The organism is Mycobacterium bourgelatii (assembly GCF_010723575.1).
GTDB classification, from domain to species: Bacteria; Actinomycetota; Actinomycetes; order Mycobacteriales; family Mycobacteriaceae; genus Mycobacterium; species Mycobacterium bourgelatii.
Genome location: NZ_BLKZ01000001.1, coordinates 4,774,254 through 4,831,924, shown reverse-complemented (window position 1 = coordinate 4,831,924; position 57,671 = coordinate 4,774,254). Strand labels below are relative to the sequence as shown.

The following is a 57,671-nucleotide window of genomic DNA, read 5'->3' as shown; positions in this document are numbered from 1 at the left end:
CAGCTCGACGATGCAACTGGTCGCCGGCCGCTATGACGTTCTCTGCGATCCCCAGAACGCGGAGAAGGCGCGGGATCTGCTGGCGCGCCTGGCGATCTGACGCGGGAAAGCTCACGGGAGCCGCTGCGTTGCTGGGTCGTGTGCGCAGGTTGGGCGCGGCCGCGCTGATGCTTGCGTCGGCCGTCCTGGGGGCGGGCTGCGGAGCCGGCCACCGCGGGATGGTGATCAGCGTCTATACCCCGGCCACGGACGGCTCGACATTCACCGCGATCGCCCAGCGTTGCACCGAACGGGCCAACGGCCGCTACGCCATCCGGCAGATCAGCCTGCCCCGGTCGCCCGACGTGCAGCGGTTGCAACTGGCTCGCCGGCTGACCGGCAACGACGACACCCTGGACGTGATGGGCCTCGACGTGGTCTGGACGGCCGAATTCGCCGAGGCGGGCTGGGTGTTGCCGCTGTCGGACGACCCGGCCGGACTGGCCGTCGCCGACGCTACCGTCGACACCCTGCCCGGCCCGCTCAAGACGGCGACGTGGAAGGGGAAGCTGTATGCCGCTCCCGTCATCACCAACACCCAATTGCTCTGGTACCGGCGGGATTTGATTCCCCAGCCGCCGGACAACTGGGCCACCATGGTCGCCGAGGCGGCCAGATTGCATGCCGCCGGCCAGCCGGGCGGGATCGCCGCGCAGGCCAACCCGGGCGAGGGCCTGGTCGTCTGGTTCAACACCGTACTGAACAGCGTCGGCGGTCAGGTGCTTTCCGACGACGGCAAGCGGGTCACCTTGACCGACACCCCCGCGCACCGGGCGGCGACCGTCGCCGCGCTGCGGGTGCTGCGAGCGGTTGCCACCGCGCCCGGAGCCGACCCGTCCATCAGCCGCGCGGAGGAGGGAACCACCCGGCTGGCGTTCGAACAAGGCCGGGCTGCCATGGAGGTCAACTGGCCGTATGTGTTCGCCTCCATGTTGGAGAACGCGGTCAAAGGCGGGGTGCCGTACTTGCCGCTCAACCGGATTCCCGAGCTTGCCGGCAGCGTCAACAACGTCGGCACCTTCGCGCCCACGGACGAACAGTTCCGCATCGCGTACGAAGCCAGCCAGAAGATGTTCGGATTCGCGCCCTATCCCGGGGTGTTGGCCGGCCACCCGGCCAGGGTGACGCTGGGCGGGCTGAACCTGGCGGTGGCCAAGACCACCCGGCACCAGGCCGAGGCGTTCGAGGCCATCCGGTGCCTGCGCGACCCGCGAAACCAGAAGTACCTCTCCATCGAGGGCGGCCTGCCCGCGGTTCGGGCGTCGCTGTACTCCGACCCGCAATTCCAGGCCAAGTACCCGATGTACGACATCATTCGTCGGCAACTGACCGACGCGGCGGTGCGCCCGGTCACGCCGGCCTACCAGGCCGTGTCGCTGCGGCTGTCCAGGGCGCTGAGCCCCGTCACAAAGATTGACCCGGAGCGCACCGCCGACGAACTCAGCGCCCAGGTGCAGAAAGCCATCGACGGTAAGGGCCTGTTGCCGTGATCACTTCCATGGCTCACACCGGGAACCGCCGCGGCGAACGGCGATTGGCCTTCGCCCTGGTGGCACCGGCCGCGACATTGATGCTTGCGGTGACGGCCTATCCGATTGGCTATGCAGTGTGGCTGAGCCTGCAGCGCAACAACTTTGCCAGCCCGAACGACACCACCTTCGTCGGCCTGGCCAACTACCACACCGTCCTGACCGACCGCTATTGGTGGACGGCACTGGCGGTGACCCTGGCGATCACGGTTGCCTCGGTGTCCATCGAGTTTGTGCTGGGGCTATCGCTGGCGTTGGTGATGCACCGGACGCTGGTGGGCAAGGGGTTGGTGCGCACGGCGGTGCTGATCCCGTACGGCATCGTCACGGTCGTCGCGTCATACAGCTGGTACTACGCCTGGACGCCGGGGACCGGGTACCTGGCCAACTTGCTGCCGCAGGGGAGTGCGCCACTGACCCAGCAGATCCCATCGCTGGGGATCGTGGTGCTCGCCGAGGTCTGGAAGACGACGCCGTTCATGGCGTTGCTGCTGTTGGCCGGCCTGGCGCTGGTCCCGCAGGATTTGCTGAACGCTGCGCAGGTGGACGGCGCGGGTCCCTGGCGGCGGCTGACGAGGATCATCCTGCCGATCATCAAGCCGGCCGTGGTGGTGGCGTTACTGTTCCGCACCCTGGACGCATTCCGCATCTTCGACAACATCTACGTGCTGACCGCGGGGGAGAACGACACCGGATCGGTGTCGATCCTGGGCTACGACAACCTGTTCAAGGGTTTCAATGTCGGTTTGGGATCGGCGATCAGCGTGCTGATCTTCGTCTGCGTGGCACTGATTGCGATCGTCTACATCATGTTGTTCGGCGCTTATCGACCAGCGGGGAGCCCGGGGAGTGACATCGATGCGCGCTGAAACGGTTGATGTGCGGCGCCGGACGTTCTGGGTCGTCGTCGATACCTTGGTGGTGGTGTACGCGTTACTGCCGGTGCTGTGGATACTCAGCCTCTCGTTGAAACCGACCTCAACGGTCAAGGACGGCAAGCTGATTCCGTCTTCGGTGACCCTGGACAACTACCGCGGCATCTTCCGGGGCGACATCTTCAGCTCGGCGCTGATCAATTCCATCGGAATCGGGTTGACCACCACCGTGATCGCGGTGCTGCTCGGCGCCATGGCCGCCTATGCGATTGCCCGGCTGGACTTTCCGGGTAAGCGGCTGCTCATCGGTGTGACTTTGCTGATCACGATGTTCCCCGCGATCTCGTTGGTGACGCCGTTGTTCAACATCGAACGTGCGGTCGGCCTGTTCGACACCTGGCCGGGGTTAATCCTGCCGTACATCACCTTCGCGTTGCCCCTGGCCATCTACACGTTGTCGGCGTTCTTTCGGGAAATCCCTTGGGATTTGGAGAAAGCGGCCAAGATGGACGGCGCGACGCCCGGTCAGGCCTTCCGCAAGGTGATCGCCCCGCTGGCGGCTCCCGGGCTGGTCACCTCAGCGATCCTGGTGTTCATCTTCGCGTGGAATGACCTGCTGCTCGCGCTGTCGCTGACCGCCACCAAGGCGGCGATCACGGCGCCGGTGGCGATCGTCAACTTCACCGGCAGTTCGCAATTCGAGGAGCCGACGGGATCGATCGCGGCCGGTGCGATCGTGATCACGGTCCCGATCATTGTCTTTGTCCTGATTTTTCAACGACGCATAGTCGCCGGGCTGACCTCTGGCGCTGTGAAGGGATAGCGCGATGGCCGAAATTGTGTTGGAGCATGTGACCAAGAGTTACCCCGACGGTCACATCGCGGTGCGTGACCTCAACGTCACCATCAACGACGGCGAGTTCATGATCCTGGTGGGGCCCTCCGGCTGCGGCAAGACCACGACGCTGAATATGATTGCCGGGCTTGAAGATATCTCGTCGGGCGAATTGCGGATCGGCGGCGAACGGGTGAACGAGAAGGCGCCCAAAGACCGCGACATCGCGATGGTCTTCCAGTCCTACGCCCTGTACCCGCACATGACGGTGCGACAGAACATCGCGTTCCCGCTGACCCTGGCGAAGATGAAGAAGGCGGACATCGCGCGCAAGGTGGAAGAGACCGCCAAGATCCTTGACCTGACGGGTCTGCTGGACCGCCGGCCCGCGCAGTTGTCCGGCGGACAACGGCAGCGCGTCGCGATGGGCCGTGCGATCGTGCGCCATCCCAAGGCTTTTCTGATGGACGAGCCGCTGTCCAACTTGGACGCCAAGCTGCGGGTGCAGATGCGCGGTGAGATCGCCCGTCTGCAACGCAGGCTGGGCACCACCACCGTGTACGTGACGCACGACCAGACCGAGGCCATGACGCTGGGCGACCGCGTGGTGGTGATGCACGGTGGCGTTGCCCAGCAGATCGGCACCCCCACAGAGCTTTACGAACGCCCGGCGAACCTGTTCGTGGCGGGCTTCATCGGATCGCCGGCAATGAACTTCTTTCCCGCGACGTTGACGTCGCCCGGGCTGACACTGCCGTTCGGTGAGGTGACGTTGGCCCCGCAGGTCCTGGAGGTGATCGCGGCGCACCCGAAGCCGGCGAACGTCATCGTCGGCGTGCGACCCGAGCACATCGGCGATGCCGCGCTGGTCGACGGGTACCAACGCATCCGGTCGCTGTCCTTTGAGGTCACCGTGGATATGGTCGAATCGCTGGGCTCGGACAAGTACGTGTACTTCAGCAATGCGAGCTATGACGCACACGCGGCGCAGTTGGACGAGTTGGCCGCCGAGTCGGAGGCCAGCGAACACGAGTTCGTGGCGCGGGTTCCCGCGGAGTCCAAGGCGGCGATCGGGAAGTCGATCGAGCTTGCTTTCGACACCACCAAGCTCACCGTGTTCGACGCCGATTCCGGGGTCAACCTGACGATTCCGGCGCCGTGACGCAGGTCCTGCAGCAGGTGCGCTCCCACTTGCAATCCCACTTCGCTACCGAGCCCGCCTCGGCCAGCGTGACATTTCTGGGTGCCGAACCCATCGAGGTGCTCCGATTCCGTTCCGCGGCAGCAGGTTTGGTGCATTACGTATCCCTGGGCTGCTCGCGCCATCCGATGGTCGACCCGACTGCGCTGCTCGCCGACCAGGTGCAGGGTCCACGCGCCGAAGTGGTGTTGTCGCTGCGTGACCCGCAGCCGGCTCGGCCCGTCAAGGGGCTGGCGCGCAGCCTCGCGGTATTGGCTGCGACGCCGGTGGTCGACGGCGTGGTGCTGGTCGCCGACGCGCTGATCGACCTCGGCTCGCCGCTGTGGGTGCAGGCCCCGTTCACGGCGGTGTTGTTGGGCCGCAGCGACATCGCGGATTTGCCGCTGCAACCGCCGCGCGACCCGGTGCAATTCCTGTCGGCAACGCCCATCACCGCGACCGAGGCGGCCTGGGTGCGACTCAAGGGGGCCGAGGCGATGCGCCAGGCCTGGCAAGACGACGGTGTGGACGTGCGCGACCCCAATCGCCGTGCCGCACAACCGCGTTGAGGCGGTCGCCCGATACCCGCGAGCACGCAACCACCTGACAGGCCGAACGCAGCAAAGCCGCCTGATTGAGATCGAAAACGCGGTGCCTATGGCGTGTTCGTTCGCGACAACCCGGCGATTTCTTATTGCGTCACCCGTTTGCTCATTGCAAAGATGTTGGCCATGTCCGAGGGTCTGGTGGAGCGAGAGGCGGAAGCCGCACAATTTCGGAATTTCTCTCACAGGCTCAGACCGACCCGGCCGGTCTCGTCGTGGAGGGCGAGGCAGGTATCGGCAAGACCGTGCTGGCGCTTGAGGCCGTCAGCCAAGCGGCGGCTCGTGGTTTTCGGGTGTTGTTGACGCGAGGATCACCAGCCGAGGTGAGCTACGCGTACGCCGCGGTTGCTGACTTGTTGAGTGGAATTGGCGATGACGTTCTGGCGGGACTGCCGAAGATCCAGTGCATGGCGCTGACGCGGGCGCGGTCAGGTGAAGTCTCAAGCGGTCCAGGCACCGACGAACGACTTGTTGCTGCCGCTTTTTCTGCGTTGATTGAACACCTCAGTGGCACGGAACCGGTATTGCTCGTGATTGACGACGCGCAGTGGCTGGACCCCTCTAGCAGAGCTGTTATCGGTTTCACGGTCCGTCGACTGAGTGGGCGTGTCGGGATGTTCATTACGATCCGCGCGGGCGACCCCGACTCGTCCGACATGCAATGGCTGCAGTTCCGGCGACCGGATGCTGTGCTGCGAGTACGGTTGCGGCCACTCACCCTGGGCGGCGTACATACGCTGGTCGCGAGGCGACTGGGCCGAACATTGCCCCGGCCCAACATTGTCCGTATCCACGAAATCTCGGGCGGCAACCCGCTTTTCGCGATGGAACTCGCTGTCGCCACAGCCGAGGACGCTTCCGCGGCCACGGTCGTACTGCCGGACACCCTGGCTTCCTTGGTGCACCGCCGCATCGGACAGGCCGACCCCGCCACGAACGCGATATTGCTGGCTGCGGCCTGCTCGGCGGCACCGACCGTGGAGTTGCTCGCCGCCGCCACCGGCATGATCGTGACTCGAATCGTCGAAATGCTCGAACCCATGGAAGATCTGGGCGTCATCGAAATCAGCGCTGACAGGGTGCGCTTCACCCATCCGCTGTACGCCACGGGCGTGTACACAGGCGCGACACCCGCCCGTCGGCGAGCCATGCACCGAACTCTTGCCACGATCATCGAACAACCTGAACTCAAGGCGCGACACTTGGCGCTGGCCGCCACCTCCGCTGACCCCGCCACCGTCGCCGCGCTGGACGCCGCGGCGGAAGTTACCGCCGCCCAAGGAGCGCCGGTCGCGGCCGCAGAGCTTTTGGAGTTGGCGATGAAGTTGGGTGGCGACGAGCCGGCGCGCCGATTACGCACCGCCGAGCACCACTTCCGTTCGGGCAACACCGTTCGCGCCGACGCTGCCCTCGACGATGCGACGTTTCGCCAGCTCGAAGGCTTCGCCCGCACCCAAGCGCTGATCGTGCGTGCCGGCATCCGCATTTACACCAGTAGCCACCTGGAAGCAGCCGATCTGCTTGCGCAGGCGGCCAAGGACGCCAAAGGTATACCGGCGATGCTGGCGGCGATCCTGGTGTTCCTGTCGCACGCCCAGCTGAACGCCGGGCAGTACCACGCGGCCCTGGACAGTGCAGAGCAAGCCGTGACGCAGGCCGAGGAATGGGGACATCCGGGGTATGTCAGTCAAGCCCTCGCGGCGCGAACCAACGCCCGCTTCCACTGTGGCCACGGCGTGGACGAACACAGCCTGCGACGCAGCCTAGAGCTTCAGGACCATGCCGCGGACATGGTGGTTCCGCTGAGCGCCGACGCAATCAGCGCCATGATCCGGGCTTGGTCCGGCCAACTCGACGAGGCGCATGCGCTGATGCAGCAAGTCCGCACACGTTGCACTGAGCGGGGTGCTGACACGGAGATGCTGTGGGTGGAAATAAACAGCACATTGATTGCCATCTGGCGCGGGCATTTCGCCGAGGCGGCAAATGCGGCCGACGAAGCGGTGCAACGCGCTCAGCAACTCGGCGGCGACCCCGTGATGGCCGTGGCGTTCACCCTTCGTACTGCAGTAGCCGCCTACGCAGGAAGGGAAGAAGACGCCCGCGCGGACGCCGCAGTTGCCATCGCACTTGCGCAGAAAAGCAAGTCCGCTGTGGAAGTCCAGCGCCCTATCGAAACTTTGGCGTTCCTGGAAATTTCCGCTGGCCGCCACGCAGAGGCATTGGCCATCATGCAACCTCGTCTGGAGGGGTGGAACGAACTGCCCGGAACAGAATTTGTGACTGCGGCTTTCATTCCGTACGCGGTGGAGGCGCTGACGGCACTTGGCCGTCATGAGGAAGCCGAACCGCTCCTCGCAACGCTAGAAGAAAACGGTGGCCGACTCGACCGGCCATGGATGTTAACCACCGCCGCGCGTGGGCGCGCGCAGGTCTTCGCCGCGCGGGGCGACCTCGACGCCGCTGAAGTGGCTGCCGAACAAGCAATGGCGCACCATGATCGACTTCCGATGCCGTTCGAACGAGCCTGGACCCAGCTACTGCTGGGCGGCTTGCAACGGCGTAGGCGTCGAATCCGATCGGCCGCAACGAATTTGCGCGCAGCCCTAGAGGCCTTCGAGCAACTCGGCACGCCACTGTGGGCCGCACGAGCGCAAGCGGAACTTGATCGCCTCGAACACTCTCGCGGTAGCGGCGCGGGATTGACTGTGTCTGAGCAGCGAGTGGCCGAGCTGGCGGCGGGCGGCTTGTCGAACAAGGAGATCGCGGCCGAGCTGTTCATTTCGGCCAAGACCGTCGAGATGAACCTCAGCAGGGTGTACCGCAAACTGGGCATCCGGTCACGCGCCGGATTGTCGGCAGCGTTGGTTGAGGCCAAACTCCAGGGAAATCCCTGATTCACCTTGGCGGCTGTGACGCTACGGTCGATTCGATGATTGATGACGTTGCGGCCTCGTGCTTTCTGGTGGAGTGGTACCAGGGAGAGCCGATAGCGCTGTCCGCCAACGCTGTTGCCGAACGTCTTCGTCGCGCAGCGGCTGTCTCCACGGAACATTTGGCGCAGGTCACGTTGATGATGGTGGTGGCGGTCCCCAACGACCACACTTTGTTCGCGGTGTTTGCTGCCTCGAGCGCTGCCGCGGTGATTCACGCCTGTCAGCACACCGGTTGGCCCGTCGACCGGATCAGCAGCGACGTGCATCCCTGGCTCACGTCGGGACACGCATAGGGCAGTTGGCCGGTCGGCTGGCGGTCAACAAATCAGAGCCAGCCGCGTCGGCGGAAGCTGGCGTAGAGGACCAGGCAGATCACGACCATCAAGCTGACCACCGCCGGGTAACCCCACCGGGAGTCCAGCTCCGGCATGAAGCGGAAGTTCATGCCGTAGATCCCCGCCACCATCGTGGGTACGGCGATGATGCCGGCCCAGGCCGATATCTTGCGCATATCCATGTTCTGTTGCGCGCCGACGCGAGCCAGCGCGGCCTGCACCAGCGAGTTGAGCATTTCGTCGTAAGCGACTATCTGATCCGTGGCCTGCGTCTGATGGTCGGCGACGTCGCGCAGGTAGCGCCGCACTTCTTTCGAAATCAGATCCTTGTTCTCCAGCTGCATGCGCTGGAAGGCGTTCGACAGCGGGGCGACACAGCGGCGCAACTCGACAACTTCGCGCTTGAGCATGTAGATCGGCTCGACATCCACGTTGCGGCCGGGCGCGAACGCCACCACCTCGATGCTGTCGATGTCGTCCTCCATCAGGCTGGTCACCTCGAGGTAGTGGTCCACCACGTAGTCGGCGATCGCGTGCATCACCGCAAACGGCCCCAGCCGCAGGTGCTCCGGGTTGGCGTCCATGCGTTTGCGCACCTCGTGCAGGCCGCCGTGTTCACCGTGGCGGACGGTGACCACGAAACCCTTCCCGACGAAGATCATGATTTCGCCGGTCTCGACGATCTCGCGGGCCAGCACCACCGATTCGTGCGGGACGTAGTTGACCGTCTTCAGTACCAGGACCAGGGTCTCGTCGTAGCGCTCGAGTTTGGGCCGCTGATGAGCATGCACGGCGTCTTCGACGGCAAGCGGGTGCAGTCCGTAGACGTCGGCCACTTCCTGCATCTGGGCATCGTCGGGCTCGTGCAGCCCGACCCAGACGAACGCGTCCGGGTGGGCCGGAGTGAGCTCGCGGACCTTGGCCAGTGCCTCTTCAGGCGTGTACTCGCCTGGCATGCGCTTGCCGTCGGCATAGACACCACAATCGACCAGCGTCTTGGCCTGCGGCGCGGAAGCCGGCAGTCCCTGCGCCGGGCGCGTCCGTGCTACCGGTCGGAGTGCTTCGGGTAAGGCATCGAACCCTGGGAACACATCGACCTCCTAACACAGCTCAGGTTGGCCGGGCGGTGCTCCATGCTACGCGTGCAGGTGCTGCCAGCGGCTGATTAGTTTTGGACCGGAGGACTCGGTTCGGCGAGCGTGCGCTAGTTTCGACCCGAGCCAGTTGTTTCAAATGACTTTCCAAGAGGAGCAAACCGACGTGAGCGCAAGTCCACTCAAGGTCGCTGTCACCGGTGCCGCCGGCCAGATCGGCTACAGCCTGCTGTTCCGTCTCGCCAGCGGTTCGCTGCTGGGTCCGGACCGCCCGATCGAGCTGCGACTCCTTGAGATCGAGCCGGCGCTGAAGGCGCTCGAAGGTGTCGTGATGGAACTCGACGACTGCGCCTTCCCGCTGCTTTCCAACGTTGAGATCGGCGCCGACGCCAACAAGATCTTCGACGGCGTCAACCTGGCCCTGCTGGTCGGTGCCCGCCCTCGCTCCAAGGGGATGGAGCGCGGCGACCTGCTCGAGGCCAACGGGGCGATCTTCACCGCCCAGGGCAAGGCGCTGAACTCCGTCGCCGCCGACGACGTCCGCATCGGCGTCACGGGCAACCCGGCCAACACCAACGCGCTGATCGCGCTGAGCAACGCCCCCGACATCCCCAAGGAGCGGTTCTCCGCGCTGACCCGCCTCGACCACAACCGGGCGATCTCGCAGCTGGCCAAGAAGACCGGCGCCGCCGTCACCGACATCAAGAAGGTGACCATCTGGGGCAACCACTCGGCCACCCAGTACCCCGACATCTTCCACGCCGAGATCGGCGGCAAGAACGCGGCCGAGGTCGTCAACGACCAGGACTGGATCGAAAACGACTTCATCCCGACGGTCGCCAAACGCGGCGCCGCCATCATCGAGGCGCGTGGTGCTTCGTCGGCCGCCTCGGCCGCTTCGGCCACCGTCGACGCCGCCCGCGACTGGCTGCTGGGCAGCCCCGAGGGTGACTGGGTGTCGATGGCCGTCTACTCCGACGGGTCTTACGGCGTGCCCGAGGGAATCGTGTCGTCCTTCCCGGTGACCACCAAGGACGGCAACTGGTCGATCGTGCAGGGCCTGGAGATCGACGAGTTCTCCCGCGGCCGCATCGACAACAGCACCGCCGAATTGGTCGACGAGCGCAACGCGGTCACCGAGCTTAAGCTGATCTGAATTAGGTCGACTAATCGGTAGTCAGTACCCTAGGGGCCGTGTCGGAAACGCTCGAGCGATCCCAGGTTGTTGTTACCGATGAAGAGATCTTTGAGGCGCACGAAGGCGGCAAGCTTTGCGTAGGCCTGACCGCGCCGGTTGATACCCAGCGCGCGCTATCGATCGCCTACACCCCGGGCGTAGCCCAGGTCAGCCGGGCGATCGCAACGGACCACAATCTGGCGGCCCGCTACACCTGGGCGAACCGGCTGGTGGCGGTCGTCAGCGACGGCAGCGCGGTACTGGGCCTTGGTGACATCGGGCCGGCCGCGTCACTGCCTGTCATGGAGGGCAAGTGCGCGCTGTTCAAGGAGTTCGGCGGGCTGAACGCGATCCCGATCGTGCTGGACACCAAGGACCCTGACGAGATCGTCGAAACGCTGGTACGGCTGCGCCCGACGTTCGGCGCCGTCAACCTCGAAGACATCGCCGCCCCGCGCTGCTTCGAGATTGAGCGCCGGGTGATCGAGGCGCTCGACTGCCCGGTCATGCACGACGACCAGCACGGCACCGCGGTCGTGGTGTTGGCGGCGTTGATGGGTGCCACCGCCGCGCTCGGCCGCGACATGTCGTCGGTGCGGGTGGTGGTGTCGGGTGCCGGCGCAGCTGGCGTGGCGTGCACGAACCTGCTGCTGGCCTCGGGTGTCTCGGACATCACCGTGCTCGATTCCCGCGGGATTTTGCACACCGGGCGCACGGACATGAACGCCGTCAAGGCCGACCTGGCCAGACGCACCAACCCTCGCGGTGTGGTCGGCAGCGCGGCCGAGGCGCTGGCCGGCGCGGACGTCTTCCTCGGGGTGTCGGGTGGCGTCGTCCCCGAAGAGTTCATTGCCACGATGGCACCCGGCGGGATCGTGTTCGCCCTGTCCAACCCCGACCCGGAGATTCATCCCCAGGTAGCGGCCAAGTACGCGGCCGTGGTGGCGACGGGTCGCAGCGACTTTCCCAATCAGATCAACAACGTGCTCGCCTTCCCCGGCATCTTCCGCGGAGCGCTGGACGTCGGGGCGCGCCAGATCACCGAAAAGATGATGGTCGCGGCGGCCGAGGCGATCTTCTCCGTGGTGCGTGAGGACCTCGCGCCCGACCGGATCGTCCCGAGCCCGTTGGACCTGCGCGTCTGTGAGGCGGTGGCCATGGCGGTCGCCGTGGCCGCATCCTCAGACGACTAAGTGTGAGCATCGCCAGGCTGGCTGCGCCGCTGTTGGCGCTGCTGCTGGTCGTGACCGGATGTTCTGGGCAGCACGGCGATCATGCCGCACCGCCCGGACCGGAGTTGGTGGTCGGGTCCAAAGCAGACCCCGAGTCGAGGCTGCTGGCCAGTTTGTATGTGTCGGCGCTGCGCTCGTACGGTTTCCCGGCTCGCGCGGAAACCGCCGACGACCCGATGGCCAAGCTGGACTCCGGCGAGTTCACGGTCGTGCCGGCCTTCACCGGGCAGGTATTGCATTCCCTGCAACCGGACGACTCCGCACTGTCGGACAAGCAGGTCTACAAGGCGATGAATGCGGCCCTGCCCGAGGGGATCGCGTCGGGGGACTACACCACGGCGGCCGAGGACAAGCCCGCCTTGGTGGTGACGCCCGCCACCGGCCAGGCGTGGGGCGGCCAGGATCTCAGCGCAGACCTCACCCTGGTGCAGCGGCACTGTGACGGGCTCACCGTCGGCATCGTCAAGGGCGGGCACGCGCCCGCGGCGGTGGGCAGTTGTAAGATGCCCCGTCCGCGCGAATTCCCCAATGACACAGCGCTTTTCGCCGCACTACGGTCCAACGAGCTGACCGCGGCGTGGACCACCACCGCCAACCCGGGCATTCCCGGGGACTTGGTGGTGCTCGCCGACGCCAGCAAGAACGCCCTGATCCGCGCCGAGAACGTGGTGCCGCTGTATCGCCGAAACGCCTTGACCACGCGGCAGTTGCTGGCGATCAACGAAGTGGCCGGTGTGCTGGACACCGAGGCCTTGACCGACCTGTGGCGCAAGGTGGCCGGGGGTGCGGACCCGCAGGCGGTGGCCGACGGGTGGCTCGGGGAGCATCCGCTGGGACGCTGATTGCGGTTTGCGCTCAGGGCCGCTCAGGGCTGAGCTTATCGCTTGGTCGGGACGACTCGACTGACGAACAACTCGGTGATCCGCTGGTAGCCCGAGCCGGTGACGCGCACCATCAAGTCCAGGACCTTGGCATCTGGACCGACGAGCACGCGCGCCTTGTTCTTGCGCACCGCGCCCAGGATGATCCGGGCGGCCCGCGTCGGGCTGGTGTTGGCCAGTCGCTTGTCGAACAGTTCGGCGAGTGCGTCGCGGTCGAGTCCCTCGGCCACGGTGGCGTTGCGGGCGATCGCGGTCTTGATGCCGCCCGGGTGCACGGCGGTGACCCCGACTGGGTGGCCGTGCAGCCTCATCTCCTGACGCAACGCCTCGGTGTAGCCACGCACGGCGAACTTGGCCGAGTTGTAGGCGGAGTAGCCGGGCACCGAGAACAGCCCGAAGATGCTGGAGATGTTGGTGACGTGGCCGTCGCCGGAGGCGATCAGGTACGGCAGAAACGCTTTGGTGCCGTTCACCACGCCCCAGAAGTCGACGTCCATGACCCGCTCGATGTCCTTGAACTGCTCGACCTCGACGTCACCGGTGTGACCGATGCCGGCGTTGTTGTAGATCTGGTTCACCTGGCCGAAGTGCTCGTTGACCTCGTCGGCGTACAGCAGGAAGCGCTCGCGTTCGGTGACGTCGATGCGGTCGGCCTTGACCGGCGCGCCGATGGCCTTCAGCTTCTCCTCGGTCTCCTTCAAGCCTTCGGTATCGACGTCGCAGATGGCCAGCTTGGCGCCCGAGCGACCCAGCTCGAGGGCCAATGCCCGTCCAATGCCCGATCCGGCACCCGTCACCACGGCTACCTTGCCGGCGAAACCCTCCATGAGCGCCCCTCCCTCGTTACGGCTCAGCGTCGAGGTTAGCCGGTACCGGCGGTCTCGGGTACGCGGGCCTAAGGATGTGACGGCGGGGCCACGCGGCTGAGCACCGATAGAAACAGCCGCTGGTATCCCGAACCCGTCAACCGAATGATGGCGTCCAAGACCTTGGCGTCTGCTCCGACCAGAACCCGAGCCTTGTTCTTACGCACCGCGTCCAGAATGATTCGGGCGGCTCGTTCCGGGCTGGTGCGGGCCATCCGCGTGTCGAACGCCTTGGCCATCTCCTCGGCGTTGAGGCCTTCGGCGGCGGTGGCATTGCGCGCGATCGCGGTCTTGATGCCGCCCGGGTGCACGCACGTGACGCCAACCGGATGGCCGGCAGCGATCATTTCCTGCCGGAGCGCCTCGGTGAAGCCGCGCACGGCGAACTTGGCCGCGTTGTATGCAGCCTGCCCCGGCACCGAGAACAAGCCGAAGACGCTCGAGATGTTGACGACGTGTCCGTCCCCGGACTCGATCAGGTAGGGCAGGAATGCCTTGGTGCCGTTCAACACGCCGCCCCAGTCGACGTCCATCACCCGATCGATGTCTTTGAAGTGGCAGATCTCGATGTCGCCGCTGTGTGCGATGCCTGCGTTGTTGTAGATCTGGTTCACCTTGCCGAAGTGCTGGTTCACGGCGTCGGCGTAGGCGACGAAGGACTCGCGCTCGGCGACGTTGAGCCGGTCTGCTTTGACTTGCACACCGATGGCCTTGAGCTTCTCCTCGGTCTCCGCCAGTCCTTCGGTGTCGATGTCGCTGATGGCGAGCTTGGCGCCGGAGCGCCCCAGTTCGATGGCCAGCGCCCGTCCGATACCCGACCCGGCGCCGGTGACCACCGCGACCTTCCCGGCGAAACCCTCCATGCAGCACTCTCCCTTGTTTCGGCTCGGAATCGAGGCTAGTCGGATCACGGGCGCGGCTCTGGCCCGGATGGCTCTACGTGTGCGATTGCAGTAGTCCTGACTGACGAGCGCGTAAATTTTGTTGGAATGACCCGTCGCTCGGGCGAGCGACCATTAGCCTGTACCCGTGGCGGTAACAACGCCCCCGCAAAGAGCTATGGGGATTGTTGCCGACGTCTGTGCGACTGCAGAGGGCGCGGGTTGCGGTGCCTCGTGGGGCCTAGGAGGCGCGCCGGTGGTATGGGCGGCAAGGGCGGGCTCGGCGGCAATGGCGGCAACGCCGACGCAATCAGCACCGGCAACGAGTTCGGGATCGGCGGCAAGGGCGGGCTCGGCGGCAATGGCGGCGTCGGCGGTAAGGGCGGGCAAGGCGGTGCCGGCGGTTCGGCCGGGGCGGCGGGACAGGGAGGCTTCCTGGGTCAGGCGGGTTCTGGCGGCACCGCCAGGGCAATGGCGGCGGCGGCACGGGCGGCTCAGGTTCAGTCACCGGCGCGACGGGCAATAACGGCGCTACGAAAAGCCCCTAACGCAACCGGCTCGCGAGCTCGCGAGCGTCCGCAAACTGCCAGCCAACGCCGCGTGTCCGTGTGCAAACACGGTCGCTCGCGGCCCCACGGAGGGGGAGCGTCAGCCGAAGGCTTTGTCCAGGATTTCCTGTTGCTCGACGGCGTGCACCTTGGAGGAGCCCGAGGACGGCGCCGACATCGCCCGGCGCGAGATCCGCTTGATCCCGGTGAGCTTCTCGGGCAGCACCTCGGGCAGCGTCAGGCCCAGTGACGGCCAAGCGCCCTGGTTGGCCGGCTCCTCCTGCACCCAGAAGTACTCCTCGGCGTTCTCGTAGCGGTCCAGCGTCGCCTCGAGCCGCCGCCTGGGCAGCGGCGCGAGCTGCTCGAGCCGCACGATCGCGATGTCGTCGCGCTTCTCCTTGGCCTTGCGCGCCGCCAGCTCGTAGTAGATCTTGCCGCAGGTGAGCAGGATGCGGGTGACCTTGCTGCGGTCGCCCACGCCTTCTTCGTAGGTCGGCTCCTCCAACACCGAGCGGAACTTCATCTCGGTGAATTCCCGGATGTCGCTGACCGCGGCCTTGTTGCGCAGCATCGACTTCGGCGTGAACACGACCAACGGGCGCATGACCCCGTCCATGGCGTGCCGACGCAGCAGGTGGAAGTAGTTCGCCGGCGTCGACGGCACCGCGATCGTCATCGAACCCTCGGCCCACAGCTGCAGGAAGCGTTCGATCCGGCCAGAGGTGTGGTCGGGGCCCTGCCCTTCGTGGCCGTGCGGCAGCAGCAACACCACCGTGGACAGCTGGCCCCACTTGGCCTCACCGGAGCTGATGAACTCGTCGATGATCGACTGTGCGCCGTTGACGAAGTCGCCGAACTGCGCCTCCCACAACACCACGGCGTCCGGGTTGCCGACGGTGTAGCCGTACTCGAAGCCGAGGACCGCGAACTCGGACAACGGCGAGTCGTAGACCAGGAACTTGCCCCCGGTGGGGGTGCCGTCTTTGTTGGTCGCCAGCAGTTGCAGCGGGGTGAACTCCTCGCCGGTGTTGCGGTCGATGATCACCGAGTGCCGCTGCGAGAACGTGCCGCGGCGACTGTCTTGCCCGGACAGCCGCACCAACTTGCCTTCGGCCACCAGCGAACCCAGTGCCAGGAGCTCGCCGAACGCCCAGTCGATCTTGCCCTCGTAGGCCATTTCCCGGCGCCTTTCCAGCACCGGCAGCACCCGCGAGTGCGGGGTGAATCCCTCCGGCAACGCCATGAACGCGTCGCCGATGCGGGCCAACAGCGACTTGTCCACCGACGTGTCCAGCCCGGCCGGGATCATCTGGTCGGCCTCCACCGACGCGCTCGGCTGCACGCCGTGTTTTTCCAGGTCACGGACTTCGTTGAAGACCCGTTCCAGCTGACCCTGGTAGTCACGCAGCGCGTCTTCGGCTTCCTTGATCGAGATGTCGCCACGGCCGATCAGCGCTTCGGTGTAGCTCTTGCGGACGCCGCGCTTGAGGTCGACGACGTCGTACATGTACGGGTTCGTCATCGACGGGTCGTCGCCCTCGTTGTGCCCGCGGCGGCGGTAGCACAGCATGTCGATGACGACGTCCTTCTTGAACCGCTGGCGGAAGTCCACGGCCAGCTGCGCCACCCACACGCACGCCTCGGGGTCGTCGCCGTTGACGTGGAAGATGGGCGCGCCGATCGTCTTGGCGACGTCGGTGCAGTACTCGGTGGAGCGCGAGAACTCCGGCGCCGTCGTGAAGCCGATCTGGTTGTTGACGATGATGTGGATGGTGCCGCCCACGCGGTAACCCGGCAGGTTCGTCAGGTTCAGCGTCTCGGCGACGACGCCCTGGCCGGCGAAGGCCGCGTCACCGTGCAGCATCAGCGGCACCACCGAGAAGGCCTTCTGGTCGTCGGTGTCGGTGTCGCCGTGGTTGAGCAGATCCTGCTTGGCCCGGACCAGACCCTCGAGGACTGGGTCGACGGCCTCCAGGTGCGACGGGTTGGCGGTCAGCGACACCTGAATCTCGTTGTCGCCGAACATCTGTAGGTACGTGCCCGTGGCACCGAGGTGGTACTTGACGTCACCGGAACCGTGGGCCTGCGACGGGTTCAGATTGCCCTCGAACTCGCTGAAGATCTGCGAGTAGGGCTTGCCGACGATGTTGGCCAGCACGTTGAGGCGGCCGCGGTGCGGCATGGCGATGACCACCTCGTCGAGGCCGTGTTCGGCACACTGGTCGATCGCGGCATCCATCATCGGGATGACGCTCTCGGCGCCCTCCAACGAGAACCGCTTCTGCCCGACGTATTTGGTTTGCAGGAAGGTCTCGAACGCCTCGGCGGCGTTGAGCCGGCTCAGAATGTACTTCTGTTGCGCCACAGTCGGTTTGACGTGCTTTTGCTCGACTCGTTCTTCCAGCCAGCGCGTTTGTTCCGGGTCGAGGATGTGGGTGTACTCCACGCCGATGTGGCGGCAGTACGCGTCGCGCAGCAGGCCCAGCACGTCGCGCAGCTTCTTGTACTGCGCACCGGCGAACCCGTTGACCTTGAACACGCGGTCGAGGTCCCACAGCGTCAGGCCGTGGGTCAGCACCTCGAGGTCGGGGTGGCTGCGGAAACGGGTCTTGTCCAGTCGCAGCGGATCCGTGTCGGCCATCAGGTGTCCGCGACTGCGGTACGCCGCGATCAACTCCATGACGCGGGCGTTCTTGTCGACGATCGAGTCGGGGTTGTCCGTACTCCACCGCACCGGCATGTAGGGGATGCTCAACTCGCGGAAGATCTCGTCCCAGAAGTCGTCCGAGAGCAGCATCTCGTGGATCGCGCGCAGGAAGTCGCCCGATTCCGCGCCCTGGATGATGCGGTGGTCGTAGGTCGAGGTCAGGGTGATCAGCTTGCCGATGCCCAGTTCGGCGATGCGCTCCTCACTGGCGCCCTGAAACTCCGCCGGGTATTCCATGGCGCCGACGCCGATGATGGCGCCCTGGCCGGCCATCAGCCGGGGCACCGAGTGCACGGTGCCGATGGTGCCGGGGTTGGTCAGCGAAATCGTCACGCCGCTGAAGTCCTCGGCGGTCAGTTTGCCGTCCCGCGCCCGTCGCACGATGTCCTCGTACGCCGAGACGAATTCGGCGAAGCGCAGTTCTTCGCAGCCCTTGATGCCGGCCACCACCAACGAACGTTTGCCGTCTTTGCCGGGCAGGTCGATGGCCAGGCCCAGGTTGGTGTGCGCCGGGGTGACCGCGGTCGGCTTGCCGTCGACCTCGGCGTAGTGCCGGTTCATGTTCGGGAACTGCTTGACTGCCTGCACCAGCGCATACCCCAGCAGGTGCGTGAACGAGATCTTGCCGCCGCGGGTCCGCTTGAGCTGGTTGTTGATGACGATGCGGTTGTCGATCAGCAGTTTGGCCGGAATGGCCCGAACGCTGGTGGCCGTGGGCACGTCCAGCGACGCGGACATGTTCTTGACGACGGCCGCCGCGGCGCCGCGCAGCACCTGCACCTGGTCGCCCTCGCCGGGTTGGGGGCCGGCGGGCTTGGCCGGGGCCGCCGCGGGCGCGGGTGAGCCGTTACCCGCCGCGGGGGTGGCGGCCGGCTTGGTCGGCGCGGGCGCGGGCGTGGGCTCTGGCGCCTTGGGCTGCGCCGCCGGCGCGGCGGGCTTGGCCGGGGCGTCCTGGCCCGCGTCATGCAGTGCCTCGGGGTTGTAGTCAACCAAGAACTCGTGCCAGCTGGGATCCACCGAAGAGGGGTCGTCGCGGAACTTGCGGTACATCTCCTCGACCAGCCATTCGTTTTGTCCGAATGGTGAACTTATGTTGGCCACGGCCGCTGTTCGCCTCGATTCCTTTGTCTTGCAAGCTCTTTGCCGGCACCCTTGCCCGACACCTGCAACTTTTTGCCGTCCGGTTGGCGGTCGACCTCGCACCTCGCCAACCGGTGCAGATTACCGCCCCATAAAGGCTAACCCTTTGCTGGCCATCCGCCAGTGAGTCCGGCAGAAGCCGCCCGTTTTACGGCCGGGTGCGGCTAGCCTGCATCCCGCACGGGTGGCAGCAGGTGCAGCGTCACCGGCCAGCGCGCCGGTGGGTCACCGAAGGCCGACCGCGCGTTGCGCACCAGCCTCTTGCCGATCATCCGGTTGCCGATGGCGCCGATGATCGCGCCGATGCCGACCGGCATCAGCTTGCCGAACATGAGCGCCCCGCGCTTGAGCGCGAACCGCTTGACGAAGTACTTGAACATCCGCGTGTTCAACTTCGAGATCGCCGGCAGTGGCAGCGAGGCCATGCTTTCCGATACCCAGCCGCCGGCGGTACGCCCGGGACCGATCAGTTCTGACACGGCGGTCTTGCTGTCATCGCCGACCAGGACGGCCAGGATCAGGGCGCGCCGGCGGTCGCGGTGATCGAGGGGAATGTCATAAACCGACGCGAGGGCCAACACCAACAGCGCGGTGGCCTCGAGGAACACCGCAGTCTCGCCAGCGGCCGCAGAGAGGGCGGCGATGGTGCCGATGCCGGGGAAGGTTGCCGCAGCGCCGACGGCGGCACCGCTGGCCGTCACGACGGACAAGAACCGCTTCTCGAGTTTGGTCACGATCTCGGCCGGGCTGGCACCCGGGTGGGCGCGCCGCAGACGGGCCACGTAGGCCTCCGCCGCCGGGCCTTGGACGTGCGAGCTGCGTTCGATGATTTGCGCCAGTGCGCGGGTAGACGCTTTGGGCTTGCCCGTGAGGCCATTCTGCTGAGAGTCGAGCTCAGGCTTCTTGGTTCGACCGATCATGTTGCCTCTCTTCAGAACGACGTCCTACCAGGCTAGCGTCCGCTGCCCGGATTACGGGCTCGTTGGCGTTTACCCGCTAGGTCAACGAGCGACTCACTCGGCCGGCCGGGATAATGCAAGGCTGGGCCTGACTCCCTCCCAATACCCGTTCCCAATACCCGTTCCCCGGGAGCCGAATCGAGGTGTGGACATGACCACGGCGACGAGCCGGACCCCCGGGGGCAGCTACTCCGGTAATCCGTGGCACGCGCTGTGGGCGATGATGCTCGGCTTCTTCATGATCATGCTGGACGCGACGGTCGTCTCCATCGCAAACCCGACCATCATGGTGCAGCTGAATATCGGTTACGACACGGTGATCTGGGTGACCAGCGCCTACCTGCTGGGCTACGCGGTGGTGCTGCTGGTGGCCGGCCGTCTCGGCGACCGATTCGGCCCCAAGAACCTGTATCTGCTTGGCCTGTTGGTGTTCATGGTCGCCTCAGCGGGGTGCGGTTTGGCCAACAGCGCCGCCATGCTCATCGCCGCGCGCACCGTGCAAGGTGTGGGTGCCGGACTACTCACCCCGCAGACGCTGTCGGCGATCACCCGGATCTTCCCCGTGCAGCGCCGCGGCACCGCGATGAGTGCTTGGGGAGCGACCGCTGGCGTCGCCAGCCTGATGGGCCCGCTGGCCGGCGGCGTTCTGGTGGACTCTCTGGGCTGGGAGTGGATCTTTTTCGTCAACGTTCCCCTCGGCATCATCGCGCTGGCGTTGGCGGCGTTGTTCATCCCGGAGTTGCCGGTGGACGCGCAACGCTTCGACTTCATCGGCGTGGGGTTGTCCGGGGTGGGCTTGTTTCTCTTGGTCTTCGGGCTGCAGGAAGGTCAATCCGCGCACTGGCAACCCTGGATCTGGGCGGTGCTCGTCGCCGGCGCGGGGTTCATGTGGGCGTTTATCTATTGGCAGTCCATCAACCGCCGCGGCGCGCTGATCCCGCTACGTATCTTCCGCGACCGCGACTTCAGCCTCTGCAACGTCGGGGTGGCCGTCACCGCGTTCGCGTCGACGGCGATGATGCTGCCGCTGATGTTCTATGCGCAGGCGGTGTGTGGCCTGTCGCCCACCCGATCGGCGGTGCTGCTCGCGCCGTTGGCGATCGTCAGCGGTGTACTGTCCCCGTTCGCCGGCAGGATCATCGACAGGGCCCATCCGCTGCCCGTGCTCGGCTTCGGCTTTTCGGTACTGGCGATCTCCTTGACCTGGCTTTCGATCGAGATGGACCCGAGCACGCCGATCTGGCGCCTGGTGCTACCGCTGTGCGTCATGGGCGCCGGGATGGCGTTCGTGTGGTCGCCGCTCGCCGCCACCGCGACCCGCAAGCTGCCGACCGACCTTGCCGGTGCCAGTTCGGGTGTCTACAACACGACCCGGCAGCTGGGTGCGGTGCTGGGTAGTGCGGGCATGGCCGCGTTCATGACGTCGCGGATTGGTGCCGAGATGCCGGCCTCGTTCTTGGCGGGATTAACGGGGTCCGGCTCCGTCGACGCCGGCGTGCTTGAGGACGAGGGCGTCGGCCTGCAGTTACCCGACTTCGCCCGCGAGCCCTTTGCGGCCGCGATGTCGCAGTCCATGCTGCTGCCTGCGTTCATCGCCCTGTTCGGGATCGTCGCCGCGCTGTTCCTGATCGGCATCGCCGGCTCGATGCACTCCGACGAGCCGCCTTACGACGAAGACCCGCATGACGACTACCAATACGACGACGACTTCGACGACGACGAATACGTCGAGTACATCCTTCGTCGCGAACCGGATGACCAGCCGGCACCGCGAGTCCCGCAGCGGGTGTCCTCGGAAGCCGCTGTCGACGGCGTCGACCCGCAACCGTTGGTGCCCCCGGGGCGGCGACCGCGTGCCGCAACCCCGTACGTCCGTTCTGAAGCGCCGATCGGCTCCGGGAGGGACGGCTTTCAGACGGCCCACGCTCGCCGCTCGCTGAGTCGCTGGGACGGCTGAGCTTAGGTGGGGGGATCTCCGCTCACCGTGTAGACGGCCGGGCACTCATCGCCACCAGGTATCGCCACAACGCACGGCCACCGGGCACGTAGCGTCTTCTGCTTTCGGATCAATTCAACCGTGGCGCGCTGCACCGGAGCCGACCCAAACCGCCGCGTACCGGGCATCTGCAACGGCATCATTTGGACCCGCAGCGCTTTGGTCATCCATTTGCTGGATTTTGCCGGGACTTCGCCCGAGAAAGTTCGATGTCGCAGGCGACCACAAAGGAACAGGGTGATTCTGTACCAAAAGTATGTTTTTTCGTTCGGTCGCGACAGCCCATAAGCCCGGGCGGCGCCGTTAGTGCCGGCATCGGCGGGCATCGGGGGCGGTGCCGGTGGTCGGGGCGGAACAGGCGCCACCGACGTCGTCGACGTCGCACCATCGGCAACTCCGCGCAGAACGGTGGTCCACTGGTGGAGCTGGTGGCATGGGTGTCTGCACAAACGGCGGTCTGTTCGATGCGGATGGCGACGGCGGCTCCGGCCGCGCTGAGGGGCGGAGCTCGTGATGCAGCGACCGGTGGTACGGGGCACCGCAGGCACCGCCGCTCAGGCCGGCTACGCGGTGGCGGCGCCACGTCTTGGAAGCCAACAGCGGCACGGTCTCGGGCACAACCGCACAAGGCGGTGCCGAGTGGCCTGGACGGACGGGGCATTCAAGTGCCGGTGGGACCGACGGTAAGGGTGGCGACGCCACACTCGCCGTCGACGGTGTGGCACCCTGCCACCGCGACCGCAGTCGGTGAGGCGGGCGGAACGAGCAGCGCAGCCGACGGTACTGGCGGCGCTGGTGGTAGTGGTCTGGGTGACGACCGCCTTGGCGGTGTGATTACCTATGGCACCTCCGCCGGTGATGCCGGCGTCGATGGTGGCGAAGGCAGCAGCGGTGGTATCGGCGGTGTCGTCGCCTGTGGCACTTGCGCCGTCGCGGACGGCACCGGTCTTGGCGGCGGTGGCGGTGACCGGCCCTTGGGGGAGGTGTCGGCGGCACCGGTAGCAGTGGCCAGATAGGCGCCTTCTCCGAGGGGCTCAAGCTAGCGCTATCGGCCAGAGCGGTGATGGTGGTGATGCCCACCGGCATGGGGATGGTGGAGACGCCCCATCTTCGTCAACGCCGTGAACAACGGCCAAGGCGGCACCGGCGGCAACGGCACCGGCGGCACCGCCGGCGACGGCCAGGACGGTGGCAACGGCAACCCCGTAACCGGCGTTCCCGGCACGAACGGCTTACCCGGGACGAACTTCCCGTGAGTCCTGCGTAGCGCCGTCGGTCACTCGCCGGTCAACGCGAGGAAGGCGCCCAGGTCCACCAGTCCGGCGGGCGTGGCCGGCAGGTATTGGGTCAGCAGTTCCGAGCGCACGATCACGGCCGCGAACTGTGCCCTGCTGATGGCGACGTTAAGCCGGTTCCTGTTGAGCAGGAACGCAATTCCGCGCGGCACGTCATCGATAGATGAGGCCGTCATCGAGATGAAGACTATCGGTGCCTGCCCGCCCTGGAACTTGTCGACGGTGCCGACCCGCACCTTGGCCAGGCCGGCCTCGGCCAATCGGTGGCGCAACAGCGCTACCTGTGCGTTGTACGGCGCCAGCACCAGCACGTCGGCGGGCGCCAACCGGCGGGTGCCGTGCTCATCGGTCCACAAGCTGCCCTTCAGGCGCCGAATCTCGGCGACGATCGCGTCGGCCTCTTCGGAGCTTTCCACCGAATTGCCTTGGTGGCGAACGGAAAGCACCCGCAGACCGGGCTCGCATCCGGCAAGGCGACGCGCAGCGGTGCAGTCGTCATGGGAGTGCAGCCTGCCCCCATACGACAACGCCGACACCGCAGCGCAAACCGCAGGGTGCATGCGGTAGGAGCGGTCCAGGAAGTAACCACGCTCGTCGGGCAGGGTCGGCTGGCCGTCGACCAGCCAGTCCAGCGCGGACCTGTCGACCGGTTCGGGGTGAGTGCCCTGGCTGACCTGCGGCAGTTGTTGAGGGTCGCCGAGCAACAACAGGTTTGCTGCCGCCGGGGCCACGGCAATCGTGTTGGCCAGGCAGAATTGGCCGGCCTCGTCGATGACGAGCAGATCCAGACTGCCCGGGGGCACTCGGTTGCTGTTAGCGAAATCCCATGCCGTGCCGCCAATCACGCAACCCGCCGTCTCAGCGATGAATGCCGGGTAGGCGTTCTCGCTGATCTCCTGCCAGCGTGGGTTTTCGCAGCCGGAGCGCTTCTTGGCCACTTGCTGTGGGTCCAGGGCGGCGTCGATCACGCAGCCCAGCAGATTCTCGACCGTGGCGTGCGACTGTGCGACCACACCGATGCGCCAGTCGTGGGCGGTGACCAGGTGCGTGATCGCCCGAGCGGCGGTGTAGGTCTTGCCCGTTCCGGGCGGGCCGTGCACCGCCACGTAAGACGAGTCGAGATCGAGCACCGCCTCGGTAATGTTGGCGACGATGTCCCCGCCGCGCGGCAGTGCCGCGCCGCTGCGAGTGCGCGGCGCGCGGCGCAACAACACGTCCATCAGCGCGGTCTCGGGTAGCTGCGGCAAACCTTCGGCGACGCCCGCGGCCGTCGACTCGATGGATGCGCGCAACGCCCCCGTCGGCACCGGAGGCCCGGGCGTTAGAGCGATCGGAGTCTGGTGAAATATGTTGCCGTCAGCGCCCGTTCGCTCGAGGATGACGACCTCGGTGGGCACGACGGGGTCGTCGACTTCAACGACGACGGCCTTTGCCGCCGCCCGGCGGTCGGGGTCGTCCGTCATGCCGGGCGGAGCCGGAGGTTCGTACAGGGCGTAGACCTCCGTCTTGAGGTCACCGCGCGCCAGCTCACCGGTCAGCCGCAGGCGGCGCTGTTGCTTGCGCGCACGGGGAGGCGTGTGCCAGTCGGCGACGACGGCGAAATCGCTGACGAGAAAAACGTCCGTGTTGTCCGACCATTCTTCCGCGGGATAGTTCAGCCGGTCGAAGTGCGCCCACCAAAATGGCTTGTCCTCGCGGCGGTGATAGCCGCGGGCGGCGGCCACCAGGGCAACCGCGATCTGCTCTGGCGTGCGGTCCGCCGCCGCGGTGTCCCCGCTGAACTCCGACAACCTCGCGGCCAGTTGGTCGTGGTCTTCGATGGCGGCGCCATCCGGAATCGGTTGCACCCCAACCGGGGTGACACCGGCCTCCCAGGCGCGCATGAGCAGCCAGTCACGCAGTTTGCGGGTCGACAGGCAGTCGTAGTGGTTGTAATCTTCGATCTCTTTCAGAACAGTCGCGGCCTCCTCTGCGCGACCCGCGTCGCGCAGTTCGCAGTAGCGTGCGTAGGAGGTGATCGAGTCGGTGGCGGTGGTGACGTCCCCCGAGCGCAGCTGGTCTCCCATATAGAGCGGTTCCAGCGCCTTCAAGCTGAAGGACTCCGCACCAACGCGAATGCTCTTGCGCACCAACGGATAAAGGTCTACCAGGACGCCATTGCGCAACAAGTCGTCGACGTCGTCCTCGCCGACGCCATAGCGACCGGCGAGCCGCAGCAACGCAGTCTTCTCGTACGGCGCGTAGTGGTAGATGTGCATGTTTGGATAGCGCTTGCGGCGCTTGGCCACCATCGCCAGAAACTCTTTCAACGCATTGCGCTCGTCCACCCGGTTGTGCGCCCACAATGGACGGAAGGCGCCCCTCCGCCCGCCCTCCAGCACGCCGAACAGGTACTCCAGCCCCCACTCGGTGCCGTCCGCCGTCCACAGCGGGTCGCCTTCGAAGTCGAAAAACAGATCACCCGGGTTCGGCTCGGGCAACAGCGACAGCGGCTGGGGGTCGGCGATCTCGAATTGCGGTGTGCCGGTATCGCGTTGGCGGACCTGTATTCGCGCCTGGGCGGTGAGCTTGGTCAGGGCGCTCGCGGCCAGATTGGGTACCGGGCCGGAATGCTCGGCGAGTTCGGTGATGGTGGTGATGCCTGCGTCGATCAGCTTCTCCCGGTGGTTTACTCGCATGCCGGCGACCAGCAGCAGGTCGTCGGTCGCGCGCAACTGCTCGACGCACAGCGGGCAGCGGAAACACGCTTTCACCTCTTCGTCATCCCAGCGCACTGCCGCCCCGGACGCGTAGTGGTCGTCGAGCAGACGCTGCAAGCTCGCGCGCTGGGTGCGGTAGACCGGGATCAGGTCCTCGACGCGGTATGGGACCACGGTCCCGTCGCCGAGTTCCAGTTCGGCCTTGGGAGCCACTGGCACGCCCGAAGCAGTCAGCCCGTCCGCGTAGGCGGCCAGCTGCAACAGCGCGGTGACCTTGGGGGACCGGGCCAGCTTGGTGTCCACGACCCGGTACAGCTCGCCGTCGCGGATCAGAAAATCGGCGAACCCGACGAAACGGCCGTCGAACATCGCGGCCTGATACACCACCGGCGCGCCATTGGCGATCGCGCGCTGGGTCGCCTTGGCTGCCGCCGTAAACCCCGCCACCGTGTACGCCGGACGACCGATGACGGCGACTCCGTCTCCGAATTCTTCGCGCAATTGGTCGAGCCGACGCCGCTCATGCTCGTCGCCAAGGGCAGCGGTCCGTGCCAGCAGTTCGTCCTCGACGGTGACGGCGGGACCCCGGCCCAATCGGGCGTCGAAATCCCGTAACAGCGCGTACTCGCAGCGCGCTGCGGATGCCAGATCCGAAGCGCTGTAGACGATGCTGCCGTCCGCGATGAACACGGTTGCCACTGTAGGGGAATGGTCTGACAACTAGGCGGCGCCGCTTGGCGGCGGCAGGCTCAACCGGCTGGCTCAACCGGCTTGCTCAACCTCGCGTATTCCCGATGACCTCGACGGAGCTGCCGTTCCAGTGAAACTTCACCACGCTGGCCAACCCGACACCGTTGGTGTACGTCATCGCCACCGTGTCGCCGGTCGTCTGAGAAGGGTCAATGCCGTTGAATCCGTATGTGTCTGGCACACCCTGCGGGATGAACTTGCCGAGGTGGAACAGCACCGCTCGGGTTGGCGGGTTGCCCGCGTTCGTGTTGGCCTTGATGATCACGGCCGACAGCTGCGCGCACTCGTTGTAGTTGCCGGCCAGCGGTTCAGGATTCCAAGGCTGCGCGGTGCGCGGCTCGCGGGGCAATTCCGAGACGACTTTCGCGATGGTGGGCGAGGCGAGATTGACCTCACACGGGTCCTTCGGTGCTTCGCTGGTGGGCGGGGCAGCAGTGGCGGGCGTGGGGTCTGCTGTCCTTTCGGCGCTGCCGGCGGGCGTCGTCGCGGTGCTGGGTTTGGCGGTTGGTGTTTTTGCGACGGTGGAGTCCCCCGATCCGCAGCCCACCAACGTCGCTGCGGCTAGGGCGAGGACAGCCACGCCTGCCAGCGGCGTGGCGCGAGAGGATAGCGACCACACATCGCGCACGGTACCGCTGTGGGCCCCGTGGGTGTGGCAGGCGTGGCCGCAAAGCGCCGTCGGGTGACACCGTGATGTTGGCGCGCGGCGACTCGCGATGCGCGCCGTTGCAGGCATGCGCCGGACGGTTGCCACTGCTTCCGCCGCGAAACCCGCGGGTTCATCCAAGGCAATTTGTGAAAATCGTTCCGGAACTCACATGAAAGGCCTAATCTCATTTGCGTTCGGCAGGAGGTTCTTCGCGGTAGGCGGGTTGCGTGCAGCGGGGAGCCGCTTTTTCGCCTGTTCTGTGGGTTCGCCAGTTTGGCGTTTTTGCGCACGGATCAACTTGGGAGCCGGTTACTAGCAGGTGGGGTCCACCACCTAGCTGGCAGCGTCGACCCAGGGAAGCGGTGTCTGCTTCCCCGCGCGCGTTTGAAGGGACTCGCAGAGCTGTGATCTGGTCGCTGGTGCACACGAAGGGCGGCGTCGGAAAGACGACGACCGCAATGTTCTTGGCGTCGGCCGCGGTGCGCCGAGGGCTCCCGGTGCGGGTGATAGATGCCGATCCGCAGGCATCGGCATCTTCGTGGGCCGACCGGGCGGCGCATCGGGGTACTCCGTTGCCCTTTGAGGTCATTCCGGGGACGGGGTCGGTTGTGCGGGCGCTGTCCAGCGGACCCGGAGAGCTGCTGTTGGTAGATAGCCCGCCTGGCGTGGCGGCGGCGATTGACGCGGCGGTTGATGCAGCCGATCTAGTGATCATTCCGACGGGAACTCGTGCCGCGGACATCGATCGGATTTGGCCAACGTTGGACATCACTGCACACCGTCCCACGACGATTCTGTTGACCATGCTCGACATGCGGAAGGCAGAGGCGGTAGCGATGCCCCATGCCTTAGCCTCAAACCACCGATGGGCCGTCGTGGTGATTGGTTGAGCCTTTGATCTTGATTCTGGTGACGGTGGACGCGGGGTAGCTGCTGGTCTGCCCAGCTTTTCCTGTGGGGTCCTGGTTGTCGGGTCGTGTGATGATGTTCAGGTTCGTTGTGGGTGGCCGATGATGTTGTGCCACAGGGTGATCCAGGCGGGTTCCCAGGGCCAGTGGGTGGGTAGGTGCAGGATCGGTTTGCGCTGGGGTCGGGCCAGGCGTGCGGGGATGTTGACCAGGTGTCGGCGCAGGGTGGTGCCGCGGGTGTTGCGGTGGCGGGTGCCGGCCAGGGTCGCGGCCGCACGCAACAGGTTATGTGCGATGGCCGCGCAGATCGCCCATGCGCAATTGGCGCCGAAGCGTCCAGAAGGTATGTGAGCCAGGGTCCGTCGATGAGATCTGCGAAGGTGGTTTCGATGATGGCGTGGCGGCGGTGAGTGATGTCAGCGTCGGTGGCGGGCTCGGTGGAGTTGGTGAAGAACGGGTGATACCGCCAGATCGGGAACAGTCCGTCGGGTTGGGTGGCGTCTTTGACACGGCGCACGATCAGGCGGGCGGTGATCGCCTCGGTATCGGATTCGGCCATGGTGTAGGTGGTCTCGGCGACTTCGGCGTCAGAGATCCATGCTCCGGTATCGGGATCGAGTACGGCGCCGGGGTATTTCACCGGGGTCCACGCGCCCTCGGGAATCGCGTCGATGGCGCGTTGCACTGCGGTGTTGCGGGTCAGCACCAGCGAGAACACCGCACCGTAGCGGCGGCAGGTCCGGATCACCGCACGGTTGCCGTAGGCACTGTCACCGCGCACGGTGATCAGCCCGCTCACCCCGGCTGCGCGGGCAGTGGTGATCGCCTGGGCGACCATACGGGCCGCACCTTTGCCGGAGTTGGCTTTGCCGGCGCGGAGCCGGATCCCGGTCACCACTGGGGCGCGGTGTCGGTACTGACGGTGGTGACCAGAGGCGAGAGGCCTTTGCGCAGGACCTGCTTGCCGGCGATCTTGGTGTGCCCGTAAGAGGCGCCCTGCTTGGCGTGTCCATAGACTGGGCGCACCAACGAATCGATATCGATGAAGGCACGCACCTGCGCGCCGGGCAGCAGATCGGTCCGTTTGCATAGACCGGCCAGATGCTCGGCCAGCACCGAATCCAACTGGCGGGCATGGCCGAAGGTGAACTCCCGCAACAGAGTTCCCACCGTTGAGGGCGCATACACCCGGTGAAAAAGGGTCTTCATCCCGCCGGCGCGGACCAGGTCGACATCGTCGATGTAGTCCGCGCCCGCGCACATGCTCGCGATCAGGGTGGCCAGTTTCGGGGCGGGGTTGGCCGACCCGGACTTGATCCGAGGTGCCGTGATGTGAATCTTGTTGGCCAACAACTCCGACAGGCCAGCCTGCTCAGCCAAGACCATCACCGGCACCAGGCCCGCGCACGACACGAGATTGTCCTCATCGAATACGGCGGACTGCGGGGTGAAGGTGTGGGACACTCGCACTGGAAGTGCCTTTCTCGAACTGGACCGATTGTTGCCTGAAGAACACCAATCATCCCAGCTCAGAGGGCACTTCCTTATACCGACACCCCGACAGACAGCTCATTCGTCAGTGGATCCAGGCTTAGTAGCTGCGGGTGCTCCGTTATTGCGATGCACTGTGCGGTCAAAGATGGCGATTGAGCGGGCATTTGGCCGTGATGTCTCGCAGGGGTTGGGGGACTATGCGGCAGTGTTCGACGAACTCATTGCAGCGGCGATCGATGGGGAGGTCGCGGCACTGTGACTCGAAAAGCTTTGGACGGCGGATGCGGTACGCGACGCCGTGATCCGCCGACCAACAGTCAGCGCAGTATGTGCTCGTGGTGTGAGAATCAGATTGAGACTGAAACGTTCAGTGTGCTGATGCATCAACAGAAAAGCCATGGCAATCGGGGTACGGGCTGCTTGTCGTCGCATGCACCGGGCACAACGGGCACCGACTTCGAAGCGGATTCCTTCCGGCGGGGCGATCTGGCTCCGCGTCGCCGCGCCGGGGCCAGCCGCCCTGTTGAGATGTCATGCCGCCGCATCCGGGTGGGGGATTACACCTCGAGCACGAAGCTTCTAGATCAGGGTGCTAGCCACACCGGCGAGGTCACGGGCGCGAGCCCTTTGTTTAGGCGTTTTCCCCTCGCGTTGATTTTCCGCACGTAGGCTCCTTCCGGAAATATTCTTCAACAATCTTGTAGCGTCATATGCACGAAAATAAGGGGTCCGTGAATTTGCCCGCGCAAATAACACAAGCTGGTCCTGTACGCGCTGATCGCGCCTTCGCTGCAGATCACGCCATCATCGACGAAGAAGGCGCCCCGCAAAGCTATTACTGATCCACTATGGCTAACCCGATCGGCTGCACCCGCCTTCCTTAAACGCCTCCACGACACTCTCAACCGGCGACCTAGGCCCACCCTCAAACTCGACACCCTCGCACGACGCGTCGCCGCGCTCATCGCCCAAGCCGTCAGACGCAGTTGTTGCACTGATCGCTTGGGATTGAAGAGGTTTGGATGCAGGGGCCAATACATACTTTTAGGTACGTTTTGATCAGTTTTTGATGCCTTTGAGTCACGATACGGCCCGATCAAGCTACGGAAGGTGTCGTCAGATGCGAGGTCAGAGCCATTTGATTCCTGCTTTTTGTGGAATGCCCGTAATCTGCTCAGAACTGGCGAAGAAACAACCCCCCGCCAATGCAATGACATTGTCGTCTAGTCATATGTACTATGTGCGAACCGACTGAGGACCTCGAGGGTCCGTGTGGTGGTGCATCTTGAGCAAGGAGGCTTCCTACGTCGTCCGTGGTAGACGCCGCGACCACTTGGTAGGTCGCAGCGTCCAGAAGATTTGAGCAGCGGCTTTGTTTCGCGCGCGAGATGTACGACATCTATTCGGGGTTGTTTGGAGAACTGTGATCTGGTCACTTGTGCATACCAAGGGCGGCGTCGGGAAGACGACGACGGCGATGTTTTTGGCCGCGGCTGCGATGCGGCGTGGAGTTCCGGTGCGTGTCGTTGATGCGGATCCGCAAGGATCCGCGGAGTCGTGGGCTGATCGTGCGGCACATTTGGGAACGCCGTTGCCCTTCGATGTCGTCCCGGCGACGCCGGCTGACGTGCGTGTGCTGTCGCATGAACCCGACGAATTGCTCCTGATAGATACCCCCCCCGGAACGGCCACGGTGATCGATGCGGCGGTTGATGCAGCCGATCTGGTGATCATTCCGACTAGGCCTTGCGCCGCGGATATCGACCGGGTTTGGCCGACGCTAGATATTACGCAGCACCGTCCCACGACGATTCTGCTCACGCTGGTGGACATGCGGAAGGTGGAGGCCGTGGAGATGCCGCGCGTCTTGGCGGAGGCGAATGCTCCTGTGCTGCGGAGCGTCGTGCGGGATCGAGGCGCGATCGAGCGGGCGTTCGGTCGCGGTTTTCCACAGCATCTGGGAGACTACGCAGGCGTATTTGATGAACTGATGGCAGCGGTGCGGATCGTGCGGGAGGCTGTGACGTTATGACGGAAAAGCTTTCGACGGCCGACGCAGTGCGGGACGCGGTGATCCGCCGGCCGACTGGAGCCGCGGCGATAGCGCGGGCTGCGAGTGGATTGCAAGCCGGCGTCGCCCCTCGGGCCACTCCCCCTCCCTCCCCGACACCGGTGGTGTACGAGGCAATGCGCACGACGCTGCACCTCTCCCCGGCCATGCGTACCGCCCTTAAACGGCGGGCACTGGACCTGGAAACTACTATGGGCGACCTGATCCGCGCCGCTATCAACTCGGGGTTGCAGGACCCCGCGGCGCTGGCTCGCGCGTCGATGGCGCACCGTGGCGCTGGCGGTGGTGTTCGGACCACCCTCGACTTGCCACGGCCTGTGCACCGGACGCTTAAGCGGGTAGCCGCGGATGAGGAGACGAGCCTGCAAGCGCTAGTCGTCGCGGCTGTAGTTCAGGCCTACGCTGACCTTATTTGATGGGTCAGTAAACGCCGGAGCATCTGAGGTCATTACATCCGCCTCACGCCATCGATGGTTAGTTGGGCGTGTGGCCGCGACTGGTAGCAAACAACCGACGCCTTTTGCGTCCAGTCCTACCGATCCAGCTTGAGCCAGCCTCGCACAATTTGTTGTCTCACGTCGATTAGGTCGTGTGCCTACGCACTGCCGTCGGTGTACTGCGTTCCGCAGCGCGCAGCGTCGTCAGCCGTGCACCTCCAGCGGAAGTGAGAGGATTCCAGCCCCGCTAGTAACCACAAACACCCAACGGCCATTCACCGGCAGCGTTACCTCGACGTTGAAGAAAGCGAATCCCATTTCGCCCTTGGCTGCGGCTTCTGGCAGCTCGTACTCGACGACCAGTGAGTCGTCATCGGTCGGGGGCTTGATCTCTACCTCAACGCCCTGAAAGGGACTATCCGTCTCGGCCTGGGTCAGCACCACGAGCACGAAGACGGCTTGTCGGTCAGGCCCGACGAAGTATCGCGACAGCACGCCGCCCGAGACGTTGAGTTTGTTATCTACGACCGAAGCCGCTTCGGCAAGGAAGGCCCCGGTAATCACCCCGCCTAACCCGGATTTTTCGTGAAACGTTGTGAGTTTCGGGGTGTAGATATGCGAAAGTGCCTGTCCTGCAAGGAATAATTGGACTTCTCTACGGGTTCAGTCGTTCCAGCGGGAAGGCACCTCGCAGGTGAAGAATATCGCGGTCGGGTCGCGGGTGAAAGTTTCCGCCGACGGTTATGGTGTCGTGTCGCATGCCGGGATGGCCATGGTGCGTGAGCTCGCGGACCGCAGCGGGTTATCGGCGCAGGTCACCGCCGCGTTGGCAGATACCTACCGGGGCCCGTGGGTGTATGCGCCCGGGAGGTGTTCGCTGATCTGGCTGCCGCGGTCGCCGATGGGGCGGACTGCATCGACGCGGTCGGACAACTGTGCGGCGACCGTGAGCATGTCCTGGGTGCCAAAGCCTCCACGACCACGATGTGGCGGCTAATCGATGAGCGCATCGATGCTTCGCACCTACCGCGGGTGCGTGCCGCCCGGGCTGCGGCCCGCGCAGCCTGGGCCGCCGCGCCGCCCCGCACCGGGTGGCTGGTTGCACATCGACATCGACGCCACCCTGGTCCTCGATCATTCCGATAACAAGGAGAAGGCAGGGGCGACCTGGAAAAAGACCTACGGTCACCACCCGCTGCTGGCCTTCGTGGACCGCCCCGAGATCGCCGGCGGGGAAGCGCTGGCCGGCCTACTGCGCCCCGGTGGCGCGGGCTCCAACACCGCAGCTGACCACGTCAGTGTCCTAGCGCAGGCACTGGCCGGCCTGCCGGCGCGATGGCGGCCGGACCCCGATCATCGCGACGACCCCGACAAGCCGGCGGTGCTGGTGCGCTGCGACACCGCCGGGGCCACCCACGACTTCGCCGACGCCTGCCGCGGGCGTGGGGTTCTCCTTCGGCTACCCCGTGGATTGGCGGGTGCAGGACGCTGTGGACACTCTCAACATCGGGCAGTGCTGGTATCCGGCGATCGACACCGACGGTGGTATCCGCGAGGGCGCCTGGGTCGCCGAGGCCACCAACCTGGTCAACCTGTCATCGTGGCGGCGGGGACCCGGCTGATCCTGCGCAAGGAAAGGCCCCATCCGGGTGCGCAGTTGCGGTTCACCGACGCCGACGGGATGCGGGTCACCGCGTTCATCACCGACACACCGCCCGGTGTGATCGCCGGCCAGGTGGCAGGTCTGGAACTACGCCACCGCCAACACGCCCGCGTCGAAGACCGCATCCGCGAACTCAAAGCCACCGGCCTGCGCAACCTGCCGTGTCAGGCATTCGACGCCAACGCCGCCTGGCTGGAAATCGTCTTGGCCGCAGCCGATCTGGTCACCTGGTGCCAGCTCATCGGATTCACCGGCCACCCCGGCCTGACCCGTGCCGAGATCGCTACCTTCCGCTACCGAGTCCTGCACGTCGCAGCCCGCATCACCCGCGGCGCCCGCCGAACCCGACTACGCATCGACGCCACCTGGCGATGGGCCGCAGCCATCGCCACCGCATGGCAACACATCCGCACCGCCTTCGGTTGACCGACAACCCAGCTGACCAACCGAGCACGAAAGACCACCGGCCCTGGGAAAGCCCGCCAACCCGGCGACACGGGACAACCCCAACACGCCCTAAACCACACAAACCCCAGACACCACGCACCCCATCGCCAAGTCCGACCGAAATCACCCTCGACGAAAAATCGAGGCTAAGGTACATCAAGCTCTAATGGGCTGTTCAACGATGCTTTAGTCACACCATGCCATGCCAATCGACTTGTCGTTGATCGCGCTTACATCGTCGTCGCGGCATACACCGACCGCATGAGCGGCCTCTCAGGCGCCACCGTTCTAGGGGTCCAGGCCGCAATGCGCAGCGATCGTGCCGTACCACGGGAGTCGGCTAACCCCGCTACCTCCCAACACCCCCTCTACTTCCCTGATCTCAACGCACTAAGCGATGCCCGCCGACCTCCCTAACATGCGCGTCACCCGATCGAACGAACAAAAACTGAGGGACATCGGGCGCTACGCGCCGGTGGTCCCATAACGGCAATACAGGTGGTCCGTTTAGCCTGGCAAAAATCGGGTCAACTGGGTCTCACGCTCATGGCAAGCGAGCCAGGGTCCACCCTGATGAATGTATTTCTTTTGTTCTGTGCGAAGAGACGGATGTACTTAGACCGCAAATCTTCCTCGCATGATATCTGGTACCGAGCAGGCGCAGAATGGCAAATGCTAAATTTTCTAGTTTGCTGCAAAGTACCTGTTCAGAGGCATGCAGCGCGCCAGGGCAGACTATCAGCAAAATCAAAGATGCAGACAGAACGCCGCCGCTGGCACCATCAATATATCGACGTATTCATCAGTATTTTTGTCAATATATAAGTGCATATTGATGCGCATATGTGTTTCCATAAATATTGTTTTCCAGAGCTATCTGGGTTCACAGAAAATCGACAAAAGCAATGGCAACTTAATGGCTGCAAAGCGCGCCATCGCGTGTATTCTTCCAATCCGTGGGTGGGACCGCCGCCCCATGCCATGGCCCTATGCAGGGCTGGCGATTGAAGATGAGGTGCAATGTCATGACTTCGCCTTTGTACATCTCACCGGCTGTGGTCCAGTGGTTGGCTGCGAATCTCGACGGCATCGCCGAGAGATTGGCCAGTGCGACGGCGGCGGCTGCAGGTCCGACCACGGCGATAGCGGCTGCGGCAGCCGACGAGGTGTCGACGGCGATAGCTCTAATGTTCTCGCATTCTGCGGAGGAGTTTCAGGCGCTGGCTGGGCAGGCAGCGGCGTTCCATGATCAGTTCACGCGAACTTTGGCGGCCAGCGCTGCCTCGTATCAGAGCACCGAGGTTGCCAATGCGGCGGCGCAGGCGTTGGGGGCGGCGAGTGATCCGGTCAATGGGCTGATCGAGCAACTTACGGGGCGTCCGTTGATCGGAGACGGTGCGGCCGGGACTTCGGGTCCGCAGGGGACGGCTGGCGGTGCCGGCGGATGGTTGTACGGCAGCGGTGGTGCCGGTGGCGACAGCACGGCGCCGGGCGCTGTCGGCGGTGCCGGCGGGTCGTCGGGGTTGATCGGTAGGGGCGGCGCCGGAGGCATCGGCGGTCCCGGTGCTGCCGGCGGCGCCGGCGGTGCTGGTGGGTGGCTGTTTGGCCATGGTGGCGCCGGCGGTGCTGGCGGAACGGCCATCGTGGGTCCCGGTGGAGCCGGTGGCGCCGGGGGTGCCGGCGGATTCTTCTTCGGCCAGGGCGGTGCTGGTGGTGCCGGCGGTGCTGGCGGAACGGGAGTAGCCGCCAATGGTGGTGCCGGTGGTGTCGGTGGTGCTGGCGGGTTCTTCATGGGCCAGGGCGGTGCTGGTGGTTCCGGCGGAGCGGGCATTGCCCCCGGTGCTAACGGTGGTGCCGGTGGTGCCGGTGGTGCCGGAGGGTTCTTCATGGGCCACGGCGGTGCCGGTGGCGCCGGCGGGGCCGGTGCCCCGGGTGCTGCGGCGGTTGGAGTAGGTAATGGTGGCGCCGGTGGCAACGGTGGGGCTGGTGGTGCGGGTGGTGCGGGTGGCTTCCTTTTGGGCCATGGCGGTGACGGTGGTGCCGGCGGGCAGGCGGGTGTCGGGGGTGAGGGCGCCGGTGGTGGTAACGGCGGTCCCGGCGGCGTAGGCGGCCTAGGCGGCCGCGGAGGTGAAGGCGGCGCGTTCTTCGGCCAGGACGGACACGACGGTCAAAACGGTCAGTCTGGTGGTGGCGGAGGTGGCGGCGGTGCCACCGGGGCGACCGGCCCGATCGGCCCGACCGGCCCGGCTGGCCCGACCGGCCCGGTTGGCCCGACCGGCCCGGCTGGCCCGACTGGGCCGATTGGCCCGACCGGCCCGGCCGGTGACACCGGGGCGACTGGTCCGGTTGGCCCGACCGGCCCGGCCGGTGACACCGGGGCGACTGGTCCGGTTGGCCCGACCGGTGACACTGGTGCGACGGGCCCGGCTGGCCCGACCGGTGACACTGGTGCGACGGGCCCGGCTGGCCCGACCGGTGACACTGGTGCGACGGGCCCGGCCGGCCCGACCGGTGACACTGGTGCGACGGGCCCGGCCGGCCCGACTGGTGACACTGGGGCGACCGGTCCGACGGGTGACACCGGTGCGACCGGCCCGACGGGTGACACCGGAGCGACCGGCCCGACCGGCGACACCGGAGCCACTGGCCCGACGGGTGACACGGGGGCGACGGGTGACACCGGAGCCACTGGCCCGACCGGTGACACCGGGGCGACGGGTGACACCGGGGCGACCGGCCCGACGGGTGACACCGGAGCGACCGGCCCGACGGGTGACACCGGAGCGACCGGCCCGACCGGTGACACCGGGGCGACGGGTGACACCGGAGCCACTGGCCCGACGGGTGACACGGGGGCGACGGGTGACACCGGAGCGACCGGCCCGACGGGTGACACCGGAGCGACCGGCCCGACCGGTGACACCGGCCCGACGGGTGACACCGGAGCGACCGGCCCGACCGGTGACACCGGCCCGACGGGTGACACCGGAGCCACTGGCCCGACGGGTGACACGGGGGCGACGGGTGACACCGGAGCGACCGGCCCGACGGGTGACACGGGGGCGACGGGTGACACCGGGGCGACCGGCCCGACGGGTGACACCGGAGCCACTGGCCCGACGGGTGACACCGGGGCGACGGGTGACACCGGAGCCACTGGCCCGACCGGTGACACCGGAGCGACGGGTGACACCGGAGCCACTGGCCCGACCGGTGACACCGGAGCGACCGGCCCGACGGGTGACACCGGAGCGACCGGCCCGACCGGCGACACCGGAGCCACTGGCCCGACCGGTGACACCGGGGCGACGGGTGACACCGGAGCCACTGGCCCGACCGGTGACACCGGGGCGACGGGTGACACCGGGGCGACCGGCCCGACCGGTGACACCGGGGCGACGGGTGACACCGGGGCGACCGGCCCGACCGGCGACACCGGAGCGACCGGCCCGACCGGCGACACCGGAGCCACTGGCCCGACCGGTGACACCGGAGCGACGGGTGACACCGGAGCCACTGGCCCGACCGGTGACACCGGAGCGACCGGCCCGACCGGCGACACCGGAGCGACCGGCCCGACCGGCGACACCGGAGCCACTGGCCCGACCGGTGACACCGGGGCGACGGGTGACACCGGAGCCACTGGCCCGACCGGTGACACCGGGGCGACGGGTGACACCGGAGCGACCGGCCCGACCGGTGACACCGGGGCGACCGGCCCGACGGGTGACACCGGAGCCACTGGCCCGACCGGCGACACCGGAGCCACTGGCCCGACCGGTGACACCGGGGCGACGGGTGACACCGGAGCGACCGGCCCGACCGGCGACACCGGAGCCACTGGCCCGACCGGTGACACCGGGGCGACGGGTGACACCGGAGCCACTGGCCCGACCGGTGACACGGGGGCGACGGGTGACACCGGGGCGACCGGCCCGACGGGTGACACCGGAGGCACTGGCCCGACCGGTGACACCGGGGCGACGGGTGACACCGGGGCGACCGGCCCGACGGGTGACACCGGAGCCACTGGCCCGACCGGTGACACCGGGGCGACGGGTGACACCGGGGCGACCGGCCCGACGGGTGACACCGGAGCGACCGGCCCGACCGGTGACACGGGGGCGACGGGTGACACCGGGGCGACCGGCCCGACGGGTGACACCGGGGCGACCGGCCCGACCGGTGACACGGGGCGACGGGTGACACCGGGGCGACCGGCCCGACGGGTGACACCGGGGCGACCGGCCCGACCGGTGACACGGGGCGACGGGTGACACCGGGGCGACCGGCCCGACGGGTGACACCGGGGCGACCGGCCCGACCGGTGACACGGGGGCGACGGGTGACACCGGGGCGACCGGCCCGACGGGTGACACCGGGGCGACCGGCCCGACCGGTGACACCGGGGCGACGGGTGACACCGGAGCGACCGGCCCGACCGGCGACACCGGAGCGACCGGCCCGACCGGTGACACCGGGGCGACGGGTGACACCGGAGCGACCGGCCCGACCGGTGACACCGGGGCGACGGGTGACACCGGAGCGACCGGCCCGACCGGCGACACCGGAGCAACCGGCCCGACCGGTCCGACGGGTGACACCGGCCCGACCGGGCCGACCGGCGACACCGGAGCAACCGGCCCGACCGGTCCGACGGGTGACACCGGCCCGACCGGGCCGACCGGCGACACCGGCCCGACCGGGCCAACCGGGGACACCGGTCCGACCGGCCCGTAGGCCGGAGGAGGGGGTAGCGGGTGGCTACCCCCTCCATAGACCGGTACTAGGGATCGCCTATCTACAATCTGTGGTGGACGTGGCTGGGTGAGCTGAATCCTTAGGGGGCCTAGGGCGTTCGATGGTGAAAGCGGTGAACAATCTGCGCATTTCGACGCGGATTGGCGTGTCGTCGTGGTACTCGGGGCAAGGAGAAGCGACGATGCTGCGCGTGGCTAGTGCGGACGATGCAGTGCGGTGATTCATCGATCGCCGCCGCCCACGCAATTGCTAGTGCCAGTCGTCAGCCCGAGGGGTTATCTTTTCACACGTGGTGAGGGGGTGCACCGTGGTGCCAAGCTCAGCGAACGTGAACCCCACCGCGGCGGGGTTTTCGCCGAACAGCACGATTGGTGAGTCCACAGCCGGCCTCTACTCGCGTGGAACGATTCGCGACACGCGTTGCTGGATAACGACTTAGCGGTGCCAAAACCAGTGAATGCGCGCTACCCGACCTGCCTGAACATGATCGTGAAAGCGAGGCATACGTCATCGCGGAGATGCTAGATTCCGTCACGCCCCACATCAACTCGTAGGTGATTGTGGAGTCCTCGGGGGCAGAAAACCGCCAGCCCTGGCCCCAAATGCAGCCAAAACCGTCCAGGCATCTGAGCTCGGACCAGCGCAAGCTGTGTGGCGAGTCCGGCGCCTGTCTGCCATCGACAAAATCGAGAAACCCGTAGCGCTCACGCAGCAGCGCGCGGTCCTGGGCGGACAGATTAGCATCGACCACCGGAAATGCCCGAGCCGAAAGTGACACATCGAGGCAGCAGTTCAGGAACGAGTTAATGGCCTGCTCAGTGGTCTCGCGGTCCGCTAACCACCACCTTGGCCTCGCCTGGACCGGGGAACCAAACCCCGCACCAATGCTTCGGGATACGGTGACGCTTTAAACCCGGCTGATCGAATCTGAGCTATGAAGTGTTCAGGTAGGAATAAACTTTGCCGACGCATGCACGCTCACCGGTACCTGTCCGGCCGAGTCGGAGGTGCGTCGGGCACGTGCCGGCCGTTACGTCCTGGCCGAGTGGTCGCGAGCGCCCCGGCGATGTTCGACACCACACGCCTGGATCATCAAGCCGGCGGTGTGGAGGGCCGTGACCCGACCCCATCGTCGGACTCGACGGCGGGCGATCGGTGTCGAACTATAACCGCCGGGCTCGACGAGTGCTCTGCATCGCTGCAATGCGCCCTATGCAGCATCCCTCCGCCCCGACGCGCGTCGCGAAGAAGGCCGCAGTCGGATCTGTGGAGGCGAATTCTTAGTTCTGCAACCCCGATTCGATCAGTGATATGCAGGAATAATGAAACCGAGAGATGCAGCTGATCGTCTAGTGTTTTGTGTTGCTGTGGCGCGTCGCACCCGCTGATACCATGTGTGTATGGCTGCCGAAGAGAACGCGACGTATGTCGAATACGAAACGTTTTCTGCGGCAACCATCACCGACCAAAACATCAATGAATTTGCCACCCACAGCTATACGTTAATCGAACAACTAGTTCCATCGAAAGAACGGACTAGGATTTGCCAGCGAGCGCTTGAACTAGTTGAGAACGCGGCGCCCGGTCCGGGGCCCGGCTCATTTGAGAGGTGTGGTGACTTCCACATGGAATACCTTCTCGAGAGCCTTACTCCGACGATCGGACAAGTCGCTCAACACGTTCTTTTTCCCACCTATTCTTTCTTTCGTATTTACACGACCGGCGATGGCCTTGCAAGACACGTCGACCGGCCATCCTGTGAGTTCAGTGTGAGCGTTAATTTGGGATATAACGCCCCCACTCCCTGGCCGCTTTGGGTCGAAGGCCCCTTAGGTCCAAGGAGTGTTGCCCTGGAACCCGGGGATGCGGTGGTCTACCGGGGTTTGGAGTGCCCGCACTGGCGCGACCCGTTCGACGGCGAGTTTGCTGTGCAATTATTCTTGCATTATGTTGACCAAGACGGTCCTTACGCAGAATGGAAGTTTGACAAGAATCGTCGGCTCAGTACGATGCCCACAGCAATTCGACTTGCGAAGCATTTGCACCTCGAGTCCGCCGGAATTCTTGAGTTGGGTCCTAGTCGAAGCGTTCCGCTTAATCCCGTGTGGATTCTGGTTCTGGAAAAACTTCAGAGCAATTGCGCAGTAAATGAAATTGTGAACGACACGATGGCAAAATTTCACTTATCACAAGTCAGGGCGGAAGCACAAATACAATCTATCTTTTTCTGGCTGGAGAAGAACCGTCTTGTATATATTGACTAGAAGATGAGGCCCGGGAACAACTGGCGTGGCTGCCCGCCAGAGTTGGGCGTTGGGGTGGCACTCTTCGGCGATAAGTTCGTTGAGTGCTCGTTGATGGGTCCCGCACCAGCGCGTCGGGTTTTCATCTGGATGTTGAGCAGCGCAGATAGGGGCCAACTTCAGCTTAGGCGCCCCACCACGGTCGCCGCGTAGTCGCAGCAACATTGTCCGTAGCTCGCGACGCATTTGGATGATCGTCAAGCGGTAGGCAAGGTCGGCGAATCGGGCGAGGTGTCCGAATTCTAGAGCTGAAACATGACCTGTGCGGTCCAACGATGTCCGCCGGTTGTTCTTGGCCAGCTTACGGCGTCCCACGCCGCATCCTTGCCCACCTCGACGACATCTTCCTCGAGGGAGCCTTCGGCAAGTCCCTGTCACGTCGACCCGCCTGACGAAGCCGTTGTCGATGGCTGATCTCTGACTCACCTGGATTGGTGCGATGCTCGCCGAATAGCAAAACCATTGGACACAAAAGCCTCGGCTAGATCAGACGCGGCGCTGGCCGATCCCCTCCGCGACCCCCCGATTGCCGGGTACCATCTGACGTCGTGTCCGAGTCGGTGACCGCGCGCCCCGAGATCTGCCTGAACATGATCGTGCGTAATGAGGCACACATCATCCACGAGGTGCTCGACTCGGTGGCGCCTTATATCAATTCATGGGTGGTCGTGGACACCGGTTCCGACGACGGGACCCAGGATGTCATTAAAAGCCGCATGGCCCATCTTGGCATCCCGGGAAAGCTTTACGAACGCCCATGGTGCAACTTCGGCCATAATCGCACCGAGGCGCTGACTCTTGCCCAGGGCCACGCCGACTATATCTGGGTCATGGACGCCGACGACGTACTTTGCGGTACGCCGGACTTCACCCGACTCAGTGCCGACGTTTACAGCCTGCGCGTCAAACAAGGGGCCTGCACCTACTGGCGCTCGCTTGTGTTCCGCGACGGACTGCCCATGCGTTACGTGGGCGTCGTTCACGAGTATGTTGTGTGCGACGACCCCCGCGCCTCGTCGGCACGCCTCGAGGGCGGGTATCACATCGAATCTCGTCGCATTGGTGCCCGCAGCCAAGACCCGCAGAAGTATGCGCGGGATCGCGATTTGCTGCTGGCCGAGGTCGAACGTGACCCCGAGGACCACCGGTCGGTGTTCTACCTGGCCCAGAGCTACTTTGATCTTGGCGATTTCGCCAACGCGCGCAAGTGGTATGCGCGGCGGGCTGAGATGGGTGGCTGGGCCGAGGAGGTCTATTACTCGCTGTTCCGCCTGGCGCGGGCGATGGCGAATCTCGGGGAGCCGTGGCCGGATATTCAAGATGCCTACCTGCGGGCGTGGGCGTTTCGACCGACTCGTGCTGAGGCGCTTCATCAGATCGCCGCTCACTACCGGGGGGAGGGGCAATATCAGCTTGGGTACCTGTTCGCCGAGTGTGCCGCTGCGATCCCGCTTCCCGAAGAGGACATTTTGTTTGTCTTCGCAGACGTTTATGCCTGGCGTGCCGTTGATGAGCAGGCGGTGTGCGCGTTCTGGATCGGCAAGCATGCCGAGGCGTTTGCGTTGTGTCGGCGGCTTCTGGCCTGCCCAGAGGTCCCCGATGATCGTCGACAGGGGATTGCGCACAACCGCGACTTTTCGGTGCCGGCGATGGTCGAGGCGGCGTCGGCATACCCCGATGTGTTGGTGGGCAACCTGGTCGCGGGTTCACGCAACGCCGAGGTCACTGTCACTCTGGTGGCCGGCCCGGATCGAGAAGCCACCGAGCAGACACTGAACTCGTTTCTGCACTGCTGCACCGATCTGTCACGGGTCGGGCGTTTCCTGGTGGTCGATGCGGGTCTGTCCGCCCAGGACCGCGCGGCGCTACGGAAGCGCTACGGGTTTGTTGAGTTCGCCCGTCGCAGATCCGGCGACGGCACCGGAGCTCAGCTTGCGCGGCTGCGTGCTCAGATCGGTGGACGGTTTTGGCTGCATCTGGGGCAGGGTTGGCGGTTTTTTGGCCCCGAGAACTACATCACCCGGCTGAGTGCTGTGCTCGATGCCGAACCGCAGGTGTTTCAAGTCGGGATCAACTATGGCGATGCCGTCAAGCTCACCGGTACTTGCGCGGCCGAGTCGGAGGTGCGTCGGTCACCCGATGCCGGCCGCTACGTTCTGGCCGAGGTGGTGGCTAGCGGCCCGGCGATGTTTGACACCGCACGACTGGATCAAGCCGGCGGTCTGGATAGCAGCGACGCCGACCCCATCGCTGAGCTCGGGCAACGGGCGCTCGCTGCCGGACTACAGACCGCCAGCCTCGACGAAGTGCTCTGCATCGCTGCACTCTAACCCGCTCGTACCCCCTACACGGACGGGTTCTAACTACTCTTGTTAGGGGTCGGTCCCCTTGTTGCGGTGGTGTGTTCTGACTGACCCGTCCCGGTAAGTCCGGAAACTGCATTTGGTGAATTACCTCGCCTTGCGTGGGGTGCGTCTGTATGCGTATTAGCGCGTCTCGACAGCCTCGGGAATGAAGTCATCGAGGTACTCATGAAGACGTCCGGTGTTGAACCAGACCATCCATTCAGCCGTCGCCAAACTCGGCCTGGTTGACGTCGCGCCACGGGCCTTGCCGGCGGATGAGTTCGTTTTGAACGATCCGATGGTCTCGACCCGCGAATTGTCCAGCGCATCGCCTACCGAGCCGACGAGAGATCCACATTTTCATCGACGGGCCGACGGGTGCAGGCCGCCCGAAGTGTATTGACTGCCCGCGCGGTACGCAATCCTTTCGTGATCTTGTCGTGCAGGTTGGTGTTGCCTCCTAGACGAGAGTGAAGAATGCATGCTCGATAAGTGTCGGGGACCAGAACGGTGGTTATGGATCTGGCGGCCCAGGATCCGAAAACTGTAGGCGTCGATGACGTAGGCGAATCCCATCCAGGTCGACGCAAACGTAGCGGCGGCCATTCACAACCGATTTGACGCAGTGGCGTAGAAGCGGCGGTTCACCAGTGTTGGCGACGGCTGAAAGTCCGGCCACTCGCGACGGTTGAAAAGTAGGCCACCCAATCAGATTGGATGGGTGATCTCCTTGGAAGACTGGGCGTTGATCCGGCATCTTCACCGCAGCGAAGGTTTGTCGCAGCGGGCCATTGCACGTCAGCTCGGCATCGCGCGTGACACGGTGGCTGGGGCGCTGGCCAGTGATAAACCGCCGAAGTATGAGCGGGCCGCGGCGTCTTCGGCGATCAGTGAGATGGAACCGCGGATGCGGGCGCTGTTGACGGCCTACCCGCAGATGCCGGCGACGGTGCTCGCCGAGCGGGTCGGGTGGAGCGGTTCTATTTCTTGGTTTCGGGAGTGGGTCCGAGCGATCCGGCCGGAATACCTGCCCGCCGATCCGGTTGACCGGCTCGAGTACCTGCCCGGGCGGGTGGTCCAGTGCGATCTGTGGTTCCCGGCACCGAAGATCGCGGTCGGGTTCGGTCAGGAGGCGAAGCTGCCGGTGCTGGTGATGGTGGCGGCGTTCTCCCGGTTCATCGCCGCGGTGATGTTGCCGTCGCGCCAGACCATGGACTTGGTGGCTGGGATGTGGCAGCTGCTCGCGGGCAGTTTCGCCGCAGCACCCCATGAGTTGTGGTGGGACAACGAGGCAGGGATCGGGCGCCGCGGCCGGTTGACCGATCCGGTCACCGCTTTGATGGGCTCACTTGGGTCGCGGCTGGTCCAACTCAAACCCTATGACCCCGAATCCAAAGGGATGGTGGAGCGAGCCAACCGATATCTGGAGATTTCGTTCCTGCCGGGGCGCAGCTTCACCTCACCGCAGGACTTCAACGATCAACTGGGCCAGTGGCTTGCGACCGCAAACGCCCGTCGGGTGCGGGTCCTCGATGGTCGTCCGGTCGACTTTCTGGATGCCGATCGAGCCCAGATGCTGGCTCTGCCACCTGTGGCGCCCACCGTCCAGGCGGTGATGTCGGTGCGGCTCGGCCGCGACTACTACGTGCGGGTGGCCGGCAACGACTACTCCGTGGACCCAAGCGCGATCGGCCAACTCGTCGAGGTGAGCACCACGCTGAGTCGGGTGACGGTGAGCCGGGCTGGGCATCTGTTAGCTGCTCACGACCGGTGCTGGGCGGCCCGACAAACCCTCACTGACCCGGCCCATGTCGCGACTGCCGCGGCATTGCGGCGACGGTTCCAAACCGATCCGCCACCGGCGCAAGAAGATCACCTGGTGCGCGATCTGGCCGACTATGACCGCGCGTTCGGTGTCGAATTCACCAGCAGCACCGTCACTTCCGACGGAGAGGTGGCCTGATCATGACCGAGGACCCGATCAAGGCTGTCCTGCACTACGCCCAAGCACTCAAGGCGCCGCGCATCCGGGACTCAGCCGCCCGCCTGGCCGAGCAAGCCCGCGATGCCAACTGGACCCATGAGGAGTATCTGGCAGCGGTGCTCTCGCGGGAGGTCGCCGCCCGGGAAGCCTCCGGTGCAGCGACCCGCATCCGCTCCGCTGGATTCCCCACCCGTAAATCTTTGGAGGACTTCAACTTCGATCACCAACCGGGCACCCGGGACATGATCGCCCACCTGGGTACAGGCGCGTTTCTGGCCAAGTCCCGCAACGTCGTGCTGCTCGGCCCACCCGGGTGCGCAGTCAGATCACAACTTGCGTGACCCGAGCGTCTGGCGCGCAACCTCCCCTCGTTCTTGTCTGCACGTGCCGCCGCGATGAACTCGACCGGGTTCGGTAAGACGGAGCTGCAGTCTTTTCGGGTCTTGGTGATCAATTCGTAGTAGGTCGACGTGCTGATCGGACGCCATGTTCAGGCAACACTGCACACATGGGTTCGACACCCCAGCGCAGCCCGGCCCCACCGTAGAGCTGGCTAGCTGATGGTGCTTGTGTTTGGCGATGAGTCGGATCACGGTCTTGCGGGCTGCTCGACCTCAAAGAAAAACGTTTACTTTCACGATCTCTGGCTGGGCGACCGCCATGTCAAATGATACCCGGGCAACTTCGTGACCTCTGTACCGCGACACTGTGCCGGTGATATTTTCCAGCGATATGGAACTTTGTGCTGCGTCTCATTCGTCGGACCTTGCGCGGTTCGTGCGCACTTACCCAGGTGCTATTGATGACGCGCTGGCTGCTGACCTGATCGCGCTACCGGGTGCCCAAGAGCTTGACCTGGACTACCGGCGCTGTTCCCTTACACCCGTCGTTGGTGACGTGTTACTACGCTTCTGCAGTGTTGTGCGCGAATGCTTCGCGGACTACTGCGGGACGTCGAGAACGCTGAACTTCTGCACACGCCTCGAGGCACCGAATGTCGTGCGGTACGAACCGTCGACGCCCGATCGACCGGAGTGGTTCCACGAGCATGCCGATGCCTGGAGTATCGCATCCGCGACGCGACAAGTAAGTGTGGTCGCCTATTTGAACGATGTTGCAGAGGGCGGCGAAACGGTGTTTACAGGCTTCGACTTCTCACAGCGTTGCGAGAAGGGAACCGTTCTTTTCTTTCCGTCGAATTACCTCTATCACCATATCGCTCGGCCGCCGGAGTCTGGTTCGAAGATCGTGGTGGTGTCTTGGATCCATTTCGGAAATGGCGGTGAATCTACGTACGTGACGGTGCCGCTTGACTTGCACCGTGATCGCGATTTTTTGTTGGCTGAGGTGGCGCGCAATCCCTCGGATGTCAAGTCGGTGTTCGACTTGGGCCAGAGCTACTTTGATTCCGGCGATTTCGCCAACGCGCGTAAGTGGTATGCGCGGCGGGCTGAGATGGGTGGCTCGGCCGAGGAGGTCTATTACTCGCTGTTCCGCCTGGCGCAGGCGATGGCGAATCTCGGGGAGCCGTGGCCGGATATTCAAGATGCCTACCTGCGGGCGTGGGCGTTTCGACCGACTCGTGCCGAGGCGCTTCATCAGATCGCCGCTCACTACCGGGGTGAGGGGCAATATCAGCTTGGGTACCTGTTCGCCCGGCGCGCCGCTGCGATCCCGCTTCCCGAAGAGGACAGCTTGTTTGTCTTCGCAGACGTTTATGCCTGGCGTGCCGTTGATGAGCAGGCGGTGTGTGCGGGTTGGCTGGGCAAGCATGCCGAGGCGTTTGCGTTGTGTCGGCGGCTTCTGGCCTGCCCAGAGGTCCCCGATGATCGTCGACAGGGGATTGCGTACAACCGCGACTTTTCGGTGCCGGCGATGGTCGAGGCGGCGTCGGCATACCCCGATGTGTTGGTGGGCAACCTGGTCGCGGGTTCACGCAACGCCGAGGTCACTGTCACTCTGGTGGCCGGCCCGGATCGAGAAGCCACCGAGCAGACACTGAACTCGTTTCTGCACTGCTGCACCGATCTGTCACGGGTCGGGCGTTTCCTGGTGGTCGATGCGGGTCTGTCCGCCCAGGACCGCGCGGCGCTACGGAAGCGCTACGGGTTTGTTGAGTTCGCCCGTCGCAGATCCGGCGACGGCACCGGAGCTCAGCTTGCGCGGCTGCGTGCTCAGATCGGTGGACGGTTTTGGCTGCATCTGGGGCAGGGTTGGCGGTTTTTTGGCCCCGAGAACTACATCACCCGGCTGAGTGCTGTGCTCGATGCCGAACCGCAGGTGTTTCAAGTCGGGATCAACTATGGCGATGCCGTCAAGCTCACCGGTACTTGCGCGGCCGAGTCGGAGGTGCGTCGGTCACCCGATGCCGGCCGCTACGTTCTGGCCGAGGTGGTGGCTAGCGGCCCGGCGATGTTTGACACCGCACGACTGGATCAAGCCGGCGGTCTGGATAGCAGCGACGCCGACCCCATCGCTGAGCTCGGGCAACGGGCGCTCGGTGCCGGACTACAGACCGCCAGCCTCGACGAAGTGCTCTGTATTAGAGCAACCTGACCCCGCATCACGCCTGAAGGCAATGCCTGGGCCGATTCGGGATCTCAGACACTATCCCCGGACATCCATCCGGCGCTGCGGGTGATAGTCGGCTTTGTACTGGATGCTGGTGTCGATCTCAATTCGTTGTACGTGGTGACGCATTCGCCCACCCGGTCCGAAGGTGGCACAGGTCCGTGCAGGTGTCCCAAAAAGCGCCCAGGACGTCGTCAGACCTGCCGCCTTGGCATTTCGTGCGCGTCGCAGGTGCTCTAACTCGTATGCCCCGCGCTGGCTTTGGCTGCAAAGTCGATGTACCTCGACTGGCGTCTCTGTGAGAATATGGAGGGTCGTGCCTCCAGCAACTGATCACCCCGTCCTGAGCATTTGCGTGCCCACCTTTAACCGCGCGCGCTACCTCGACTGTCTGCTGCAGAACCTTGTTACCCACATCGGTGAACTCGGCTTTTCCTACGAACTGCTGATCGGCGACAACGCCTCGGAGGACGACACCGCGGACGTGGTGCTCAGGTATGAGGAGAAGCTGGCTATCCGCTACCTCCGGCGGCCCGAGAATGTAGGTCCATACCAGAACATATCGCAACTGTTCGACGATGCTCAGGGGCGATATGTCGTCTACCTTGCCGACGACGATCTGCTCATTCTGGGTGTGCTTGGGCGCTACCTAACTTATCTAGAGGCACACCCTGACGTTGGTGCGGTGTTCGCGCCATGGTTGTTTTACGACCGGGTCGCGGGAAAACATCTTGGCCAGATGTATGCCGTCGAGCAGGAGACCTGTATCGAGGCGAGAAACTACGCTGCTCTGTTCGCCCTGTTGGTAAATGGTCACATCTTTCCTGAGCACTACGTAGCCAGAACTTCTCTTGCCCGAGAGGTGGTGGGTGCTGCCAACCCGTTCGCATATATTTTCTTTGTCAGGATCGCGGCAATGCTGGATCGGGCTGCAGTGACATTCAGCCCGGAACCGTTTTACCGTCAAATCAACCGGTACTTCGAGGATGACCCGCGTGGCCGCCTCGGCCACGAAGAGGTCAAAACTGGCTGGGACCGTTACCGCGGTGGGTTGGAGTACATCCTCGCCCAGTTCGCATCCTCCCTGTCGGCCGAGGATCTCGACGGGTGCCATCGCGCAATCGATCGCTTTGCGCGTATCCGGATGGGTTGGGGTTTGCGGATACGCACCCATGAGGGCAAGGACTGGATCGACAACTACTACATCGCCACCCGCCTCCGCTGCGCGGGCGAGGATTCACTGCTGCCAGCTCCGTATGAGACCTATCGCATCAACGCGGCGCTTGAGTATCTGCTTGCGCTGCAACCGTTTCACCCTGAACGCGCCGTGGTTGCCTACTATCAGGACGACGCTCCTCTGATACTGGCACGAGCACGCGGCTTTGCCGCCGCGGGGCTGGTGGCCTTGGAGGACAGGTCGCAGCCATTGCCCGAAAACGTGATTTTGCTTGCAAGCCGCGGGCGAGTTCCTGCCGATACTGCGGCGTTCGTTATTTCTGAGGCCGAGCTCTTGTCAAAATTTCCGGGCGCTGCGCATGACGGCGATCCATTGCTGCCCGAGATCGCCGCCGCGGATGAGCGGTCGGTGTTCTGCCTGGCGCAGAGCTTTTTCGATTCAGGGAATTTCGCCAACGCGCGTAAGTGGTATGCGCGGCGGGCTGAGATGGGTGGCTCGGCCGAGGAGGTCTATTACTCGCTGTTCCGCCTGGCGCAGGCGATGGCGAATCTCGGGGAGCCGTGGCCGGATATTCAAGATGCCTACCTGCGGGCGTGGGCGTTTCGACCGACTCGTGCTGAGGCGCTTCATCAGATCGCCGCTCACTACCGGGGTGAGGGGCAATATCAGCTTGGGTACCTGTTCGCCCGGCGCGCCGCTGCGATCCCGCTTCCCGAAGAGGACAGCTTGTTTGTCTTCGCAGACGTTTATGCCTGGCGTGCCGTTGATGAGCAGGCGGTGTGTGCGGGTTGGCTGGGCAAGCATGCCGAGGCGTTTGCGTTGTGTCGGCGGCTTCTGGCCTGCCCAGAGGTCCCCGATGATCGTCGACAGGGGATTGCGTACAACCGCGACTTTTCGGTGCCGGCGATGGTCGAGGCGGCGTCGGCATACCCGATGTGTTGGTGGGCAACCTGGTCGCGGGTTCACGCAACGCCGAGGTCACTGTCACTCTGGTGGCCGGCCCGGATCGAGAAGCCACCGAGCAGACACTGAACTCGTTTCTGCACTGCTGCACCGATCTGTCACGGGTCGGGCGTTTCCTGGTGGTCGATGCGGGTCTGTCCGCCCAGGACCGCGCGGCGCTACGGAAGCGCTACGGGTTTGTTGAGTTCGCCCGTCGCAGATCCGGCGACGGCACCGGAGCTCAGCTTGCGCGGCTGCGTGCTCAGATCGGTGGACGGTTTTGGCTGCATCTGGGGCAGGGTTGGCGGTTTTTTGGCCCCGAGAACTACATCACCCGGCTGAGTGCTGTGCTCGATGCCGAACCGCAGGTGTTTCAAGTCGGGATCAACTATGGCGATGCCGTCAAGCTCACCGGTACTTGCGCGGCCGAGTCGGAGGTGCGTCGGTCACCCGATGCCGGCCGCTACGTTCTGGCCGAGGTGGTGGCTAGCGGCCCGGCGATGTTTGACACCGCACGACTGGATCAAGCCGGCGGTCTGGATAGCAGCGACGCCGACCCCATCGCTGAGCTCGGGCAACGGGCGCTCGGTGCCGGACTACAGACCGCCAGCCTCGACGAAGTGCTCTGTATTAGAGCAACCTGACCCCGCATCACGCCTGAAGGCAATGCCTGGCCCCTTCATCAGCGACCGCGCACCCAATCTCGCCACTCTTTGAGAATCTCGGACAGCTCACGATCCGAGGCGAACAATTCGTCGATCTTGGCGCGAACACGATCGGTCGCCGATACTCGTGCAGGCACCGGCATAAGTCCTTTCTTCAATGCCTTGGTCGGCTCGAAGTGGCAATGGCCAAGTTGAAGTATCCGCTGGTGGCCAGATGAAAGTCTCCATCCCGTGATCGCGCTCATCGAAAATCCCCAGGCGTGCTCGCCGAAAGTCCTCACCTGTGAGCAGCGCTCAGTGTAGTTGGTGGGTTCCCGGTGGCGGCTCTGCGGAGGGTTTCGGCGGCGCCTTGGTGGTCGCGTAGCCGGTAGGGCTCACCGCCGTGGGCGATGCCAGTCGCGGTTATCAGGTCGGGCCGGCGCGCCAGATTCACTCTTGCTTAGGGACTATGTCTCGGGGGTACTGGGATGATCGGCCGCGACATTCCAGGCAAAGTTGTACGAATATTGGGCAAACAATGAGGTGCATGAATTCGGTGGCGTCCGCGCGGAGACGCTCGTTGCGCGACATCGCATCGATCCAACTAGCACCTCCTGTTGAAATCAGTCACGCTCAACTCCAATCAAGTTGAATCGATCCCCTGTTATCTCGCGAATTTCCTCGAGGTAGTTAGAGTTCATCACGCAGATGTCGGAACCTGTTGCAAGCGTGGCCATTCCGTCTTCCGGAGACATGACGCGCAGGCCGGTGGCCGGAACATACTTGCCACACTTGGCCGGGTTAATATCGATAAGGACATCCACCGGTTTGCCGCAGCGTTCCCGCAAGAGCGAGTAGATGACACCTTTCGACGCTGCACCCCATACAGCACTCGTCGCTCCCGCCCGGTCGGAAGAAATGTCGGACACCCTCGCAAGAAAATCTTTCGGGAAGTCGATACAGTCCGCATGGCTGAATACGGGTGGCCGCAAGGTGTCTAGGTCCGCGACGACATAGAGGTACTGCCCACCAAACAGATACCCGGAATCGACGACGTGGCCAAACATCTTCGAAAAGTCGGCGAGCCTGAAGTAGTTGACGTGCTCGTAGAAGATGTCGAACCAGGCTCTCGCGCGCAGGATCCACTCGAAGCACGGGACCTCGATATAGATCAGTCCACCGCCGTTGGCGGCGCGCAAGCTATCGAGGAAACCGACAGGGTTTTCTACGTGTTCCAGTACATGACGCAGCACGAGCCCCCTGGCCGACACCGTCACGCCATCGCCGAAGAAGCGACGCTGGACGGCGGGATTCTCACCCTCGTAGGTTGGATCGAAGCCCGCGATGGAGCAGCCGCGCGACTGGAGCAGCTCAAGGAAATACGCTTTACCGCAACCGACTTCGACCAACCCGTCAGTGCCGAAGTTGCGCACAATGATGTTTGCGACGTGTTCCAGATGACTTTTGAACAAAGGGCTATGCGCCTGCTCGTTCTGGTATGCAGCGTCATAGTTCATCAGCTCCGGCCGGAAGGCCGCGTTATAAACGAGGCCGCTGGTATGGTCTTGCACCAACCGAATATCGCCGCGGGGACATGCGCGCGCCTCTTCCTGGGAGTCATACATCCGGTTCTGGAAAATCGGAAACGCCGACTGCTCGTAAAGCGTTGTTGCTCCACTCATATCGCGTCCTCCCGCACGCCGACGACCCGCGGAGGGTCAAAGACGTTTTCTGGTCTTGCCCCGAATCGCAGCAGTGCACGCCGACCGTACTCGTCTGCAATGCGTTCAGCGAGCTGTCGAACGGTCACCGCTTCACCTGAGCAGATGTTCACCGCGCCTTGCTGCTGCCCCAGTGCGACATCGACGATCATCCGAGCGGCGTCTTTCACATCGAGAAAATCACGTACCTGATCACCGCGACTGAGCAGGACTTCTTGCCCAGCCTCCAATTGCCTGCGAATGTATGGCACTAGACGCCGCTCACTTTCGCCTTCCCCATACAAATAGAAGACTCGGCACCACGCAAAGCTCAGAGCTTGCGCATCCAGAAGAAATCGAAGCACCTGAAAGGCCGATGCTTTGCACGCGGCGTACAAACTATTCGGAGCCAACGGTGTATTGGTGGTCATCTGGCCGGCGGAAGAGTCGTACTCGAAACACGTTCCCAATCCGACGAATCGCTTGCCCCCGATTGACGCGAATGCGTCCGCCAGGTTGAGTGTGCCGGTAAGACACGCCAGGTTCCATGGAGACGTCAGGTATTCGCCTGGCTCCGTATACCAGGCCGCATGCACAAGGGTTTCGGATCCCTCGAGCAACTCTTTTAACCGCTCGCCGACCTCTGCGAACAAGTCAGGAGTCCGCACAATCTGTAATGCGTCACGTTCCCAACCATCAGGTAGGCGAGACGGATCGCGAACGATCACCCGCACAGAACAGCCTCTTTCGAGAAGGTTGCGCAGAATCTGCCTTCCGACAAATCCGGTCGCTCCCGTCAAGGTAACGGTCATAAGAATTTCAACTCCAGCAGGTCGAACCCAGCTTGCTCGCGTCGGCGACGGTTCTAAGACTTCATAGGTAGCTCAATCTAGGAGTTGTCGTCACAAGACGCACCGCCTCGAGGACGAGATCAGCCAATTGGGCCTGCACCTCATCGACGATGTTCCACGGCAAGTCATCACGTCGTCTGGCTGGTTTTCCCACAATGCCGGAGGCGAACGGATTGAGATATGGCTTCCTGGCAAAAACTTTTCATGCCCGGACGCTGCGCTGAACAGTTCGTCAGGGCGAGCGTAATCCTCAATCTGCACCAAGTAGCACCGCTGACAGACCTTCACCCCTAGCGGGTAGTGTAGTTCCGGCTCACACAGGTCCTCGCCACGCGGGTAGGTGTTGGATGGGTGCGTAAAGCACAGGTCAAATAAGCTGCGCGTGAATGCGGCCTCGCGGTGTCGGCAGGTCATAATGTGATTCCGGTGAAATCTGCTCCCAAGGGCGGCTGCGCCATATCACGGGGCGAAAGGCCCTGCGGTGGTAATGGCCAGGCGATGGCGAGCGCTGGGTCGTCGTATCGAACGCCGCCCTCGAAGGCGGGTTGGTAGAAGGCCGTGGTCAGATACAGCAATTCGCTGTCGGGCTCCAACGCCTGAAAGCCGTGCGCAAAACCTTCTGGGATAACAACCATCCGTGCATCGTTCTGAACCAATTCCTCTGCGTGCCAGTGCAGGAACGTTGGCGAGCCCGCTCGCAGATCCACTGCGACATCCCAGACCCGGCCGCGCAAGCAGCGGACCATTTTCAATTCCGCATGCGGCGGGTGTTGAAAGTGCAGGCCACGCACTACGCCGGCGCGACTGGTTCTCGACTGGTTGATCTGCTTGATCTGACGCTGGCCGAGCAGGCCCTGAAGTTCCTGAGCGCAGAAGAGGCGGATGAACGTGCCGCGCGCATCGCTGATAGGTAGTGACTGCACAACCATGAGATCGGCGATTGCGGTGTCGAGGATATTCATGCCTTCACCCCACCCAATCCGAGGTTGACTGCACCGCGGGACACGTTGACATTGACGCCCTCGACGAAGGCGCTCATCACCAGCATTTCCAAGGAGCCCTTCCGGTATCCCACAGGTCTTCAAGCCGATTCTTGTCCCGAAGCGTATCCATGGGTTGCCAGAAGCCGGAATGGACGAAAGCCATCAGTTGGCCGTCCGAAGCCAGCTTAGCCAAGGGGTCGCTTTCAAACGGGGTTTGATCGCCTTCAATGTAATCGAGTACTGCGGGTGACAGGACGAAAAATCCGCCGTTGATGAGGCCGCCGTCGCCCGGCGGTTTCTCGACGAAGCGCGTCACTCGGTCACCTTCGCGCTCAATGGCCCCATAGCGTCCTGGCGGAAATACCGTCGTGACTGTCGCGAGACGCCCATGGCGACGGTGGAAATCAATGCTGGCGCCGATATTGACGTCGCTGAGACCATCACCGTAAGTGAAGCAAAAAGCCTCATCATTATGGATGTAGGTCGCCACGCGCTTAAGGCGGCCGCCTGTCATGGTGTCGTCGCCCGTATCCACCAACGTGACACGCCAGGGTTCTGCGTGGTGCTCATGGACCTGCATGCTGTTGGTGGACATATCAAAAGTCACGTCCGACATGTGTAAGAAATAGTTGGCGAAGTATTCCTTTATGACGTAACCCTTATAACCACAGCAGACGATGAATTCATGAATTCCGTGGTGGGAGTAGAGCTTCATGATATGCCACAGGAGCGGCCGACCGCCGATCTCCACCATCGGTTTGGGGCGGATGACGGTTTCTTCTCTGAGGCGCGTACCGAGGCCTCCAGCCAGTAATACGGCTTTCATTGGAATTGATCGATCGCGGGTAATGGCAATGTATTACCTCTCCAAGAGACGCCAGACCATCAGATACAATTCTCGGCACTCACAAAGAAACCCAACTGCCTGCACTTGGAACCGACCGTTCCAGGCTCTTATGGATGGTGAATGCGTCTTTTCGTATCGCGTTCAGACGGATTGTCGCGGTCTTCGGTCCTGACACGGTTCTAAATCGTATCCGTCAATAGCTGTCATCGGCAACCGAAAATTGACTAGTTATCGGCAAGGTGGCTTGCAGTCAACGTCACAACAGTTGATAGTCGGGCGAGGTTGGCGGTGCTCTGAAAAGTTCGGCCGGTTTGCGGTCTTGGAGGAGGAGGCCGGGTCGGTTGTGAATCGCGTATTCGACCGCGCGTAGGTGGTCGGGTGAGCAGGTGCTCAGGCCGGCGCCCTCGGGGGAAGTATTTGCGTAGTAGCCCATTGGCCTTTCCGTTACTGTCGCGGTGCCACGTTGACGTCGCAGGTGCCGAGCGATTTTTGCGGGCTCCACCGTTGCGCTAGCAGGTCCGCGAGCAGCTTGCATAAGCCGTGGTTCTTGTCGACTCGCCGTTGGTGACGGCGGGCTCCACTTTGGAGCGCCGAGCGGTGGGCTCCGTCACGGCGGATACTCGCCATCGTGGCGACTGTTGCGGCGCAATTCTCTGGATATCCTCGACGAGGCCCTGGCGAAAAGGCAATCGCCGCATGCTCATGCCAGCGCGGCGCAGATCGGCAATGGCGAGCCACTCGTTCTCCGACAGGTAGCGATCACGAATTTGGCGCACGGCCAAACGATCCAATGCTGGCAGGAAGTCGGCAGCTTCGCCACGCCGGTAGGTCTAACATCGCCGCCCAATTATTTGCTGAGGTCCGCGCAACCCCAACTTCACGGTCGGCTGCCGCGCTGACCGGCCCCGAGTCCACAACTCCACAAGCCGCTGACCTTTGGCCGACTGTGGACGCCGTTCGGGACCCTTCTTCCACGACGGGACGTTGACAACAACCTCGCGAACCTAGGGGGGAGCTTCGACTCCGACTAGAAACCACCGTGCCGTGCTGTGGTCAGCATCCAGTTGCCGCCGCCATTAGCTTGTGGTGGTAAGCAAATTAACTCGCTGGCGCAACCCACGTATCGGCGGCGGCTGCGTTCTTCAGTCGCTATGTAATGGAGCCCAGACCTAAAGACCTCTGCAATCGTTCCGCTGTTCTGCTAAGCGGCCACCCGAGCACTCGTCGAGCGAGAGGCGGCGGGGCGGGTTCAGTAGCCACGACACATCCCGGGACCGTGCCGTAATCGGGAACCGACGGTGTGGCAGGCGTGCACCAACCCCAGCCTAAACGATCACCATTAAGCTGCATGTTCATAATGACCTCTCCGGAGAATGAGCATTCGACGCCCGTGACTTTCGCTGACCTGCAGATTCACCCCGCGGTCCTGCAGGCCGTCGGCGACGTCGGGTACGAAACGCCGACGGCCATCCAGGCCGAGACGATTCCGGCCCTGATGGCCGGTTCCGACGTGGTGGGGCTGGCGCAGACGGGCACCGGCAAGACCGCCGCTTTCGCCATCCCGATCCTGTCCAAGATCGATATCGCCAGCAAGACGACACAGGCGCTGGTGCTGGCGCCCACCCGCGAGCTCGCCCTGCAGGTGGCCGAGGCATTCAGCCGCTACGGCGCTCGTCTGCCGCAACTCAACGTGTTGCCCATCTACGGCGGCTCGTCGTACAGCGTCCAACTCGCCGGGCTGAAGCGCGGCGCACACGTCGTCGTCGGAACCCCAGGCCGGGTCATCGACCATCTGGAACGCGGGACGCTGGACCTGTCGCGGGTGGACTACCTGGTGCTCGACGAAGCCGACGAAATGCTCACCATGGGCTTCGCGGAAGAAGTCGACCGCATCCTGGCCGACACTCCGGAATACAAGCAGGTCGCCCTGTTCTCGGCCACCATGCCGCCGGCCATCCGCAAGCTCACCACCAAGTACCTGCACGATCCGCTGGAAGTCACGTCCAAAGCGAAAACCGCCACCGCCGAGAACATTTCGCAGCGCTACATCCAGGTCGCGGGCCCGCGGAAGATGGACGCGCTGACCCGAGTCCTCGAAGTGGAGCCGTTCGAGGCGATGATCGTCTTCGTCCGTACCAAGCAGGCGACCGAAGAAGTCGCCGAAAAGCTGCGTGCCCGAGGGTTTTCCGCAGCCGCGATCAACGGAGACATCCCACAGGGGCAGCGTGAGCGCACCGTCGCCGCGCTGCGGGACGGCGGCGCGAAGGGCATCGACATCCTCGTCGCCACCGACGTCGCGGCAAGGGGGCTCGACGTCGAGCGCATTTCGCACGTC

The 57,671-nt window shown here is 64.4% G+C and carries 41 protein-coding genes and 5 pseudogenes (2 of these 46 cut by a window edge); 29 read left to right on the top strand and 17 right to left on the bottom strand.

All coding sequences use genetic code 11. The features are described from left to right. The 9 genes and pseudogenes from G6N68_RS20735 to G6N68_RS20700 all read left to right on the top strand — a co-directional run. Positions 1-100, top strand: the 3' portion of a protein-coding gene (locus G6N68_RS20735; protein WP_163716294.1) for a YflT domain-containing protein. Its footprint begins 428 nt before the window's first position; 100 of the gene's 528 nt are visible here — the last part of the coding sequence; its start codon lies off the left edge, out of view; its stop codon occupies positions 98-100. A gap of 67 nt (positions 101-167) precedes the next feature. Beyond that, on the top strand, positions 168-1,529 hold the full coding sequence (locus tag G6N68_RS20730; RefSeq protein WP_240355808.1) for an ABC transporter substrate-binding protein: 1,362 nt from the start codon (positions 168-170) through the stop codon (positions 1,527-1,529). An 8-nt stretch (positions 1,530-1,537) separates the two neighbouring features. Then, on the top strand, positions 1,538-2,437 hold the full coding sequence (locus G6N68_RS20725; RefSeq protein ID WP_163716288.1) for a carbohydrate ABC transporter permease: 900 nt from the start codon (positions 1,538-1,540) through the stop codon (positions 2,435-2,437). Continuing rightward, complete coding sequence (locus G6N68_RS20720; protein WP_163716285.1) at positions 2,427-3,266, top strand: carbohydrate ABC transporter permease; 840 nt, start codon at positions 2,427-2,429, stop codon at positions 3,264-3,266. The genes G6N68_RS20725 and G6N68_RS20720 overlap by 11 nt, the downstream gene beginning before the upstream one ends. A 4-nt stretch (positions 3,267-3,270) precedes the next feature. Continuing rightward, on the top strand, positions 3,271-4,440 hold the full coding sequence (locus tag G6N68_RS20715) for an ABC transporter ATP-binding protein (protein ID WP_163716283.1): 1,170 nt from the start codon (positions 3,271-3,273) through the stop codon (positions 4,438-4,440). Beyond that, positions 4,437-5,027 carry a suppressor of fused domain protein gene (locus G6N68_RS20710; RefSeq protein ID WP_163716280.1) on the top strand — a complete coding sequence of 197 codons (591 nt, stop codon included), beginning with the start codon at positions 4,437-4,439 and terminating at the stop codon, positions 5,025-5,027. The genes G6N68_RS20715 and G6N68_RS20710 overlap by 4 nt, the downstream gene beginning before the upstream one ends. Before the next feature lie 65 nt (positions 5,028-5,092). Further along, positions 5,093-5,653: pseudogene (locus G6N68_RS32175) on the top strand (AAA family ATPase); the annotation flags it as partial. Positions 5,654-5,677: 24 nt separating this feature from the next. Next, positions 5,678-7,960 (top strand): helix-turn-helix transcriptional regulator, encoded by a 2,283-nt coding sequence (locus G6N68_RS20705; RefSeq protein ID WP_240355543.1) that lies wholly within the window; start codon positions 5,678-5,680, stop codon positions 7,958-7,960. 35 nt (positions 7,961-7,995) lie between these two features. Continuing rightward, a complete protein-coding gene (locus tag G6N68_RS20700; protein ID WP_163716274.1) occupies positions 7,996-8,292 on the top strand; it encodes a hypothetical protein in 297 nt (98 codons plus the stop codon). A gap of 32 nt (positions 8,293-8,324) precedes the next feature. On the opposite strand, the gene corA is transcribed toward G6N68_RS20700, so the two are convergent. After that, positions 8,325-9,425, bottom strand: coding sequence for a magnesium/cobalt transporter CorA (gene corA, locus G6N68_RS20695; RefSeq protein WP_163716271.1), 1,101 nt, complete (start codon positions 9,423-9,425; stop codon positions 8,325-8,327). A 169-nt stretch (positions 9,426-9,594) separates the two neighbouring features. Here corA and G6N68_RS20690 point away from each other — a divergent pair, with 169 nt between their 5' ends. Genes G6N68_RS20690 through G6N68_RS20680 form a run of 3 tightly spaced genes read left to right on the top strand, consistent with a single transcriptional unit; the run spans position 9,595 to position 12,679 of the window. Further along, positions 9,595-10,584 (top strand): malate dehydrogenase, encoded by a 990-nt coding sequence (locus G6N68_RS20690; protein WP_163716269.1) that lies wholly within the window; start codon positions 9,595-9,597, stop codon positions 10,582-10,584. 38 nt (positions 10,585-10,622) lie between these two features. Beyond that, complete coding sequence (locus tag G6N68_RS20685) at positions 10,623-11,798, top strand: NAD(P)-dependent malic enzyme (RefSeq protein ID WP_163716266.1); 1,176 nt, start codon at positions 10,623-10,625, stop codon at positions 11,796-11,798. 2 nt (positions 11,799-11,800) lie between these two features. Then, positions 11,801-12,679 carry a glycine betaine ABC transporter substrate-binding protein gene (locus tag G6N68_RS20680; RefSeq protein ID WP_163716263.1) on the top strand — a complete coding sequence of 293 codons (879 nt, stop codon included), beginning with the start codon at positions 11,801-11,803 and terminating at the stop codon, positions 12,677-12,679. A gap of 35 nt (positions 12,680-12,714) precedes the next feature. On the opposite strand, the gene G6N68_RS20675 is transcribed toward G6N68_RS20680, so the two are convergent. The 4 genes from G6N68_RS20675 to G6N68_RS20660 all read right to left on the bottom strand — a co-directional run bounded on the left by G6N68_RS20675 (position 12,715) and on the right by G6N68_RS20660 (position 19,780). Continuing rightward, positions 12,715-13,545, bottom strand: a complete 831-nt coding sequence (locus G6N68_RS20675) for an SDR family NAD(P)-dependent oxidoreductase (protein ID WP_163716260.1) — start codon at positions 13,543-13,545, stop codon at positions 12,715-12,717. Between the two features lie 68 nt (positions 13,546-13,613). Next, on the bottom strand, positions 13,614-14,447 hold the full coding sequence (locus G6N68_RS20670; protein ID WP_163716257.1) for an SDR family NAD(P)-dependent oxidoreductase: 834 nt from the start codon (positions 14,445-14,447) through the stop codon (positions 13,614-13,616). Between the two features lie 666 nt (positions 14,448-15,113). Continuing rightward, positions 15,114-18,821 carry a multifunctional oxoglutarate decarboxylase/oxoglutarate dehydrogenase thiamine pyrophosphate-binding subunit/dihydrolipoyllysine-residue succinyltransferase subunit gene (locus G6N68_RS20665; protein WP_163716254.1) on the bottom strand — a complete coding sequence of 1,236 codons (3,708 nt, stop codon included), beginning with the start codon at positions 18,819-18,821 and terminating at the stop codon, positions 15,114-15,116. A 203-nt stretch (positions 18,822-19,024) separates the two neighbouring features. Continuing rightward, entirely contained in the window at positions 19,025-19,780 is a 756-nt protein-coding gene (locus tag G6N68_RS20660) for a hypothetical protein (protein ID WP_205351397.1), read from the bottom strand. 190 nt (positions 19,781-19,970) lie between these two features. Between G6N68_RS20660 and G6N68_RS20655 the strand changes: the two genes are divergently transcribed. The 3 genes from G6N68_RS20655 to G6N68_RS31580 all read left to right on the top strand — a co-directional run bounded on the left by G6N68_RS20655 (position 19,971) and on the right by G6N68_RS31580 (position 23,071). Continuing rightward, positions 19,971-21,776, top strand: a complete 1,806-nt coding sequence (locus tag G6N68_RS20655) for an MFS transporter (RefSeq protein ID WP_163716251.1) — start codon at positions 19,971-19,973, stop codon at positions 21,774-21,776. A 704-nt stretch (positions 21,777-22,480) separates the two neighbouring features. Next, complete coding sequence (locus tag G6N68_RS20650) at positions 22,481-22,831, top strand: hypothetical protein (RefSeq protein ID WP_163716248.1); 351 nt, start codon at positions 22,481-22,483, stop codon at positions 22,829-22,831. A 105-nt stretch (positions 22,832-22,936) separates the two neighbouring features. Further along, positions 22,937-23,071: a hypothetical protein gene (locus tag G6N68_RS31580; protein WP_263991930.1), complete on the top strand. Its 135-nt coding sequence runs from the start codon at positions 22,937-22,939 to the stop codon at positions 23,069-23,071. A 20-nt stretch (positions 23,072-23,091) separates the two neighbouring features. On the opposite strand, the gene G6N68_RS20645 is transcribed toward G6N68_RS31580, so the two are convergent. Together G6N68_RS20645 and G6N68_RS20640 are read right to left on the bottom strand one after the other, a co-directional pair. Further along, on the bottom strand, positions 23,092-26,499 hold the full coding sequence (locus G6N68_RS20645; protein WP_163716246.1) for a TM0106 family RecB-like putative nuclease: 3,408 nt from the start codon (positions 26,497-26,499) through the stop codon (positions 23,092-23,094). 85 nt (positions 26,500-26,584) lie between these two features. After that, complete coding sequence (locus G6N68_RS20640; RefSeq protein WP_069421854.1) at positions 26,585-27,187, bottom strand: LppP/LprE family lipoprotein; 603 nt, start codon at positions 27,185-27,187, stop codon at positions 26,585-26,587. Between the two features lie 425 nt (positions 27,188-27,612). Here G6N68_RS20640 and G6N68_RS20635 point away from each other — a divergent pair, with 425 nt between their 5' ends. Next, positions 27,613-28,098 (top strand): ParA family protein, encoded by a 486-nt coding sequence (locus G6N68_RS20635; RefSeq protein WP_240355542.1) that lies wholly within the window; start codon positions 27,613-27,615, stop codon positions 28,096-28,098. A gap of 98 nt (positions 28,099-28,196) precedes the next feature. Here G6N68_RS20635 and G6N68_RS20630 read toward each other — a convergent pair. Beyond that, positions 28,197-29,586: pseudogene (locus tag G6N68_RS20630) on the bottom strand (IS1380 family transposase). A 1,447-nt stretch (positions 29,587-31,033) separates the two neighbouring features. Between G6N68_RS20630 and G6N68_RS20625 the strand changes: the two are divergent. Next, positions 31,034-31,642, top strand: coding sequence for a ParA family protein (locus tag G6N68_RS20625; protein ID WP_069421853.1), 609 nt, complete (start codon positions 31,034-31,036; stop codon positions 31,640-31,642). Further along, complete coding sequence (locus tag G6N68_RS20620; protein ID WP_139805234.1) at positions 31,639-32,097, top strand: hypothetical protein; 459 nt, start codon at positions 31,639-31,641, stop codon at positions 32,095-32,097. The genes G6N68_RS20625 and G6N68_RS20620 overlap by 4 nt, the downstream gene beginning before the upstream one ends. 225 nt (positions 32,098-32,322) lie before the next feature. On the opposite strand, the gene G6N68_RS20615 is transcribed toward G6N68_RS20620, so the two are convergent. After that, positions 32,323-32,682, bottom strand: coding sequence for a hypothetical protein (locus G6N68_RS20615; RefSeq protein WP_069421851.1), 360 nt, complete (start codon positions 32,680-32,682; stop codon positions 32,323-32,325). Between the two features lie 436 nt (positions 32,683-33,118). Here G6N68_RS20615 and G6N68_RS20610 point away from each other — a divergent pair, with 436 nt between their 5' ends. Next, the gene (locus tag G6N68_RS20610) at positions 33,119-34,207 is read left to right on the top strand and encodes an IS1380 family transposase (protein ID WP_163716244.1); all 1,089 of its coding nucleotides are present in this window, start codon (positions 33,119-33,121) and stop codon (positions 34,205-34,207) included. Positions 34,208-35,253: 1,046 nt separating this feature from the next. After that, positions 35,254-38,505 carry a PE domain-containing protein gene (locus tag G6N68_RS31575; RefSeq protein ID WP_275899982.1) on the top strand — a complete coding sequence of 1,084 codons (3,252 nt, stop codon included), beginning with the start codon at positions 35,254-35,256 and terminating at the stop codon, positions 38,503-38,505. 733 nt (positions 38,506-39,238) lie between these two features. Here G6N68_RS31575 and G6N68_RS31565 read toward each other — a convergent pair. Continuing rightward, positions 39,239-39,370: a hypothetical protein gene (locus G6N68_RS31565; protein WP_275899981.1), complete on the bottom strand. Its 132-nt coding sequence runs from the start codon at positions 39,368-39,370 to the stop codon at positions 39,239-39,241. Positions 39,371-40,389: 1,019 nt separating this feature from the next. Between G6N68_RS31565 and G6N68_RS20585 the strand changes: the two genes are divergently transcribed. The 4 genes and pseudogenes from G6N68_RS20585 to G6N68_RS20570 form a co-directional block, all read left to right on the top strand. Beyond that, positions 40,390-41,253, top strand: coding sequence for a hypothetical protein (locus G6N68_RS20585; RefSeq protein ID WP_139805463.1), 864 nt, complete (start codon positions 40,390-40,392; stop codon positions 41,251-41,253). Between the two features lie 587 nt (positions 41,254-41,840). Next, positions 41,841-43,622, top strand: a complete 1,782-nt coding sequence (locus tag G6N68_RS20580; RefSeq protein ID WP_240355541.1) for a glycosyltransferase — start codon at positions 41,841-41,843, stop codon at positions 43,620-43,622. A gap of 736 nt (positions 43,623-44,358) precedes the next feature. Next, positions 44,359-45,600, top strand: coding sequence for an IS21 family transposase (gene istA / locus G6N68_RS20575; RefSeq protein ID WP_069422663.1), 1,242 nt, complete (start codon positions 44,359-44,361; stop codon positions 45,598-45,600). A 2-nt stretch (positions 45,601-45,602) separates the two neighbouring features. Beyond that, positions 45,603-45,935, top strand: a pseudogene (locus tag G6N68_RS20570) (ATP-binding protein); the annotation flags it as partial. A gap of 125 nt (positions 45,936-46,060) precedes the next feature. Here the strand turns inward: G6N68_RS20570 and G6N68_RS32170 are convergent. Next, positions 46,061-46,232: pseudogene (locus G6N68_RS32170) on the bottom strand (IS3-like element ISMyma3 family transposase); the annotation flags it as partial. A 121-nt stretch (positions 46,233-46,353) separates the two neighbouring features. Here G6N68_RS32170 and G6N68_RS32165 point away from each other — a divergent pair. The 4 genes and pseudogenes from G6N68_RS32165 to G6N68_RS20555 form a co-directional block, all read left to right on the top strand. Then, a pseudogene (locus G6N68_RS32165) lies at positions 46,354-46,878 on the top strand (2OG-Fe(II) oxygenase); the annotation flags it as partial. 39 nt (positions 46,879-46,917) lie between these two features. Further along, positions 46,918-48,177 (top strand): tetratricopeptide repeat protein, encoded by a 1,260-nt coding sequence (locus G6N68_RS20565; protein ID WP_240355540.1) that lies wholly within the window; start codon positions 46,918-46,920, stop codon positions 48,175-48,177. A gap of 370 nt (positions 48,178-48,547) precedes the next feature. Next, complete coding sequence (locus tag G6N68_RS20560; RefSeq protein WP_163716240.1) at positions 48,548-50,401, top strand: glycosyltransferase family A protein; 1,854 nt, start codon at positions 48,548-48,550, stop codon at positions 50,399-50,401. Next, a complete protein-coding gene (locus G6N68_RS20555; RefSeq protein ID WP_163716238.1) occupies positions 50,362-50,955 on the top strand; it encodes a hypothetical protein in 594 nt (197 codons plus the stop codon). Before G6N68_RS20560 ends, G6N68_RS20555 begins: the two co-directional genes overlap by 40 nt. Positions 50,956-50,993: 38 nt before the next feature. Here the strand turns inward: G6N68_RS20555 and G6N68_RS20550 are convergent, their stop codons facing one another. The 6 genes from G6N68_RS20550 to rfbF all read right to left on the bottom strand — a co-directional run bounded on the left by G6N68_RS20550 (position 50,994) and on the right by rfbF (position 55,315). Beyond that, entirely contained in the window at positions 50,994-51,221 is a 228-nt protein-coding gene (locus G6N68_RS20550; RefSeq protein ID WP_139805518.1) for a hypothetical protein, read from the bottom strand. Between the two features lie 357 nt (positions 51,222-51,578). Then, positions 51,579-52,637, bottom strand: a complete 1,059-nt coding sequence (locus tag G6N68_RS20545) for a class I SAM-dependent methyltransferase (RefSeq protein ID WP_069421586.1) — start codon at positions 52,635-52,637, stop codon at positions 51,579-51,581. Then, entirely contained in the window at positions 52,634-53,467 is an 834-nt protein-coding gene (locus G6N68_RS20540) for an NAD-dependent epimerase/dehydratase family protein (RefSeq protein WP_069421585.1), read from the bottom strand. The genes G6N68_RS20545 and G6N68_RS20540 overlap by 4 nt, the downstream gene beginning before the upstream one ends. A gap of 90 nt (positions 53,468-53,557) precedes the next feature. Then, a complete protein-coding gene (locus G6N68_RS30250) occupies positions 53,558-53,920 on the bottom strand; it encodes a class I SAM-dependent methyltransferase (protein ID WP_079220046.1) in 363 nt (120 codons plus the stop codon). Beyond that, on the bottom strand, positions 53,917-54,468 hold the full coding sequence (locus G6N68_RS20530) for a dTDP-4-dehydrorhamnose 3,5-epimerase family protein (RefSeq protein WP_069421584.1): 552 nt from the start codon (positions 54,466-54,468) through the stop codon (positions 53,917-53,919). Before G6N68_RS20530 ends, G6N68_RS30250 begins: the two co-directional genes overlap by 4 nt. A 76-nt stretch (positions 54,469-54,544) precedes the next feature. Further along, positions 54,545-55,315, bottom strand: a complete 771-nt coding sequence (gene rfbF, locus G6N68_RS20525; protein ID WP_069421583.1) for a glucose-1-phosphate cytidylyltransferase — start codon at positions 55,313-55,315, stop codon at positions 54,545-54,547. Positions 55,316-56,693: 1,378 nt separating this feature from the next. Here rfbF and G6N68_RS20520 point away from each other — a divergent pair. After that, a protein-coding gene (locus G6N68_RS20520; protein ID WP_069421593.1) for a DEAD/DEAH box helicase crosses the window boundary here: on the top strand, positions 56,694-57,671 show its 5' portion. It continues 750 nt past the right edge of the window; only the first 978 of its 1,728 coding nucleotides appear in the window; the start codon lies at positions 56,694-56,696; its stop codon lies off the right edge, out of view.

Bases quoted from the DNA above. Each gene is read 5' to 3' on its own strand.
- G6N68_RS20730 (WP_240355808.1), top strand. From the start codon at position 168: ATGCTTGCGTCGGCCGTCCTGGGGGCGGGCTGCGGAGCCGGCCACCGC.
- G6N68_RS20725 (WP_163716288.1), top strand. From the start codon at position 1,538: ATGGCTCACACCGGGAACCGCCGCGGCGAACGGCGATTGGCCTTCGCC.
- G6N68_RS20720 (WP_163716285.1), top strand. From the start codon at position 2,427: ATGCGCGCTGAAACGGTTGATGTGCGGCGCCGGACGTTCTGGGTCGTC.
- G6N68_RS20715 (WP_163716283.1), top strand. From the start codon at position 3,271: ATGGCCGAAATTGTGTTGGAGCATGTGACCAAGAGTTACCCCGACGGT.
- G6N68_RS20705 (WP_240355543.1), top strand. From the start codon at position 5,678: ATGTTCATTACGATCCGCGCGGGCGACCCCGACTCGTCCGACATGCAA.
- G6N68_RS20700 (WP_163716274.1), top strand. From the start codon at position 7,996: ATGATTGATGACGTTGCGGCCTCGTGCTTTCTGGTGGAGTGGTACCAG.
- G6N68_RS20675 (WP_163716260.1), bottom strand. From the start codon at position 13,545: ATGGAGGGTTTCGCCGGCAAGGTAGCCGTGGTGACGGGTGCCGGATCG.
- G6N68_RS20670 (WP_163716257.1), bottom strand. From the start codon at position 14,447: ATGGAGGGTTTCGCCGGGAAGGTCGCGGTGGTCACCGGCGCCGGGTCG.
- G6N68_RS20660 (WP_205351397.1), bottom strand. From the start codon at position 19,780: ATGATCGGTCGAACCAAGAAGCCTGAGCTCGACTCTCAGCAGAATGGC.
- G6N68_RS20655 (WP_163716251.1), top strand. From the start codon at position 19,971: ATGACCACGGCGACGAGCCGGACCCCCGGGGGCAGCTACTCCGGTAAT.
- G6N68_RS20620 (WP_139805234.1), top strand. From the start codon at position 31,639: ATGACGGAAAAGCTTTCGACGGCCGACGCAGTGCGGGACGCGGTGATC.
- G6N68_RS20610 (WP_163716244.1), top strand. From the start codon at position 33,119: ATGAGCGCATCGATGCTTCGCACCTACCGCGGGTGCGTGCCGCCCGGG.
- G6N68_RS31575 (WP_275899982.1), top strand. From the start codon at position 35,254: ATGACTTCGCCTTTGTACATCTCACCGGCTGTGGTCCAGTGGTTGGCT.
- G6N68_RS20585 (WP_139805463.1), top strand. From the start codon at position 40,390: ATGGCTGCCGAAGAGAACGCGACGTATGTCGAATACGAAACGTTTTCT.
- G6N68_RS20550 (WP_139805518.1), bottom strand. From the start codon at position 51,221: ATGAGCGCGATCACGGGATGGAGACTTTCATCTGGCCACCAGCGGATA.
- G6N68_RS20545 (WP_069421586.1), bottom strand. From the start codon at position 52,637: ATGAGTGGAGCAACAACGCTTTACGAGCAGTCGGCGTTTCCGATTTTC.
- G6N68_RS20540 (WP_069421585.1), bottom strand. From the start codon at position 53,467: ATGACCGTTACCTTGACGGGAGCGACCGGATTTGTCGGAAGGCAGATT.
- G6N68_RS30250 (WP_079220046.1), bottom strand. From the start codon at position 53,920: ATGACCTGCCGACACCGCGAGGCCGCATTCACGCGCAGCTTATTTGAC.
- G6N68_RS20530 (WP_069421584.1), bottom strand. From the start codon at position 54,468: ATGAATATCCTCGACACCGCAATCGCCGATCTCATGGTTGTGCAGTCA.
- rfbF (WP_069421583.1), bottom strand. From the start codon at position 55,315: ATGAAAGCCGTATTACTGGCTGGAGGCCTCGGTACGCGCCTCAGAGAA.